The sequence below is a fragment of the Shewanella benthica KT99 genome (assembly GCF_000172075.1).
Classification (GTDB): domain Bacteria; phylum Pseudomonadota; class Gammaproteobacteria; order Enterobacterales; family Shewanellaceae; genus Shewanella; species Shewanella benthica_A.
Genome location: NZ_ABIC01000027.1, coordinates 1 through 57,671, shown reverse-complemented (window position 1 = coordinate 57,671; position 57,671 = coordinate 1). Strand labels below are relative to the sequence as shown.

At 46.2% G+C, this 57,671-nt stretch carries 44 protein-coding genes, 6 tRNA genes and 3 pseudogenes (1 of these 53 running past the window's edge); 29 read left to right on the top strand and 24 right to left on the bottom strand.

Features of this window, described 5'->3' with window-relative positions; translation table 11 throughout:
- From KT99_RS13060 to KT99_RS12985, 16 genes and pseudogenes are all read left to right on the top strand, one after another.
- Positions 1-118, top strand: partial view of a flagellar protein MotY gene (locus KT99_RS13060; protein ID WP_040571974.1) — the 3' end only. It extends 752 nt beyond the left edge of the window; 118 of the gene's 870 nt are visible here — the last part of the coding sequence; the start codon falls outside the window, past its left edge; the stop codon is at positions 116-118.
- Positions 119-736: 618 nt separating this feature from the next.
- Entirely contained in the window at positions 737-2,887 is a 2,151-nt protein-coding gene (locus KT99_RS13055; RefSeq protein WP_005500817.1) for a prolyl oligopeptidase family serine peptidase, read from the top strand.
- 168 nt (positions 2,888-3,055) lie between these two features.
- Positions 3,056-3,454, top strand: a complete 399-nt coding sequence (gene ybgC / locus KT99_RS13050; RefSeq protein ID WP_005500816.1) for a tol-pal system-associated acyl-CoA thioesterase — start codon at positions 3,056-3,058, stop codon at positions 3,452-3,454.
- Positions 3,444-4,133 (top strand): protein TolQ, encoded by a 690-nt coding sequence (tolQ, locus tag KT99_RS13045; RefSeq protein ID WP_005500815.1) that lies wholly within the window; start codon positions 3,444-3,446, stop codon positions 4,131-4,133. The genes ybgC and tolQ overlap by 11 nt, the downstream gene beginning before the upstream one ends.
- Positions 4,133-4,570, top strand: a complete 438-nt coding sequence (gene tolR, locus KT99_RS13040; RefSeq protein WP_005500814.1) for a protein TolR — start codon at positions 4,133-4,135, stop codon at positions 4,568-4,570. The genes tolQ and tolR overlap by 1 nt, the downstream gene beginning before the upstream one ends.
- Positions 4,571-4,573: 3 nt before the next feature.
- Positions 4,574-5,533, top strand: coding sequence for a cell envelope integrity protein TolA (tolA, locus tag KT99_RS13035; protein WP_040571973.1), 960 nt, complete (start codon positions 4,574-4,576; stop codon positions 5,531-5,533).
- Positions 5,534-5,543: 10 nt separating this feature from the next.
- Positions 5,544-6,872: a Tol-Pal system beta propeller repeat protein TolB gene (gene tolB, locus KT99_RS13030; RefSeq protein ID WP_005500804.1), complete on the top strand. Its 1,329-nt coding sequence runs from the start codon at positions 5,544-5,546 to the stop codon at positions 6,870-6,872.
- 35 nt (positions 6,873-6,907) lie between these two features.
- Positions 6,908-7,444, top strand: a complete 537-nt coding sequence (pal, locus tag KT99_RS13025; protein ID WP_005500802.1) for a peptidoglycan-associated lipoprotein Pal — start codon at positions 6,908-6,910, stop codon at positions 7,442-7,444.
- Positions 7,445-7,463: 19 nt separating this feature from the next.
- The gene (ybgF, locus tag KT99_RS13020) at positions 7,464-8,207 is read left to right on the top strand and encodes a tol-pal system protein YbgF (protein ID WP_040571972.1); all 744 of its coding nucleotides are present in this window, start codon (positions 7,464-7,466) and stop codon (positions 8,205-8,207) included.
- Between the two features lie 284 nt (positions 8,208-8,491).
- A tRNA-Lys gene (locus KT99_RS13015) sits at positions 8,492-8,567 on the top strand.
- A gap of 253 nt (positions 8,568-8,820) precedes the next feature.
- Positions 8,821-8,896: transfer RNA gene (locus tag KT99_RS13010), tRNA-Lys, on the top strand.
- 253 nt (positions 8,897-9,149) lie between these two features.
- A tRNA-Lys gene (locus KT99_RS13005) sits at positions 9,150-9,225 on the top strand.
- A 253-nt stretch (positions 9,226-9,478) separates the two neighbouring features.
- Positions 9,479-9,554, top strand: a tRNA-Lys gene (locus tag KT99_RS13000).
- Between the two features lie 120 nt (positions 9,555-9,674).
- Positions 9,675-9,750 (top strand) — tRNA-Lys (locus KT99_RS12995).
- 60 nt (positions 9,751-9,810) lie between these two features.
- Positions 9,811-9,886 (top strand) — tRNA-Lys (locus KT99_RS12990).
- 368 nt (positions 9,887-10,254) lie between these two features.
- Positions 10,255-11,404 (top strand): annotated as a pseudogene (locus KT99_RS12985) (DcaP family trimeric outer membrane transporter).
- 95 nt (positions 11,405-11,499) lie between these two features.
- Here the strand turns inward: KT99_RS12985 and KT99_RS12980 are convergent.
- The 3 genes from KT99_RS12980 to acs all read right to left on the bottom strand — a co-directional run bounded on the left by KT99_RS12980 (position 11,500) and on the right by acs (position 15,688).
- Positions 11,500-11,769, bottom strand: a complete 270-nt coding sequence (locus KT99_RS12980; protein WP_040571975.1) for a GrxA family glutaredoxin — start codon at positions 11,767-11,769, stop codon at positions 11,500-11,502.
- 62 nt (positions 11,770-11,831) lie between these two features.
- On the bottom strand, positions 11,832-13,574 hold the full coding sequence (locus tag KT99_RS12975; RefSeq protein WP_005500787.1) for a DEAD/DEAH box helicase: 1,743 nt from the start codon (positions 13,572-13,574) through the stop codon (positions 11,832-11,834).
- A 158-nt stretch (positions 13,575-13,732) separates the two neighbouring features.
- A complete protein-coding gene (acs, locus tag KT99_RS12970) occupies positions 13,733-15,688 on the bottom strand; it encodes an acetate--CoA ligase (RefSeq protein WP_005500786.1) in 1,956 nt (651 codons plus the stop codon).
- A 178-nt stretch (positions 15,689-15,866) separates the two neighbouring features.
- Between acs and KT99_RS12965 the strand changes: the two genes are divergently transcribed.
- The 3 genes and pseudogenes from KT99_RS12965 (at position 15,867) to KT99_RS12955 (ending at position 21,669) form a co-directional block, all read left to right on the top strand.
- Positions 15,867-19,289 carry a hybrid sensor histidine kinase/response regulator gene (locus KT99_RS12965; protein WP_005500784.1) on the top strand — a complete coding sequence of 1,141 codons (3,423 nt, stop codon included), beginning with the start codon at positions 15,867-15,869 and terminating at the stop codon, positions 19,287-19,289.
- Between the two features lie 98 nt (positions 19,290-19,387).
- Positions 19,388-20,032 carry a fumarylacetoacetate hydrolase family protein gene (locus tag KT99_RS12960; protein ID WP_040571971.1) on the top strand — a complete coding sequence of 215 codons (645 nt, stop codon included), beginning with the start codon at positions 19,388-19,390 and terminating at the stop codon, positions 20,030-20,032.
- Positions 20,033-20,379: 347 nt separating this feature from the next.
- Positions 20,380-21,669, top strand: a pseudogene (locus KT99_RS12955) (NAD(P)/FAD-dependent oxidoreductase).
- A 100-nt stretch (positions 21,670-21,769) separates the two neighbouring features.
- On the opposite strand, the gene KT99_RS12950 reads toward KT99_RS12955, so the two are convergent.
- The 4 genes from KT99_RS12950 to ppsR form a co-directional block, all read right to left on the bottom strand.
- On the bottom strand, positions 21,770-22,429 hold the full coding sequence (locus KT99_RS12950) for a response regulator transcription factor (RefSeq protein ID WP_005500777.1): 660 nt from the start codon (positions 22,427-22,429) through the stop codon (positions 21,770-21,772).
- Positions 22,430-22,650: 221 nt separating this feature from the next.
- On the bottom strand, positions 22,651-23,079 hold the full coding sequence (locus KT99_RS12945) for an acyl-CoA thioesterase (protein ID WP_050774362.1): 429 nt from the start codon (positions 23,077-23,079) through the stop codon (positions 22,651-22,653).
- A 326-nt stretch (positions 23,080-23,405) separates the two neighbouring features.
- On the bottom strand, positions 23,406-24,470 hold the full coding sequence (locus KT99_RS12940; protein ID WP_005500772.1) for a 3-deoxy-7-phosphoheptulonate synthase: 1,065 nt from the start codon (positions 24,468-24,470) through the stop codon (positions 23,406-23,408).
- Positions 24,471-24,635: 165 nt separating this feature from the next.
- Positions 24,636-25,448: a posphoenolpyruvate synthetase regulatory kinase/phosphorylase PpsR gene (gene ppsR, locus KT99_RS12935; RefSeq protein WP_005500770.1), complete on the bottom strand. Its 813-nt coding sequence runs from the start codon at positions 25,446-25,448 to the stop codon at positions 24,636-24,638.
- Positions 25,449-25,573: 125 nt separating this feature from the next.
- On the opposite strand from ppsR, the gene ppsA reads away from it, so the two are divergent.
- The 4 genes from ppsA to KT99_RS12915 all read left to right on the top strand — a co-directional run bounded on the left by ppsA (position 25,574) and on the right by KT99_RS12915 (position 32,222).
- The gene (gene ppsA, locus KT99_RS12930) at positions 25,574-27,943 is read left to right on the top strand and encodes a phosphoenolpyruvate synthase (protein ID WP_005500768.1); all 2,370 of its coding nucleotides are present in this window, start codon (positions 25,574-25,576) and stop codon (positions 27,941-27,943) included.
- Positions 27,944-28,059: 116 nt separating this feature from the next.
- Positions 28,060-31,116: a D-2-hydroxyglutarate dehydrogenase YdiJ gene (gene ydiJ, locus KT99_RS12925; RefSeq protein ID WP_005500766.1), complete on the top strand. Its 3,057-nt coding sequence runs from the start codon at positions 28,060-28,062 to the stop codon at positions 31,114-31,116.
- Between the two features lie 111 nt (positions 31,117-31,227).
- Complete coding sequence (locus KT99_RS12920; protein ID WP_005500763.1) at positions 31,228-31,692, top strand: DUF1285 domain-containing protein; 465 nt, start codon at positions 31,228-31,230, stop codon at positions 31,690-31,692.
- Positions 31,693-31,802: 110 nt separating this feature from the next.
- Positions 31,803-32,222, top strand: coding sequence for a MarR family winged helix-turn-helix transcriptional regulator (locus KT99_RS12915; RefSeq protein WP_005500761.1), 420 nt, complete (start codon positions 31,803-31,805; stop codon positions 32,220-32,222).
- 167 nt (positions 32,223-32,389) lie between these two features.
- On the opposite strand, the gene KT99_RS12910 is transcribed toward KT99_RS12915, so the two are convergent.
- Entirely contained in the window at positions 32,390-32,734 is a 345-nt protein-coding gene (locus KT99_RS12910) for a hypothetical protein (RefSeq protein ID WP_005500759.1), read from the bottom strand.
- Positions 32,735-32,931: 197 nt separating this feature from the next.
- Positions 32,932-33,969 (bottom strand): Leu/Phe/Val dehydrogenase, encoded by a 1,038-nt coding sequence (locus KT99_RS12905; protein ID WP_005500756.1) that lies wholly within the window; start codon positions 33,967-33,969, stop codon positions 32,932-32,934.
- 252 nt (positions 33,970-34,221) lie between these two features.
- Between KT99_RS12905 and KT99_RS12900 the strand changes: the two genes are divergently transcribed.
- Positions 34,222-34,665: a DUF4826 family protein gene (locus KT99_RS12900; RefSeq protein ID WP_005500753.1), complete on the top strand. Its 444-nt coding sequence runs from the start codon at positions 34,222-34,224 to the stop codon at positions 34,663-34,665.
- Between the two features lie 127 nt (positions 34,666-34,792).
- On the opposite strand, the gene KT99_RS12895 is transcribed toward KT99_RS12900, so the two are convergent.
- The 5 genes from KT99_RS12895 to KT99_RS12875 form a co-directional block, all read right to left on the bottom strand.
- On the bottom strand, positions 34,793-35,917 hold the full coding sequence (locus tag KT99_RS12895; protein WP_005500751.1) for a ribosomal protein uL16 3-hydroxylase: 1,125 nt from the start codon (positions 35,915-35,917) through the stop codon (positions 34,793-34,795).
- Positions 35,918-35,995: 78 nt separating this feature from the next.
- Positions 35,996-37,366 carry an adenylosuccinate lyase gene (purB, locus tag KT99_RS12890; RefSeq protein WP_005500749.1) on the bottom strand — a complete coding sequence of 457 codons (1,371 nt, stop codon included), beginning with the start codon at positions 37,364-37,366 and terminating at the stop codon, positions 35,996-35,998.
- A 28-nt stretch (positions 37,367-37,394) separates the two neighbouring features.
- Positions 37,395-38,009, bottom strand: a complete 615-nt coding sequence (gene hflD / locus KT99_RS12885) for a high frequency lysogenization protein HflD (protein ID WP_005500748.1) — start codon at positions 38,007-38,009, stop codon at positions 37,395-37,397.
- A 3-nt stretch (positions 38,010-38,012) separates the two neighbouring features.
- The gene (mnmA, locus tag KT99_RS12880; protein WP_005500746.1) at positions 38,013-39,143 is read right to left on the bottom strand and encodes a tRNA 2-thiouridine(34) synthase MnmA; all 1,131 of its coding nucleotides are present in this window, start codon (positions 39,141-39,143) and stop codon (positions 38,013-38,015) included.
- 262 nt (positions 39,144-39,405) lie between these two features.
- Positions 39,406-40,125, bottom strand: coding sequence for an rRNA large subunit pseudouridine synthase E (locus KT99_RS12875; RefSeq protein ID WP_005500744.1), 720 nt, complete (start codon positions 40,123-40,125; stop codon positions 39,406-39,408).
- 401 nt (positions 40,126-40,526) lie between these two features.
- On the opposite strand from KT99_RS12875, the gene KT99_RS12870 reads away from it, so the two are divergent.
- The gene (locus tag KT99_RS12870; protein WP_005500729.1) at positions 40,527-42,752 is read left to right on the top strand and encodes an NADP-dependent isocitrate dehydrogenase; all 2,226 of its coding nucleotides are present in this window, start codon (positions 40,527-40,529) and stop codon (positions 42,750-42,752) included.
- A gap of 145 nt (positions 42,753-42,897) precedes the next feature.
- Here the strand turns inward: KT99_RS12870 and cspD are convergent, their stop codons facing one another.
- Positions 42,898-43,104, bottom strand: a complete 207-nt coding sequence (cspD, locus tag KT99_RS12865) for a cold shock domain-containing protein CspD (protein ID WP_005500728.1) — start codon at positions 43,102-43,104, stop codon at positions 42,898-42,900.
- A 244-nt stretch (positions 43,105-43,348) separates the two neighbouring features.
- On the opposite strand from cspD, the gene clpS reads away from it, so the two are divergent.
- Together clpS and clpA are read left to right on the top strand one after the other, a co-directional pair.
- The gene (clpS, locus tag KT99_RS12860; RefSeq protein WP_005500727.1) at positions 43,349-43,657 is read left to right on the top strand and encodes an ATP-dependent Clp protease adapter ClpS; all 309 of its coding nucleotides are present in this window, start codon (positions 43,349-43,351) and stop codon (positions 43,655-43,657) included.
- Positions 43,658-43,694: 37 nt separating this feature from the next.
- Entirely contained in the window at positions 43,695-45,953 is a 2,259-nt protein-coding gene (clpA, locus tag KT99_RS12855; RefSeq protein WP_005500726.1) for an ATP-dependent Clp protease ATP-binding subunit ClpA, read from the top strand.
- Between the two features lie 105 nt (positions 45,954-46,058).
- Here the strand turns inward: clpA and infA are convergent, their stop codons facing one another.
- The 3 genes from infA to aat form a co-directional block, all read right to left on the bottom strand.
- Complete coding sequence (gene infA / locus KT99_RS12850; protein WP_005500725.1) at positions 46,059-46,277, bottom strand: translation initiation factor IF-1; 219 nt, start codon at positions 46,275-46,277, stop codon at positions 46,059-46,061.
- Between the two features lie 138 nt (positions 46,278-46,415).
- Complete coding sequence (locus tag KT99_RS12845) at positions 46,416-47,129, bottom strand: arginyltransferase (RefSeq protein ID WP_040571969.1); 714 nt, start codon at positions 47,127-47,129, stop codon at positions 46,416-46,418.
- Positions 47,119-47,829: a leucyl/phenylalanyl-tRNA--protein transferase gene (gene aat / locus KT99_RS12840; RefSeq protein WP_005500714.1), complete on the bottom strand. Its 711-nt coding sequence runs from the start codon at positions 47,827-47,829 to the stop codon at positions 47,119-47,121. Before aat ends, KT99_RS12845 begins: the two co-directional genes overlap by 11 nt.
- 55 nt (positions 47,830-47,884) lie before the next feature.
- Between aat and KT99_RS12835 the strand changes: the two are divergent.
- Positions 47,885-48,365 (top strand): annotated as a pseudogene (locus KT99_RS12835) (glycine zipper 2TM domain-containing protein).
- Positions 48,366-48,670: 305 nt separating this feature from the next.
- The gene (locus KT99_RS12830; protein ID WP_005500709.1) at positions 48,671-49,423 is read left to right on the top strand and encodes a Nif3-like dinuclear metal center hexameric protein; all 753 of its coding nucleotides are present in this window, start codon (positions 48,671-48,673) and stop codon (positions 49,421-49,423) included.
- Between the two features lie 86 nt (positions 49,424-49,509).
- Here the strand turns inward: KT99_RS12830 and KT99_RS12825 are convergent, their stop codons facing one another.
- From KT99_RS12825 to KT99_RS12800, 6 genes are all read right to left on the bottom strand, one after another.
- Complete coding sequence (locus KT99_RS12825; RefSeq protein WP_005500708.1) at positions 49,510-50,688, bottom strand: serine hydrolase domain-containing protein; 1,179 nt, start codon at positions 50,686-50,688, stop codon at positions 49,510-49,512.
- Positions 50,689-50,838: 150 nt separating this feature from the next.
- Positions 50,839-52,017, bottom strand: coding sequence for a cystathionine beta-lyase (locus KT99_RS12820; RefSeq protein WP_040571968.1), 1,179 nt, complete (start codon positions 52,015-52,017; stop codon positions 50,839-50,841).
- 557 nt (positions 52,018-52,574) lie between these two features.
- Entirely contained in the window at positions 52,575-53,600 is a 1,026-nt protein-coding gene (locus KT99_RS12815) for a GGDEF domain-containing protein (protein WP_040571967.1), read from the bottom strand.
- A 30-nt stretch (positions 53,601-53,630) separates the two neighbouring features.
- A complete protein-coding gene (locus KT99_RS12810) occupies positions 53,631-56,258 on the bottom strand; it encodes an MlaD family protein (protein ID WP_040571966.1) in 2,628 nt (875 codons plus the stop codon).
- Positions 56,227-56,886 carry a paraquat-inducible protein A gene (locus tag KT99_RS12805; RefSeq protein WP_005500704.1) on the bottom strand — a complete coding sequence of 220 codons (660 nt, stop codon included), beginning with the start codon at positions 56,884-56,886 and terminating at the stop codon, positions 56,227-56,229. Before KT99_RS12805 ends, KT99_RS12810 begins: the two co-directional genes overlap by 32 nt.
- Positions 56,879-57,517 (bottom strand): paraquat-inducible protein A, encoded by a 639-nt coding sequence (locus tag KT99_RS12800; protein ID WP_040571965.1) that lies wholly within the window; start codon positions 57,515-57,517, stop codon positions 56,879-56,881. Before KT99_RS12800 ends, KT99_RS12805 begins: the two co-directional genes overlap by 8 nt.
- Positions 57,518-57,671 lie beyond the last annotated feature (154 nt).

The window sequence follows — 57,671 nt, the reverse complement described above, 5'->3', positions numbered from 1 at the left end:
TCAAGATCGTATCCATACGGTTGGCCATGGGGAACGTCGTCACGTTGCCTCGAATGCAAGCATAGACGAACGAGGCAGAAACAGACGGGTTGTCATTAGGATTAGTAAACCTATGTGATGGATGGAAATAAAGGATATGATATACGGTTAATATGTTAGCGATTAGGCCCGGCTTTGAAGCTGGGCTTTTTATTGCTGATAATCTAGTCAGTGGCGAGCTAAGGATTTTAGGCAAAAAAAAGCCCGCTTAATAACTTAAGCGGGCCGCAAATAATATATTGCAATCAACAAATTGAAGGAAGGAAGTCAAGCATAAGAACCAGGGATAAAATTCCCGTGTCAGACACGGGAATTAAGAGTTCTTGTTTTCATATCTGTAAAACAGATACTTCCTGAAAACGAGATCAGTATAGGCTTAGGCACCGGAACTGACAAACTAGAAAAAATACCATTTAGCATTAGAATAACTAATACAGGTAAGTGTGATCTAGATCCTTAAATGCACTAAATCAGCTGGTTTCCGCTTGATTAAGCAAATTAACTGCATAATTCAACGTCTACTTAATTAACCCATGTTACAGGATTGTTGATATGACTATCGATGCAATCATTCGGCATCAAATATTCTTTGATGGCCTCGAAAATAATTACTTGTATAGTGGCTTGCAATGCTGGGCCTAGGCCTAGAGAAAAGATAATAAGAGATACCATCAATATCAGCAGCAGGACAGCAAACATGATATTTAAAAGAAAATTGACAAAGCAGCACCTATTAATAGCGAGTTTAGCCCTTGCGCTTATGGGGTGTCAGACAGCGCAGCAAGAATCAGAGCAAAAACCTGCATCGGTCACAATGGATACCGGGATGATTGAAACCATCCATGGAGTGCAAGTTGCAGACCCTTATCGTTTTCTTGAACAAGACACGGAGCAAACCCAAGCTTGGGTGAAGATGCAGCAAGCAGAGGGAAAGGCATACCTCTCTGGCATAAAAAACAAACAAGCCGTGGTCGATCGAATCACCGAGTTGTGGAATTACCAGAAGGTATCGGCACCGTTCGAACATGGTAAAAACACCTTCTGCTATAGAAATAACGGTCTGCAGGCTCAATCGGTACTTTATGTTACAGCTGCCAATGGGGATGAGAAAGTCGTATTGGATCCAAACATGCTATCGAGTGATGGTACCGTGGCTTTATCGGGTGTCTCGGTCAGTGGTGATGGCAAGACTCTAGCTTATGGTGTTTCTAAGTCGGGTTCAGATTGGCAACAGTGGCAATTTGTCGATGTCAAAACCGGAGTGAAGCTCGATGACGAGCTGAAATGGATTAAATTCTCAAAAGCGGTGTGGAACAAAGATAATACCGGTGTGTATTACGCTCGATATGATGCGCCAACTGGTGGCAATTTACTGGCCGATGTTAACTTCAATCAGAAAGTTTATTTTCATCAGATAGGGACAGAACAGGTGAGCGATAAGCTCGTCTATGAGCGTCCGCAAAATAAAGACTGGGGTTTCGGTATTGAAGTCTCCGAAGCGGGTGATTATTTGCTGCTTTCTATCTCCCAAGGAACTGACACACGTAATCGCTTCTTCTATCAGTCGCTGGAGAAGCCAGCTGAAGTGGTGGCGTTGATCACCGATCTGGAAGCCGAATACACTTTCTTAGGCAACGATAAGTCGGTGTTTTATTTTAAGACAGATCTCGATGCACCGAACGGTAAAGTGATAGCAATCGATATCAATCACAGTGATAAGGCAAATTGGCAAACCCTCATTGCCGAGTCGAGTGATCCAATCAGCAATATTGCAATTATTAACGATCACTTGGTGGTGAGTTATCTGCATGATGTGCTCGGAAAACTATCAATCTTTAGCATGAATGGGGTAAAGCGCCAAAACGTTACGCTTCCTGGTAAAGGCAAGGTCACCGGTCCTTATGGTAAGCGCAGTAAAGACTATTTTTATTATGTCTATAATAGCTACGTGCAACCTAAGACAACTTACAGGTTTGATTTCAAGACGGGTGAATCATCAATTTACGCCGAGCCCAAGGTGTCATTCAAGCCTGAGGATTACACTTCGGAACAAATTTTCTATACCAGTAAAGATGGTACTCGCGTACCTATGATGATCTCATACAAGGAAGGCATGCAGAAGAATGGCGCAAACCCGACTCTGTTATACGCCTACGGCGGCTTCGCTATCTCGCTGACGCCAAGATTCAGTCCGGCCAACATAGCCTGGATGGACATGGGTGGGATCTATGCGGTACCAAACTTAAGAGGCGGCGCCGAGTACGGCGAGAGCTGGCATCAGGCTGGCATGTTAGATAAGAAGCAGAGCGTATTCGATGACTATTATGCGGCGGCAGAATATTTAATCGAGGAGAACTACACCAATAAAACTAAGCTGGGGGCCTATGGCCGCAGTAACGGTGGTTTATTGATGGGCGCGACATTGACTCAGCGTCCAGAGTTGTTTGCCGCCGTGTTACCGGCCGTTGGTGTGCTCGATATGCTCAGGTTCCACAAGTTCACCATCGGTTGGGCCTGGACCAGTGAATATGGCAGCGCGGATATTGCCGAGCAGTTTCCGGCCTTGTTGGCTTATTCTCCATATCATAACGTGACCAAGCGTAGCTATCCGGCGACTATGGTGATGACAGCCGATCATGACGACAGAGTGGTGCCGCTGCATAGCTTTAAGTTTGCTGCCATGATGCAGGCGAAGCAACAGGGAGATGCGCCTATCATAATGCGTATCGAAACTAAGGCGGGTCATGGTGCGGGTAAGCCGACATCGATGAAAATCGATGAATTTGCCGATATCTACAGCTTTCTTTTTGAAAGTTTCGGGTTAAAAATACCGGCAAAAGTTAATTGATAAGCATGTAATCGTGAAATGATGCAGAAAAGAGGAGCCTGGTTCCTCTTTTTTATTAACAATTTTTTATGATTATCACCCACTTCTAAGCAGGGCAAGCATTCACAATTGCATTGGGTCTAGGTATAGTAGGCCTCTATTTCCTCTCATGATTGGCGCTTATAATTCATGTTTCGTTGGCCTATTTCTGTCTATTACGAAGATACCGATGCAAGTGGCGTTGTTTATCATTCAAATTATCTTAACTTTTTTGAGCGAGCTCGTACCGAGTGGCTGAAGGCCATGGGAGTGAAGCAGGCCGCTCTGTTGGCCGATGATATTGCCTTTGTGGTTAAAAGGGCCGAATTAAATTTTTGCCGTGCAGCGAGATTTGAGCAGAACTTTATCGTCGAAACCGTTGTCACAGATTTGAAGAAAGCATCTTTGATGTTTGAACAAAAGTTAATTGACGAGCAGGGCGTAATATATTGTGAGGCGAAAGTCTTAGTTGCCTGTATCTCTCTATCGCGTATGCGACCTCGTGCCATCCCTAAAAATATAGTTCAGGAGTTTAAAGGTGGAAGCTGATATTTCAATTATAGGGTTATTTTTACAAGCCAGTATATTGGTTAAATTTGTAATGCTTACCTTGCTGGGGCTGTCTGTGATGTCATGGGCCGTTATCATTCAACGTAGTCGTTTATTAAGCGCTGCAAAGAAAAATGTCCTCAAGTTTGAGGATAAGTTTTGGTCTGGAGTGGATCTCAACAAACTCTATAAAGAGCTATCGGTCAGACAAGATAGCAATACCGGATTGGAAACCCTGTTCCATACAGGTTTTAAAGAGTATGCAAGATTAAGTAAGCTCAATAGCAAGGTTCCAGATGCCGTAATGAACGGCAGTTATCGCGCCATGCGTGTCTCTCTGTCTCGCGAGATGGAAAAGCTTGAAACTCACTTACCTCTGTTAGCCACAATCGGATCTACCAGTCCTTATATTGGTTTATTTGGTACAGTTTGGGGGATCATGAACTCCTTTATTGCCATCGGTGCGGTGGAAAATGCCACCCTTGCCATGGTCGCTCCGGGTATAGCCGAAGCCTTGATCGCCACGGCCATGGGTCTGTTCGCGGCTATTCCGGCCGTTATCGGCTATAACCGCTTTACGACTCTGGTGGACAGTGTTGAGATGTCCTATGCGAACTTCATGGAGGAGTTTTCCAGTATCTTGCATCGTCAAGCATACAGTGACAAGGATGAAAGCTAATGCAGCAGGGTTATTATCAGCGAAAACGCCGGCGTCTCGTTGCCGAGATCAATGTGGTGCCATATATCGATGTGATGTTGGTGTTGTTGATCATCTTCATGGTGACGGCGCCGATGGTCACTCAAGGGGTGAAAGTGGATCTCCCTCAGGCGGCATCTGAGGCGCTTCCTGCCGATAGTAAGCCGCCGATCGTCGCTTCTATCGATGCTTACGGGGACTATTTTTTGGATGTGGGCAGCTCAAGTTCGAAGGAGCCCTTAGATCTTGAAGAGGTTGCCACTCGTGTGGGCGCCATTATTTTATTGGAGCCCGAGCGCCCTGTGGTGGTAAAAGCCGATAGAAGTATTACCTATGAAAAAGTGATTCAGTTGATGGTGAGCTTACAAAGTGTGGGCGTACCATCGGTAGGTTTGATGACAGATTCACCTGGAGATTAGTCGGTGGCAGTTAAATCAGATTTTACTTTACCTATGATCATTTCAGCGGGTATTCATATTGGCATGTTAATCATCATTGCCTTAGGTATGGACTTTTCTGATAAACCAAAACCTCAGCCTCAGGTGAGAGCACTCGCGATGAAGGCCGTGGTGGTCGATCAGAAATTAGTGGCTCAGCATGTTGAGAGATTAAAGGCCGAGAAAAGAGAGGTTGCTCGTAAAGAGAAGGCGCGCCAAGATGATTTGGAACGCCGAGCGACAGAAGCGCGTCAACAAAGAGAACGTGAGCAGGCTCAAATTAAAAAGCTGGAAATTGAGCGCAAGCAGAAAGAGATTGAAACTAAGAATGCATTGGCAGCGGCAAAAGCGGCTCAGTTGAAGCTGAAGCAGGAAAAAGAGAAGGCGCTGCAGGCTGAAGAGTTCCGTAAGCAGAAAGAGAAAGAGCGTCAGGCTTCTGAAGAGGCGGCTAAGAAAGCCGAGGCGAAACTTAAACAGGAAGAGGCCGCGGCTAAAAAAGCTGCCGATGAGCGTAAACGTAAAGCAGAAGCTGATCGAAAGCGTAAAGAGGACGCCGAGCGTAAACGTAAGGCCGAAGAGAGAGAACGTCAACTGCAAGAGCAGATGATGCAAGATGCCTTGGCGGAGGAGCAGGCGGCATTGTCGCAGACCCGTAACAGGCAGGTGATGAGTGAGGTGCAGCGTTATACCAGCATGATTAGGGCGACCATCCAACGTCACTTGTTGGTCGATGAGTCGATGCGTGGGAAGACTTGTAGGGTATTTATTCGCCTTGCAAATGATGGCTTTGTTACAGGAACCAAGATATTGTCTGGAGATTCTGCAGTATGCCATGCGACTCAGGCCGCCATAAACAAGGCTGGACGTCTGCCTGTATCGAGTGAACCAAATGTGTACAACGAACTCAAAGAAATTAATTTAACCGTTCAACCGGAATTCAATTAAGAGGAGTCCTATGAAGACTTTGGGGAAGTGGCTCTTTTTAAGCCTGATTATTGTAAGCTCACCAGTAAGAGCCGCGTTAGATATCATTATTACCGAAGGAGTGGATGCCGCGCGTCCTATTGCCGTGATCCCGTTTGTTTGGCAAGGGGCTGGGGCCGCACCTGAGCAGATCTCAGATGTTGTGATGTCGGATCTTATTCGTAGTGGTGCATTTAAGCCGCTCGATGAGTTAGGCTTACCTCAACGTAATATCAGTAGTGTGTCTCAGTTTGTCGCTAAAGATTGGTCAAGCATAGGCGCCGAAGCTGTTGTAATGGGCTCGATTAAGCCTTATGGCAATGACCAATACCTGGTGACTTTCGACTTGGTCGACCTGGTAAAGGCTCAAATGCAACAAGGAGCGGGACCGCAGTCTAATAGTGAATATCTTATCGATAGTCGCGAGACGGTTATCTCAGCCGCACAATTTAGGCAGTATGGTCACAGGATCAGTGATCTGGTCTACGAGGAACTGACAGGCATTCGCGGCGCATTCTTAACTCGTCTCGCCTATGTGGTAGTCAAGCATGGTGAGAAGTCTCCCTATCAGTTAATGATCTCTGATTATGATGGTTATAACGAGCAGATGTTATTGCGCTCCTCCGAGCCATTGATGTCACCGTCTTGGTCTCCGGATGGTCGTAAGTTGGCTTATGTTAGCTTCGAAAATAAAAAAGCCGAAATATTTATTCAGGACATCTATACTCAGTCTCGTAATAAGGTCTCCAGTTTCAATGGCATTAATGGTGCCCCGGTATTTTCCCCAGATGGAAAGAAGTTGGCATTAACTTTATCTAAAGATGGCCAGCCTGAAATTTATGTGATTGATATCGCGACCAAAGCACTCAAACGAGTCACAAACCATTATGCTATCGATACCGAAGCTTCATGGTTTCCCGATGGTAAGTCTTTAATATTTACTTCTGAACGCGGCGGTCGCCCGCAAATCTATAAGGTGACATTAGCCTCGGGTAAAGTGCAGCGCCTGACCTTTGAAGGGGAGTGGAACTTAGGTGGTTCTATTGCACCGGACGGTCGCAGTATGATATTCGTAAATCGCACTAACGGTAAGTTTAATATCGCAAGAATGGATCTTGAGACGCGATTTATGCAAATACTTACGTCAACGCGTCTCGATGAGTCACCGAGTGTAGCGCCGAATGGCACTATGGTGATATATGGAACAACCCATCAAGGTAAGCAGGTTTTAGGGGCTGTATCTACGGACGGACGATTCAAAGCAAGATTGCCTGCGGGTCAGGGGGAGGTTAAGTCTCCTTCATGGTCACCTTTTCTCTAACAATTTTAACTATAAAAAATATTAAGGATTTTAAAATGGATCTCAATAAGCTGTTTAAAGCTATGTTGGTTGTACTTCCGATTATGGCCCTCAGTGCTTGTAGCTCTACTTCTGAGTCTGAAACTGATGCGACTAGCTCAACATCAGGTTCAGGTAGTGAGTTAGCTACTGGTGGTGTAGAAACCGGAGGTGTAGCGCCAATTTTGACTCCTGAAGAGCAACAACGTCTGAAATATCAAGAGTTGCGTAAAGAGCACATCATCTATTTTGATTTTGATCGCAGTTTGGTATCGGCTCAGTTCGCCGAAGTTCTTCAAGCCCATGGTAACTATTTAGTCGAGCATCCAAATGTTCGCTTGATGATCGAAGGTCACGCCGATGAGCGTGGCACTCCTGAGTACAATATCGCCTTGGGTGAGAGGCGTGCGAAGGCCGTTGCTAAATACCTACAAGGAATGGGCGTACTGCCTAGTCAAATGAGTATTGTCAGCTATGGTGAAGAGAAGCCATTAGATATGTCTCGCACAGATGATAGTTTCGCGATTAATCGCCGAGCTGTTTTAGTTTACTAATCGTTTGGTAGGTTTATCTATGAAAAGAGCCGTATTAACGACGGCAATTCTTTTTCTTAGTATAGGTGTGGCGTCTGCTGTACCTGCACCGGTGGCTGATGCTACCGGTAGTTCTACTGAAGAAAGAGTTGCACGTTTAGAAAGGATTTTTCAAGCAAAGCAACAGTCAGAATTTCAGACTCAGCAACGCTTGGATACACTACAGCAGGAAGTGCTCGACTTACGTGGTTTAAATGAGCAGCAAGGTTATCAAATAGACCAGATGCTCCAGCGTCAGCGTCAACTCTACGAAGAGATCGCAAATCTATCGGTTAAGTCCGCCCAAGCGCCTATCGTGGCAACGTCACAAGCTAGCTTAACTTCCTCCTCCTCCTCCTCCTCTTCTACTTTAGGCGAAATAGCCAGTTATGAGCATGCCGTTAACTTAGTGCTCAAGCAGAGAAAGTATGAGGAGGCGATTCCTGCTTTCAGTGGGTTCATAAAACAGTACCCAGAATCTACTTACGCAGCTAACGCTAACTATTGGTTGGGACAGCTCTTATATAACAAGAGTGATTTTGAACCTGCTAAGCAAGCATTCGAAACTGTAGTTAATCGCTTTAAAGATTCAAATAAGCGTGCTGATAGTTTAGTTAAGCTTGGGATGATAGCTGAGAAGGTTGGAAAGGTGCCTTCTGCGAAAGTTTACTATCAACAAGTTATTAAAGAGTACGCAAATAGCGCAGCAGCTCGCTTGGCACAACAGCAATTGTTTGTTCTTTAATCCTTATTTATTCAAAAAACAGACTCTTAGTCTGTTTTTCATGCAAACAGCAAAAAATGTAGAAAATGCACTTGCAAGAGGATATGAAAAAGGTATTATAGGCGCCCTCAGAGCAGCAGTGTTGCTTTGGGGTCTTGAGTTAAGCCGTTTTCGAATAGTTTAACCAGAGATTTTGCTACTAAGAGGGCCGTTAGCTCAGTTTCTTGTAGAAACAGACTGTTGGCTTTAACCAGATGATAATCGGTTATTAACTCTTAACTCTTAACTATCAGCAATACCAGAAAGGGCCGTTAGCTCAGTTGGTAGAGCAGTTGGCTTTTAACCAATTGGTCGAAGGTTCGAATCCTTCACGGCCCACCACTTCCTTTAGGTGGATAAACTGAGGAAAGGTTGAAGAGAGATTAGCTCAGTTGATGCTTTGTTATAAGAGCGCAGTTGGCTTTACTCTTAACTAGCACATTGGTCGAAGGTTCGAATCCTTCACGGCCCACCACTTCTTGAAAGTGTACAAATCAAGTGAATGCTTGAATTGTAAAATTCAACACCACTCTAGCTGAAAGTGGACTCGTTCATTGCGATGAACAAGCAAATTCAGAAAAAGCAATACCAGAAAGGGCCGTTAGCTCAGTTGGTAGAGCAGTTGGCTTTTAACCAATTGGTCGAAGGTTCGAATCCTTCACGGCCCACCACTTCCTCTTGGTGGATAAACTGAGGAAAGGTTGAAGAGAGATTAGCTCAGTTGATGCTTTGTTATAAGAGCACAGTTGGCTTTACTCTTAACTAGCACATTGGTCGAAGGTTCGAATCCTTCACGGCCCACCACTTCTTGAAAGTGTACAAATCAAGTGAATGCTTGAATTGTAAAATTCAACACCACTCTAGCTGAAAGTGGACTCGTTCATTGCGATGAACAAGCAAATTCAGAAAAAGCAATACCAGAAAGGGCCGTTAGCTCAGTTGGTAGAGCAGTTGGCTTTTAACCAATTGGTCGAAGGTTCGAATCCTTCACGGCCCACCACTTCCTCTTGGTGGATAAACTGAGGAAAGGTTGAAGAGAGATTAGCTCAGTTGATGCTTTGTTATAAGAGCACAGTTGGCTTTACTCTTAACTAGCACATTGGTCGAAGGTTCGAATCCTTCACGGCCCACCACTTCTTGAAAGTGTACAAATCAAGTGAATGCTTGAATTGTAAAATTCAACACCACTCTAGCTGAAAGTGGACTCGTTCATTGCGATGAACAAGCAAATTCAGAAAAAGCAATACCAGAAAGGGCCGTTAGCTCAGTTGGTAGAGCAGTTGGCTTTTAACCAATTGGTCGAAGGTTCGAATCCTTCACGGCCCACCACTTCTTGAAAGTGTACAAATCAAGTGAATGCTTGAATTGTAAAATTCAACACCACTCTAGCTGAAAGTGGACTCGTTCATTGCGATGAACAAGCAAATTCAGAAAAAGCAATACCAGAAAGGGCCGTTAGCTCAGTTGGTAGAGCAGTTGGCTTTTAACCAATTGGTCGAAGGTTCGAATCCTTCACGGCCCACCACTTCTGAGGTGGATTTGCTTCAAGGCAAATGAATTCAGGAAAGCAATACCAGAACAGAAAGGGCCGTTAGCTCAGTTGGTAGAGCAGTTGGCTTTTAACCAATTGGTCGAAGGTTCGAATCCTTCACGGCCCACCACTTTTTGGTGGTCACCCCTAACTCTGGTTCAAATCGATTTTCCTTTCTAAAATTTAGTTCTTATATAATCCACCTAATTAGTGATTCAGAAAAGCAATGCCAGAAAGGGCCGTTAGCTCAGTTGGCTTGCTCTAACTATTATATTGGTCGAAAGTTTGGATGCTCACAGCTTAAGACTACAAAACCCTATCTTCACGCTACAGCATTTCAGAGATAGCACCTCAATAGATCGACCAATAAAAGCGCTAGCTTATTACTTCCGACCTAGATATTATACTTTTGTCTCATAGACTTATTGCCAATGTTGTTCGATTGTTGTCTAGTTCATATTCTTGTAAATAATATAATAGTGTTACGGGAGAGAGATAATGAGACAAGCAAAGATGAGCCTTGTGGTCATAGCGACTATGCTAGCAGTCAGCTCAGGGGCACAAGCAGGTGATACAGAGTTTAAATTCGGAGGTACGTCAAAGCCGATGTGATGTTCAGTGATTACAGCAATGGCGCTCCAGATTCCAGTAACCTGTCCAGACAGTTCTATGTGCCTGGCACCATCTACGGTGATACGAGTAACGGCAATCAAGTTGTCGATTTTCAGGCTCGTGAGACCCGTTTCAATTTTAAGACCAGCACAGATCTCGATGGCCATAAACTCACAGGGTTTATCGAACTTGATTTTTTTACCCATGGCGATGGTAATGAGCGAGTATCTAACAGTTATTCTCCGCGGATCAGACATGCCTTTATCAGTTATGATAACTGGACAGTGGGTCAAACCTGGACAACCTTCCAGAATCCTGGTGCACTTCCTGAGAATTTGGACTTTGTCGGTGCGGCCGAAGGCACACCTTTTGTTCGTCAAACTATCGTCCGTTATACCAATGGTGGCTTTCAGTTTGCGATAGAGAACCCTGAAACGACTGTTACACCAAATGGCGGTGGTGCTCGTATCACCAGCGGCAGTGGCATGGTACCAGATTTTGTTGCACGCTATAATTTTAAGACTGAAGGTGGCGCGAAATTCACCGTTGCGGGTTTGGCGAGACAGCTAAATGTCGAGATAGACAATCTTGATACCCAAGAGATTGGCTATGGTGTGAGCTTCACAGGGGTCATTCCTGTCGGTGACGATGACATTAAGCTCTCTGCTACCGCTGGCGATGGTTTAGGCCGTTACATGGCGCTGAACTATGCTAACGCCGGTGTATTAGATGCCAATGGTGAGATTGAAACCATCAGCTCTTATGGTGGCTTTGCTTCATATCGTCACTGGTGGACTGATCAGTGGCGCTCAAGCTTCACGCTTTCGGGCTTTAAGGCTTTAAGGCTGACAACAATGAAGCACTAACGGGGGGAGGGGTAAACAAAGAGTCTTATTCTGCTTATATTAACTTACTCTATTCACCGGTTAAGCCTATGACAGTGGGTGTCGAGTATATGTATGCAGAGAACACCAAACAAAATGGGGATAGTGGCGAGTTAAATCGTGTCATATTCTCGGTGAAATACGTGCTCTAATAGCAATCGATATATCCGTTTATAAAACAGTAAGATCAAAAAAGGAGGCTTAAGCCTCCTTTTTTAGTTGAGAATTGAGAATGAAATCTTATACGTTAAGCCGGAGTTGAAAGTAATTGATTGTCTCTGACATACTGTTCAAACTCGGTGCAACCACCGACATGTTCTTTGTCGATGAAGATCTGTGGGACAGTTTCAACAGGCTTACCGACTGTTTTTTCAAGATCCGCTTTACTAATCCCTTCTGCATGGATATCGATGTACTTAAACTTAAAGTCATCGCGAGCTTCAACGAGTTGCTCAGAAAGTTGTACCGCTCTAACACAGTAAGGACAGCCTGGACGGCCAAAGATTACGACAAACATATGAACTCCTGAAAATTTAGTCGCTACTTTTATACCATAATCACGCTTAAATTGCATATTCTCTATTGGAGAAAGTTATTCCCAGTTTGGTAACGCCCCCGATAATCGAAGAAGGTTTCCTGTAGATCCCAGCCCTTTTTATGCTTTTTAAGTAACAACATATCTGGTTTACGAAACAGGTCTCGGCTTGCAATAACTTCTTGTACCTTGCTGTATCTTGGGTGTTTTAGCCCTGGCGTTTTGGTGTGTGATAGCACGAATATGGCATAGAAGGCGCGGATCTGCGCCTTAGTCTGAAAATTGAAATACTGACAAAAATCGTTACCGTCGATGTCTATGTATCTGATTTTTAGTCTGTCCTTATCCTCTTCGAATAACATGGCATCGCATTTAAACAGATGATGATGTTTTTGCTGCAGTACCTCTTTGAGGCGTTTATCGGGATCGATCAGCATGGCATCACAGCTATGACAGATCTTGGCGGCAATATCATTTTCTTCACCGCAGTTTGGGCAGACTTTAGATCTAAACCTGAAATCACATTGCTGCTTCTGGCCACCTTGTTCGATTAACGCCTGACAGCGTCGGCCGAAGTGCTCGATGATGTCACCATCGTCATCGACCAGGCCCCAGAAGATATTGGCGAAATTGCACACAGGGCAATGCACCTGTACCGGAACAGATTTACGGTTCGGTTTATTTTGACCCACTTCCGGAAAGTAGAGATCGTAGCCGTTAGCGGCATAGTCTATGATCAGGCACTCAGATTTTCCCTCACATATTCTTAAGCCCCGACCGACCATCTGCTGAAACAGGCTCACCGAAGCGGTCGGACGTAAAATGGCGATCAGATCCACATGAGGCGCATCGAAGCCTGTGGTTAACACGGCAACGTTTATCAGGTACTTAATCTTCCTGGCCTTAAACTCTTTAATTAGGCTATCGCGCTGCTCGGTACTGGTCTTGCCTGTGATCAGCGCGGCTGGCTCTGCAGATAAGAGTTTGAGTATCTCTTCGGCGTGGCGCACTGTGGCGGCAAAGATAATCACGCCTTGTCTGCTGTTGCCTATCTGCACCAGTTGTTTAACGATGGCCGTGGTTGCCCGACCGCAATGGCTGAGTAAGTCATTGACTTCGGTTTCTTGATATTGGCCGCTAGTTGAGGCCTTAAGGGAGCTGAAATCATATTGGGCACTGAGACCATCGAATATTTTAGGTGTGCTCAGGTAGCCACGTTTTATCAAGGGGCGCATGGGGAGCTCGAAGATGCATTGCTCAAACACCGCCTTGTCAGGATTGCCTACCTTGCCATGATAGTGGTGACGATAGATCCAACCGAGATCCAGTCGGTAGGGGGTTGCTGTGAGTCCCAGCAGCCTGATTTTGGGATTGATGTTCCTGAGGTGTGTTAGCAGCTGTTGATATTGGCTGTCTTTATCCTGACTTATCCTGTGACACTCATCTATGATCACTAAAGAAAATGGGCTGCTAAACTTCTCCGGCGCTCTCACCGCAGATTGAATGCTGGCGACTATAGTTTTGTCTTCGGTGGCTTTTTGCTTCAAGCCGGCAGAGTAGATCCCGGCGGCCGTGGTTAATATGCCGACTTTCTCGGCATTTTGTGCAACCAGTTCTTTGACATGGGTCAAGACCAAGACTCTGCCATTGGCGATTCGGGCCAGCTCGGCAATCACTATGCTTTTACCCGCTCCCGTAGGTAGCACTAGCACGGCTGAGTCCGGGCTTGCCTTGAAGTGTTTTACCGCCGAGTCGACCGCTTGTTGTTGATAGTCTCTTAATTGCACGAAAATCTGCTGTTCAAAATACCGATGGCAAAGCATATCAGTGCGGTGCCTGACTCGCTATGTTTCCCTTTAAATTAATTTTCCGCTAATTAATTTCATCTGGACAATAAAAAGCCCCTCATGTGAGGGGCTAGCAAAGATGACTGTCTATCTTCGAATCATGACTCGCTGCGGTTCAGGCGAGACTCAATCAAGACATCGATAACAGCCGGATCGGCCAGTGTCGATGAGTCTCCTAAGTTGGTCACTTCGTTGGCGGCAATCTTTCTCAGGAAGCGGCGCATGATCTTACCCGAGCGTGTCTTAGGCAGACCGCTGGCCCATTGAATAAGATCCGGTGTTGCCAGGGCGCCAATCTCTTTTCTTACCCATTTTCTCAGGTCTTGGCGAAGCTCTTCAGATTCTACCGTGCCTCTGGTGAGTGTGACGTAAGCGTAGATACCTTGGCCCTTGATGTCATGGGGGTAACCCACCACCGCGGCTTCTGCCACACTTTTATGTGAAACTAAAGCGCTCTCTACCTCGGCGGTGCCAAGTCTGTGGCCAGATACGTTGATCACATCATCGACTCGACCCGTTATCCAGTAATAACCGTCTTCATCACGTTTCGCGCCGTCACCAGTGAAGTACATGCCGCGGAAGGTCTTGAAGTAAGTCAGTGCAAATCTGTCATGATCACCAAATATGGTACGCATCTGTCCTGGCCAAGAATCGAGTATAACCAGGTTACCTTCGGCTACGCCCTCTATGATGTTACCCATGCTATCGACAATGGCTGGTTGTACACCGAAGAATGGGCGGGTAGCCGAGCCAGGCTTGGTATCGATAGCGCCGGGCAATGGACTGATCAGAATACCGCCGGTTTCGGTCTGCCACCAGGTATCGACGATGGGGCACTGCTCGTGACCTATGACTTCGTTATACCAGCGCCAAGCTTCAGGGTTAATTGGCTCACCCACGGATCCCATGATGCGCAGAGAGCTGCCATCGAAGTTATCAAATTGTTCCTTGCCTTCTGCCATCAGGGCGCGAATTAGCGTAGGTGCGGTATAGAGTATGTTGACCTTATGGCGGTCGATAATTTCACCCAGACGAGAAGGTGTTGGGTAGTTAGGTACCCCTTCGTGAATCAGTATGGTTGCACCATTGGCAAGTGGGCCATAGACCATATAAGAGTGGCCGGTGATCCAGCCCACATCTGCGGTACACCAGTAGACTTCACCGTCTTTATAATCGAACACATATTCATGGGTCATAGACGCGTAGACCATGTAACCACCTGTGGTATGTAGCACACCTTTAGGGTTACCGGTCGAGCCTGAAGTATAGAGCAGGAATAGGGGGGCTTCGGCGCCCATCTCTTCGGGTACGCAATGCTCAGAGGCTGTTTCCATGACAGTATTCCACTTGATGTCACGACCTTCTTGCCAATTGACATCGCCACCGGTGCGCTCGAGAACGATGACACGTTCTACACAAGTCACATCCGGGTGAGACAGTGCCTGATCTATATTGGCCTTGAGCGGAATAATGCGACCTGCGCGCACGCCTTCATCGGCGGTGACGATAACCTTAGAGTTACCATCTATGATGCGTGTGGCAATTGAGTCCGGTGAGAAACCAGCAAATATCACAGAGTGAACCGCACCAATGCGCGCACAAGCCAACATGGCAACGGCGGCTTCCGGGACCATGGGCATGTAAATGGTGACCACATCGCCACGTCTCACACCTTGGCTTTTTAATGCATTGGCAAACTTACACACATCTCGGTGTAATTCAGCGTAAGTAATGGTGCGCTGATCTTTAGCATCATCGCCTTCCCAGATAATGGCGACCTTGTCGGCATTTTTTTCAAGGTGACGGTCTAAGCAGTTGGCCGAGGCGTTGAGAGTGCCGTCATAGAACCAATTGATTGACAGGTTATGATCGTCGAATGAGGTTTTCTTTACCTTAGTGAATGGCTTAATCCAATCGATACGTTGGCCGTGCTCTCTCCAGAAACCTTCAGGATTCACAATCGACTCTTGATACATTTTTTTGTATTTTTCTTCGTTTATATGTGCGTTTTCAGCGATTTTGCTGGGAACTTTGTAGAGAGACTGCGTGCTCATGGGGCTTCCCTTATATCTAATGAGATTGGGTTTAGTATGTAGGTTTCGGGGCTATTTGCTCTATTAGACCTTGGTCTAGTAAAAAAATATCCTTTGTTTTTAGTCTGTTGTAAATAAACTCATGTCTGGATTTAATCTTCTATTTAACGCACAATGAGCATAAAAATATGAGAGTCATATGAATTTGACCATAGTGGTTGGCGTTATTGCCGTTTTTTATGTTTTTCTGCTGTTCCTACTCGCGTGGGGAGCGGAGCGTTGGTTCAGTAAAATAACCAAGAAGATCCAAGTGTGGATCTATGGCTTGAGTCTAGCTGTTTATTGCTCATCCTGGAGTTTTCTCGGCACCGTTGGCCAGTCGGCTCAGGACCTTTGGTCTTTTTTACCTATATTTATCGGCCCAATCCTCATCTTTACCTTAGGCTTTGGTATGCTGCGAAAGATGGTGATTGTCTCTAAAACCCATAACATCACTTCGGTGGCGGACTTTATTGCCGCCCGGTATGGTAAGTCTCAATTACTCGCGGTCATCGTCACTTTAATTGCGCTATTTGGCATCATGCCCTATATCGCCTTGCAGCTTAAGGCCATGGTATTTAGCCTCAATCTGTTTCAGGCCGATGACTCTCCCTTCGATGGTGCCCAGATATCCTTGATCATCACGGCTGTACTCGCCGTATTTGCCATCTTATTTGGTACCAGAAAACTCGATGCGACCGAGCATAATCCCGGCATGATGTTGGCCATCGCCTTCGAATCTTTGGTCAAATTAGCGTCATTTTTACTGGTCGGTGTGGTGATAAGCTTTGGTTATTTCGATGGTTTTGGTGATATCTGGCGTCAGGCGGCGGAGCGAAACTTGATCAGCGAGCCTAGCCTCAGAGTGGAGTCCCTGATGCCTCAGCTCTTGGTGGGCATGGCGGCTTTCTTGTGCATGCCCAGACAGTTCCATGTGATGATGGTGGAGTGTATGGATGAGAAAAGTCTATTAAAAGCGCGCTGGATATTTCCCATCTATCTATTGCTGTTTGGCTTGTTTGTCGCGCCATTAGCCTTAGCAGGGAAGCTGATTTTAGGGGATTCGGTTGCCGCCGATACTTATGTGATTAACTTGCCTTTAGCCTTAGATCAACCCATGTTGGCCGTGGTGGCCCTGCTGGGTACACTTTCTGCCGCGACCGGCATGGTGGTGGTTGCTGTGGTGACCATCAGCGTGATGGTGAGTAACGAATGGTTGGTGCCCATCATGTTACGCACCGGGAAAATTAAGCAGAAAAATTTCAGTCAATTTTCTCAGTTTTTGCTCAATGCCCGCCGCTTGTCGATCATTGTCATCTTAGGCCTAGGTTATTTCAGCTATCTCACCTTTATGGACAGCGACTCCCTCTCGGCGCTGGGGATGTTATCCTTCGGCGCCTTCGCCCAACTGGGACCGGCGCTCATAGGTGGTATGTATTGGAAGCATGGCAATCGCTCCGGGGTGTTACTTGGACTGCTGGTTGGCTTCGGTCTCTGGTGTTACATATTAGTCAAGGGAGCGTACGCTGCCAGCGGTGTGTTTGGCAGTGATTTTGGTCTGCTGGAGACGATTAATCCCAATGTAAGAGATATTTTAACCGCCTTACTCGCCAACTTAGCCTGCTATATCTTAGGCTCTATCTGGTTTAGGGCCGGAGTATCGGAGCGTATTCAAGCCAGTCAGTTTGTCACTCCCGGGGAGCTTAAGAATAGCAGCAGCCGCAAGGGTGCCCCCATCTCTCAGCAAGATCTCTTGATCTTGGCGAGCCGGTTCGTCAGCCCGACTCGCGCCTATGAGAGTTTTTCTCGATTTTCCGAAGAAGCGGTAAAGAGTGACAGTTGGCATAAGGCGGCTCCTGCCGAGCTTATCGCCCACACTGAGCATATTCTGGCTGGGGTCTTAGGTGGCTCGAGTGCAGCCTTGGTGATGGATTCTGTGTTGCAGGGCAGGGATCTGGCACTCGATGAAGTGTTTAATTTGGTCGATGAAGCCTCTTCCAAGATAATTATTAGCCAAGACATGTTGCGTGGAGCCATAGAACACGCCTATGAAGGCATGAGTGTGGTGGATAAAGACTTAAAGCTGGTGGCCTGGAATCATAAATACTCCGAGCTATATCAATACCCGACAGGTTTTCTCAAAGAGGGAATGTCCATCAGTGAGGTGGTGCGTTTCAACGCCGAACGCGGTTTTTGTGGTGTGGGTGAAATAGAGGATCAGGTTAATAAGCGGGTGCAGCACATGATAAACGGCACCGCCCATGTGTCGGAGCGAGAGAGGCAAGACGGCAAGGTGATCAAAATACAGGGCAATCCTATGCCAGGTGGCGGTTTCGTAATGACCTTCACCGATATCACTCAATATCGTGAACATGCTAAGGCCCTGCAGGAGGTGAACGATTCTCTGGAGGCGAGGGTGAAGGAGAGGACCTATGAGCTGGCGATGTTAAACAGTCAGTTATTGGAGTCTAAGACTCAGGAAGAGATGGCTAATGCCTCTAAGAGTAAATTTTTAGCTGCCGTGGGGCATGACTTGATGCAGCCCTTGAATGCGGCGAGATTATTTACCGCCTCCTTGTCTCAATATCCAAACTTAGATCAGGAGAGCAAGACGACACTCTCCCATGTAAACAGCTCACTCAAGATTGCCGGTGAGCTGCTCACGGATCTGCTGGATATCTCTAAGCTCGACTCGGGCGTGGTGGATGTCAATCGTCGTGACTTTGCTATCTCAGAATTACTCGATGGATTGTCGGTAGAATTTGCTGCCATGGCCCAAGATTATCAGATCAAGTTCAGTATGGTGCCGAGTACAGCCTCCGTTAACTCAGATTTGAGTCTGCTCAGGCGGGTATTGCAAAACTTTTTGACCAATGCCTATCGCTACGCCAAGGGAAATCGTGTCTTGCTCGGCTGCCGTCATCGGGGAGAATATCTTGAAATCCAGGTACTGGATACTGGCTGTGGTATCGATGAGAGTGAAATTTCGGAGATTTTCAAAGAGTTTAAGCGTCTGGATAACCCCACCAGTAAGAGCGTCAGCGGCCTGGGTCTTGGCTTAGCGATTGCCGATCGGATCGGCCGGGTATTGGAGCATGAGATCAAGGTGGATTCAATTCTTGGTCAAGGTTCAGTTTTCTCAATCAGCGTCCCTATGGGCAAGATAATTACTGAGACGCAGGTGAAAAAAACGGCGGCCATTATCCAGCCTTTAGTCGGTGTTAAGGTACTGTGCATCGATAATGAAGAAACGATTTTGGCGGGACTGGATAGTTTACTCAGCCGTTGGCAGTGTGAAGTGATCTGTGCCACCGATCTTGCCGATGCCAGAATTAAACTGGGTCTCAAAGGGGTCGCTCCGGACATAGTATTAGCCGATTATCATCTGGATAATGACGAAAATGGTGTCGATGCTATGGATGGCATACGTGCCCTATATGGCAGCCATCTTCCTGGCGTACTTATTACTGCTAATACCAATAAAGAGCTGGTGGATGAAGTTGAGCGTAAGGGGTATCGTTATATGGCGAAGATGGTGAAGCCCGCCGCGTTGAGAGCCTTAATTTCGAGTCTGGTTAAATGATTCGTTTGAAATGTGATGGTCTGACCCTATAGATTTGTCTCTCTCTGGGAAGGTGTTTTCTAGACTTGTGTGAATAAGAATATTTGGAGTGGAGTTTGATGCAAACAGTAGTCATTGATAATAGAGTCGTAAGGCCTTCGAAAGTCGTGTGTGTGGGGCGCAACTATGTCGAGCACATCAAGGAGCTCAATAATGAGGTGCCCGATGAGATGAAGGAGCTCAATAATGAGGTGCCCGATGAGATGGTGCTGTTTGTTAAGCCAAATTCGGCGATCTCAACTGAGCTGGTGAGTTTTCATCAAGAGGCGATACATTATGAGGCCGAGTTATGTTTTGTGGTTGAGAATGGACAATTTAGTGCCGTAGGCCTTGGACTAGACCTTACTAAGCGAGGCCTGCAGAGTCGACTCAAAGCCAAGGGGCTTCCCTGGGAGAGAGCCAAGGCATTTGATGGCTCTGTGGTATTTTCTGAATTTGTTGCCATCGAGAGTGTCAGTGAGAACCTGACATTCGAGCTGATGATCAATGATGTAAGAATACAAGTTGGCAATATCGCGTTAATGCTGAATAAACCCGAGGAAATCTTGGCCGAGATACAGAGTTTTATGAGTTTAATCGACGGTGATATCGTGATGACGGGCACGCCGAAGGGGGTTGGAGTCGTTAACAGAGACGATAAGTTCAGCGCTAAGCTTTACGATAAAGAGCGGTTACTGACACAAGCTTGTTGGACCGCTCAATAATACCTATTCCTCAATTTTACCTCCTGTAAAATTGTTAAGCCTGTTTAAGGCAAGAAGTTGAGTCTTGCCTTGCTGTCGCTACTGTCTGTTACTACTTTCTGTTACTACTTTCTGTTGCTAAGAAGTGTCCACTTCCGTAAAAAATAAATGACTCTAATCAGAGGTTTTATGCGTAAACATCCTTGTGTAGGCTTAGATTGGTCTTGTTTCTAGCGCCTTGTAAAATATTTCAATCAAGTGTGTTGACGAGAAAATAGCCTGCTATATACTGAAATTATTTACATGTGTAAAAAATGTAAAACAACAAAGCCAGCAAGATTTGCCTTAGCAAACAGACGGAGAGCTCTATGTCAGAACAACGCTGTGATTCTTATTACAACGCCACCATCAATGATGAAACACATTATCCTAGATTAGAGGAAGACATTCGGGTCGATGTGGTCATCATAGGCGGCGGGTTTACCGGTGTTGCGACTGCGGTGGAGCTGGCGGAGAAAGGCATTAAAGTCGCCATCTTAGAGGCGAACAAGATAGCTTGGGGCGCTACCGGGCGTAATGGCGGCCAGGTAACCGGCAGTTTGTCCGGTGATGCCGCAATGACGAAACAGCGTCGAAATAGCATAGGCACCGAAGCGGCAGATTATGTCTGAGATCTCAGGTGGCGTGGACATGAGATCATCAAGAGCCGGGTAGCCAAATATAATATCGACTGCGATCTCAAGTTTGGTCATCTGCATACCGCTTACAAACCTGCTCATATGGCAGAGATGGAAAAGACCTATGAAGAAGCGCTCTTAAGAGGCATGGGTGATGAGCTTCGTCTGTTGTCGAAACAGGAGATCCCAGACTATCTGGAGACGCCTCTGTACCATGGCGGATTACTCAATAAACGCAATATGCACCTGCATTCGGTAAATCTGTGTATCGGGGAGGTGAGGGCGGCAGAGATGCAAGGTGCATTGATCTTCGTACATTCGGCAGTTGTTGAAATCTGTGATGGTGACTTACCGGTAGTCAGGACAGAACATGGCTCCATCACCGCCTACAGCGTCCTATTGGCGGGAAATGCCTACCATAAACTCGCACGCAATAAACTCAGTGGCATGTTGTTTCCCGCATCTCTGGGTAATTGCGCCACGGTAAAGCTCTCTGCCGATGTCGCTAAGGCGATAAATCCTCATGATGTTGCTGTGTACGACAGCCGGTTTGTGCTCGATTATTATCGAATGACGGCGGATAATCGGCTTATGTTCGGTGGTGGTACAAATTACTCGGGACGGGACTCGAAAGATCTGTCCGCTGAATTACGCCCGGCAATTGAGCGGACATTTCCTCGTCTGAAGGGAGTCGATATCGAGTTCGAATGGACTGGTATGGCTGGTATCGTGGTGAATCGTATTCCACAGCTGGGTAAAGTATCGCCTAATGTCTTTTATTGCCAAGGATACTCGGGCCATGGGCTGGCCACGTCCCATATCATGGGGGAGATCATGTCCAAGGCAATTATCGGTCAGTTAACTGAGTTTGACTTGTTTGCCGGGATGAAACATATCCGCATTCCCATGAATGAATGGCTGGGCAATCAGGCTATGGCTCTGGGGATGACCTACTACCGGATGATGGAACATTTTCGTTAATGCTCTCCATTCATTTTTTTATATTTCGTTGATTACTTCCCATAAACAAAAAGCCAATCTAAACAGATTGGCTTTTTCGCTCAATTGCAGCTGAGTCTGACTAGAGCTCTACTTTTTCCATCTCTAGCTGTTGCAATGAGATAACGGCTTGGGTGCGGTTTCTCACGCCTAACTTACGAAATATCGCCGTGGCATGCGCCTTGATGGTGGCTTCCGATACGCCTAAGTCATAGGCAATCTGCTTATTGAGTAAGCCTTCGGCAAACATCTGCAACACCTTGTACTGCTGTGGAGTGAGATCGGCAAGCTTTCTGGCCACAAGAGCGCTAGCGTCTTCCTTTATCTCCTGTATCTCGGCATGATCCGGTAGCCAAATATCTCCATCGAGTACCGAGGTTAGGGCAGCAGCCAGTGTTTCCATCGAAGATGACTTAGGAATAAATCCTGAACTACCATAATGGACGGCACGGCTGATGGTCATATTATCTTCATGGGCGGAGATAATGATGACTGGAAGATCGGAGAAGTGGGTTCGCAGATGGATAAGGGTTGAATACCCGTGGGAGCCTGGCATCTGCAGGTCTAACATGACTAAATCATAGGCCTGCTGTTTATTTTCAAGCAGGCTCTGAAGTGCATCGGCACTGTCAGCTTCAAACCAGTTGGTGTTTGGGAAGGGACCACTCAGGGCTTGTCGTAAGGCGTTACGAAACAGCGGGTGGTCATCGGCAATAATAATGTTCAAATTTTCTAGCTTCATGGCTTTATATTTTATTTCGTTGCGCGTGAAGATTACATCAATGTAACAGAAAAAGTATGAGGGGGACTATTGGTTTATGGGTATTTGGCGGTGATTTAGCCTTAAAGCCCGGTTTTATTCGACTTAGGTCTAACAGATGCATACGGAGTTTTTGGGGATGAAAACCATCGGGCAATAATCTGCTCATCAAGGCAGTGATTATTGTCACTGCCTTTTATGATTTATGACTCTTGCGTCCAGACCTGGGTGGGTTGTCTGTCATCATCTACGGCAACGAAGGTGAAGACGCCTCGAATGGCATGCTCTCTGTGATCTCTATACATGTCTTCGACAAAGATATTTACTTCGACTTTTAAAGAGGTATTACCCACATAGATAACCCTGGCGATAATTTCGGCCAGGCTGCCAGCAGGAATAGCCTTGTTAAAATCAATCCTGTCCGAGCTCACTGTAACCAGAGGCTTACGGCAGAAGCGAGTGGCGGCGATAAAGGCGGTTTCGTCCATCCAGGCCAATGCTTCACCACCGAAGAGGGTGTTGTGGTGGTTGGTGATGGACGGAAATATGGCCTTGATGACACGGGCTTCAGATTGTTCTATACGGGCATTCATCATTGGTGAGCGAGATTCGGGTGTTTGGGACAATGGCATACGGCAACCTAAGGTTATACTAGTTCAATATTGGCGGAATATAGGCAGAGAATTATAGTGAAATTTCCCGTTTAAAGGAAACATTATTGAAGGAGTGTTTTTAAGACATTTCCTTTCTCCCTGGAGGTCAGATGCAGAAGGTACGCGCCCATGGACGGGTGAAGCTAGAGTAACGCCGGAGCAGTTACCGAGGCCTACAGCATTTTTAATTCCCGCTGAATGCTCACTTACTTAATGGAACTGGTATTAGTAATGATGTTGATGAATTTTTAGATCAAAAAAGGCTTCCTAGCAATGCCGAGAAGCCTTTTTTACGGAATTAGCTTTTACGAGCTAAGCTTATTCATTCTGTCTCTCGATGCCTTAGCGAGGGAGCGAAGCAGTTTCTCCGAGTCTTCCCAATGCAAACAGGCATCTGTAATGCTCTTACCATAGACCAGCTTCTTACCTGGGATCACCTTCTGGTTACCCTCTTCGATAAAGCTTTCAGCCATGATACCAGCGATAGCCGTTGAGCCTTCATCCATCTGTTTGATGATGCTGTCGGCGACGATGAGTTGCTGGGCATGTTTCTTCTGGCTGTTGCCGTGGCTGAAGTCGACAACAATACGATGGGAAATGCCTAATTTTTGCAACTGTTCTGCGGCGGCATTGACGTCTTCGGCGTGATAGTTAGGTTGCTTACCACCCCGTAGAATGATGTGACCAAATGGGTTACCACTGGTGCGATAAACCGCCATGGCGCCATCTTTATCCGGAGAATAGAAGATGTGCGGCTCTTTTGCTGCACGTACGGCATCGATAGCAATATTGATGTTGCCGTCGGTGCCATTTTTAAAACCAACCGGACAGGATAGGGCCGATGCCATCTCACGGTGAATTTGACTCTCTGTGGTGCGCGCGCCGACAGCGCCCCAGGTAATAAGATCGGCGATATACTGACCGTTCACCATATCGAGGAATTCGGTTGCGATAGGCAACTTGAGCTCGGTAATTTTTTGCAATAATTCACGGGCGAGACGAAGTCCCTTGTTGGCGTTGAAACTGCCATCGAGATCGGGATCTGAGATGAGTCCTTTCCAGCCAACTGTGGTTCTGGGCTTCTCGAAGTAGACGCGCATCAAGATACACAGATCGTCTTTCAGTTCCATATGCAGTTTTGCCAAGCGCTCCGCATAATCTATGGCCGCCTTGGTGTCATGAATTGAGCAAGGACCTATGATAACCAAGAGCCTTGGGTCTTCACCAGTCAAGATAGCCTCGACTTCGCGTCTCTGTTGAACCAGGTAGTCGGCAGCCTCTGATGTGAGGGGATATTCAGAAGCTAATTTAGCGGGAGAAATTGCCTTACATAATAAAGTGGTGCGTAGTTCATCTGTTTTAATGGTCATTCATTGTACCGAGCGTTCGTAAGGGCATTTAGCCTGATTACTGCGGATTATAACGAATAGTTTAAAGATGCACAGCGCCTTAATCACGAAAAGTGAGGCTAATTTCGGCTCTCTGTGCATATAGGTCGATAAATAAGTGAATATTTAAGCAGTTTTAGGCGTTTACTAGAACATATGACGTTTCAGTCCTGTGATATCGAGGATCTTAGTCGCTATCTCTTCCACCGAATAATTGGTGGTGTCCACGTAGGGGATACGCTCGCGTTTGTACATCATCTCAACTTCTTTGACTTCGATACGACACTGACGCAATGAGGAGTAACGGCTGTTTTTCATGCGGCTCTGGCGTATCTCATGCAGGCGCACCGGATCTATGGTTAGACCGAATAGTTTCTTCTTATTATGTTTCAGTTCTGGGGGAAGTTTGAGGTTATCCATGTCATCTTCGACAAAGGGATAGTTGGCGGCTTTAATGCCGAACTGCATCGAAAGGTAGAGACTGCTTGGGGTCTTGCCACAACGAGACACACCTAATAGTACCAGATCGGCGCTATCTATGTTCTTTAATGTCTGACCGTCATCATTGTCCATGGTGTAATTGATGGCTTCTATTCGAGCATCATAGCCTTCATTTCCCTTGCCGTGAGTTCGATGAACCACGGGAGAGGCTTTCATTCCCAGTTGTTTCTCTAATGGGGCCACAAAAGTGTTCAAAAAGTCATAATCTATGCCTTCACTGCTAAAAATGATGTCTCTAATCTCAGCTTTGACGATAGAGTGGAACACTAAGGGACGTTCGCCTGTGGTAATAAAACAATCATCTATTTGCGCTTTAATTGTATGAGCTTTAGCTTCTGTTTCGACAAAGGGAATAGTAAGTGCGTCAAATTCAACGGGAAATTGCGATAGAACCGCATGGCCAAACACCTCTGCTGTGATGGCTGTACCGTCTGAGATATAGAATACTTTACGCAACATTTTGACCTCTTGTAGTAATAAAATTACAAATAAATTATAGATTTACGCTTGTTGCGATGGAGTGTAAAATGCATCAGCCCTCCTGTGAAGGGGCCACACTGAAATAAACTTGCGGAGATAGAACTGTGCAGCAATATGTACTCTGGTATCAAGAATTAGGCATGGGTGACGTCAACAAGGTCGGCGGTAAGAATGCCTCTCTTGGAGAGATGATTAGTAACTTAGCTAATGCGGGTGTTCAAGTGCCAGGTGGTTTTGCCACCACCTCTTACGCGTTTAATGAGTTTCTTGAACAAAGCGGACTTAACCAGAAGATATACGACATTCTAGATATTCTAGATGTCGATGACGTGAACGCACTCGCTACAGCCGGTGCACAGATCAGACAATGGGTGATAGATACCCCATTCCACCCCGAATTTGAGCAGGCTGTAAGAGACTCTTACGACAAGCTTTCCTCTGAAACTAAGGATGCATCTTTTGCGGTTCGCTCTTCGGCGACAGCAGAAGATATGCCCGATGCTTCATTTGCCGGTCAGCAAGAAACTTTCCTTAACGTTAAAGGCTATGACGCGGTTCTGGTCGCGATGAAGCATGTATTTGCCTCATTGTTCAACGATCGCGCTATCTCTTATCGTGTTCACCAAGGTTACGACCATAAAGGTGTCGCCCTGTCTGCTGGTGTGCAGCGCATGGTTCGCTCCGACACCGCAGCTTCTGGTGTCATGTTCACCATGGACACCGAGTCGGGCAATAATGATGTGGTATTTATTACCTCTTCATTTGGCCTGGGTGAGATGGTGGTACAAGGTGCGGTTAACCCGGATGAGTTTTATGTCCATAAGCCCATTCTAACGGCAGGTCATCAAGCCGTTGTTCGCCGTAATATCGGTAGCAAACTCATTCAGATGGTGTACTCCGACGATAAGGCCCATGGCAAGCAAGTTAAGATAGAAGACGTTACCGCCGATAAGCGTCGTCAGTTCTCTATCAATGACGAAGAAGTCATGGAATTGGCTAAGCAGGCCATGGTTATCGAAAAGCACTACGGACGTCCAATGGACATCGAGTGGGCTAAAGATGGCAATGATGGCAAACTTTATATCGTCCAGGCTCGCCCTGAGACTGTGCGTTCTCGTGAAGATGTGCAGTTGATTGAGCGCTATCATCTTAAGACTAAGGGTAAGGTACTCTGTGAAGGCCGCGCCATCGGTCACAAGATAGGCAGTGGTGTGGCTAAGGTGCTGACTTCGATCGCAGACATGGACCAGATTAAAGAAGGTGATGTGCTGGTTACCGATATGACAGATCCCGATTGGGAGCCTATCATGAAGCGCGCAAGTGCCATTATCACCAACCGTGGTGGTCGTACGTGCCACGCGGCGATCATCGCCCGTGAATTAGGCGTGCCTGCCGTCGTAGGTTGTGGTGACGTGACCGAGCGCATTAAGACTGGCCAAAAAATTACAGTTTCTTGTTCCGAAGGAGATACAGGTTTCATCTATGAGGGGATCCAGGACTTCGAAGTCACTTCGTCTCGTGTAGATTCTATGCCTGATCTGCCAATAAAGATCATGATGAACGTGGGTAATCCGGACAGAGCGTTTGATTTTGCGCGTCTTCCTAATGCCGGTGTTGGCCTTGCGCGTCTTGAGTTCATCATCAACCGCATGATAGGTATTCACCCTAAGGCGTTACTCGAGTTCAATCAGCAAGATGCTGCGATTCAGCAAGAGATCCACGAGATGATTGCGGGTTATTCATCGCCGGTTGAGTTCTATATTGCACGCCTGGTTGAAGGCATGGCGACTATCGCGTCAGCTTTCTATCCGAAGAAAGTGATTATTCGTATGTCTGATTTCAAGTCGAACGAATACGCTAACTTGGTGGGTGGTGACAGATACGAGCCGGAAGAAGAGAACCCTATGCTGGGTTTCCGTGGCGCCAGTCGCTACATCTCTGATTCTTTCCGTGACTGTTTCGCACTCGAGTGTGAGGCCATCAAGCGTGTGCGTAATGAGATGGGTCTGACTAACGTCGAGATCATGATCCCATTCGTTCGTACACTAGGTGAAGCGGCTCAGGTGATTGAACTGCTTAAAGAGGAAGGTCTGGAACGTGGTAAAGATGGTCTTCGCGTCATCATGATGTGTGAATTGCCTTCTAACGCACTGCTTGCCGAGCAGTTCCTTGAGTACTTCGATGGTTTCTCTATCGGCTCTAACGATTTGACTCAGTTGACTCTGGGTCTGGATCGCGACTCTGGTATCATTAGCCATCTGTTTGATGAGCGCAACGAAGCGGTTAAAATCCTGCTGGCTATGGCCATTAAAGCCGCTAAGGATAAGGGCGCTTATATTGGGATCTGTGGTCAAGGACCTTCGGATCATGCCGATTTCGCTGCCTGGTTAGTCGAGCAAGGCATCGACACGGTTTCACTGAATCCTGATACTGTGATCGATACTTGGTTGTATTTGGGTAAAGCACAGAGTTAATTATTCTTAACATAGAATAAGCTAATCTTAAAAGCCGCTATATAGCGGCTTTTTTTTTGGTCAGATTTTTATATAATGGCGACATAATTACATAAATATAATAGACAGAAACAGATATGTTACCTAATCCTAAGTTGCCCAAGTTATCACATGAACACACCCTAGAGCCTGAATACCTTGCCTTCTTAATCGCACTCGAACGCAGTGAGTTCAGCGGTGACATCGATAAGCGCTACAGTGCACGCTTAGCTCAGGCAACGGATAACTCTGTCTATCAATTTTTGCCACAGGCTGTTCTTTACCCAAGAAATCAACAAGATGTGGCTCTTGCCCTTACGCTTGCTTCACGAAAAGAGTTCGATAGCGTGGTATTTAGTGCTCGTGGTGGCGGCACCGGCACCAATGGTCAGTCACTGACCCATGGTTTGATTTTAGATCTGTCTCGTTACCTCAATAAAGTGCTGGAGATCAATGCCGAGGAGGGCTGGGTGAGAGTGGAGGCGGGGGTGGTCAAGGATGCCCTCAACGATGCGCTCAGGGAACATGGCTTCTTTTTCAGTCCGGATCTGTCAACTTCGAATCGTGCCACCATGGGGGGCATGATTAATACCGATGCTTCCGGGGCGGGCTCGCTGGTTTATGGCAAGACTTCCGATCATGTACTCGAGCTATCCAGCGTGTTATATGATGGCAGCGTATTGAATACTTATGCGATTAAGCGTGAAAAATTGAAAAATATCGCCGCGATCACTAATAATCCACTAGGCCAGCAATTAATCGCTAAGATTGCCGCTATGTGCCGTGACAATCGGGGCGAGATAGAGGCGCGTTTTCCTAAGCTGAATCGATTTCTCACCGGCTATGATCTGAAAAACGTCTGGAATGAGCAACTAACCGAATTTAACCTGTCGCGTATCTTAACCGGCTCCGAAGGCACTCTGGCGGTGATCACCGAGGCTAAATTAAATATCACGTCTCTGCCTGATGTCCGCATGATGGTCACCATCAAGTATGACTCATTTGAATCTGCGCTGCGTCATGCTCCCGAGTTGGTCAAAGCCAAAGCGACTGTGGTCGAAACTGTCGATTCTAAGGTGCTCAATTTAGCCCAGCAAGATATCATCTGGCATTCTGTCTCAGACTTGATTAAAGAGGTTCCTGGCAGTCGTATCGATGGGCTGAATATGGTGGAGTTTGCCGGTGAAATAGAGGACGTTGAAGCAAGAGTATCTAAGCTTATCTCCAGTCTGGATGCTCAGCTAGCAGCAGGTTCTTGTGGCTTAATCGGTTATCAGCAGACCCGTGATAAAACCAGTATTGACATGATCTACGCCATGCGTAAGAAGGCGGTTGGCTTGCTAGGGGCGATGAAGGGGCGGCGTAAGCCCATAGCCTTTGCCGAAGATACCGCCGTACCGCCGGAGAAGCTCGCCGACTTTATCATGGAATTTAGAGCCCTGCTCGACAGCCATCAGCTTCAATATGGCATGTTCGGTCATGTGGATGCCGGGGTATTACATGTGAGGCCGGCGCTGGACATGTGTGATATTAATGACGAAAAATTATTGAAGCGAGTTTCCGATCAAGTCGCTGCGTTAACCCTTAAGTATGGCGGCCTGATGTGGGGCGAGCACGGTAAAGGGGTGCGCGGCGAGTATGGTCCGGCGGTATTTGGTCCGCATCTGTATGGCCTGCTCGAAGAGGTGAAGGGATTGTTCGATCCCCATAATAAACTCAACCCTGGCAAGCTGGTGGCGCCTAAAGGCACTGGCGCCTTGATTTACAATGTTGACAGTGCCAAACGTGGTAGCTTAGATCGACAGATCCCGATACAGACTCGGGATGCATTTCCCGATGTGATGAACTGTAATGGCAATGGTCTGTGTTTCAATTACAGCAGCTATTCACCCATGTGTCCCTCATTTAAAGTAACGGGTGACAGAGTACAGTCGCCGAAGGGCCGTGCGGGTCTGATGCGAGAGTGGCTGCGTCTGCTGGAGAAAGAGGGGGTGGATGTAGTAGAGTTGGCTAAGCAAAAACCTCAGGGCTTACTACAGAGGGCACAAAATAGCTTAAAAGCTAAGAGTGAATACGACTACTCCCATGAAGTCATGGAGTCTTTGAAGGGCTGTTTAGCCTGTAAGGCCTGTGCATCTCAGTGTCCGGTGAAGGTCGATGTGCCTAAGTTCAGGGCGCAATTTTTCAATATCTACTACCAAAGGTATCTGCGTCCGGTAAAAGATTATCTGGTGGCCGGCATCGAGGACTCTTTACCCTTGATGGCGATTGCGCCCAGACTCACCAATGCTCTGGCGCAAAATAGCGTCAGTCAGTGGCTAATCAAGAAGTCCTTAGGGTATGTGGATGCGCCAGCTTTATCTGTGCCAACACTGAAACAACAATTAGATGGTCATGCTTGTAGGGGGTACGATCTTGAGGCGCTGGAGGCGATAACCGATGATGAACGTCATCAATATGTCTTGGTGGTTCAAGACCCATTTAATAGTTTTTATGAGGCCGACACGGTTTATCATTTCATCAAGCTCATTGAAAAAATGGGGCTTAAGCCTGTGTTGCTGCCCTATAAACCTAACGGTAAGCCTATTCATATCAAGGGGTTTCTGGATAAGTTTGCCAAGACTGCTCAATCATCGGCGGATTTTTTGACCAAGTTGCACGCATTGAACATGCCCATGGTAGGGGTCGATCCGGCCATGGTATTGTGTTATCGCGATGAATATCGAGAAGTCTTGGGTGATGCCAGAGGCAATTTCGAGGTTAAACTGTCCAGTGAGTGGCTGCTCGAGGCGATAAAATCCATGCCCGCAGTGACGGAACAGGTCAAGAACACCAGCTTTACTTGGTTCAGTCACTGTACTGAGTCGACTGCTAAGCCAAGTACCGGCGCCGAATGGAAGACGATTTTCTCTCATTTTGGTGCCAAACTTGAGACGGTGAGCTTAGGGTGTTGTGGCATGGCTGGCACTTATGGCCATGAGCTCGAGAACAAGGAGCGTTCTAAGTCTCTGTATGATATGTCATGGGAGCAGGCCATGAAGGCCGTGCCTCAGGAGCAAGTATTGGTATCGGGTTACTCTTGTCGTACTCAGGTGAAGCGCTTCGGTGGTTTTAAGCCAAGGCATCCGGTGCAGGCGTTATTGAGCTTAATTTAATCATTGTAGACTAGTATACCGGTTGGTATTAGATAAAAAGGCTAGGTTATGCTGGCCTTTTTATTCGCCTTTCTATTGGTAAAATGATTGAGGGCGACATAAGGAGATGAGATGAGTAAAACATCAGCAAAGAGCAAGGCCGACAGGGTCGATACTGCATTGCAGCAGTTGCGGCAAGATAATGCCCTTTGTACAGAAACCGTGTTATTCAATATCGATAATCAGGGACAATGGTTTTACCGCAATGAACCCTTGCCGACTAAGTTTGCTCGTCTTTTCAGCAGTATATTACACCGTATCGATGCAGAACACTTTCTGATCACACCGGTTGAAAAACTTAAGGTCTCGGTGGAGTCTGTGCCGCTCATTATTGTGGATTACAACGAACTTAAAAACGGTTGTGTTGAGCTGGTGACAGGTCTGGATACCCGCTTCGATATTGAGGGCGTGAGCGCTTTTACCATTGAAGAGGACAGCGTCTTCGTTGAGCTGTCTAATGGGCTAGCGGCCAAGCTAGGCAGGGCCTGTTATTATCGATTCGTAGAAGAGTATATTTTAAAAAATAAAAAAACCTAGGTTAACGCTTTGATGTTATATCGTTTTCATAATTAGTTTTGAGTATTGCTAGTTTCTTGTGAGCTTAGTGGTAAGATTAAATTAGGTCCTTATTGAATTGGAGGTGCTAGTTGAAACATTATGAAAGTCTTGGCTACTTGGTATCTCACTTGAATGTAGATCTGCAAAATTCACTGGATGAGAAACTCAAACGATACCAACTCGATATTAAGCTTTGGCCGGTTCTTTTTGCCCTGTGGCAAGAGGAGGGAATAACGCAAACTGAGTTATCTAAGCGTTGTGATGTCGCTAACTACACCATGACTCGGTTATTAGACCAACTGCAAACACAAGGTTTAATTCATCGCCATCAAGAAGCCGACAATCGTCGTGCTTTTCAGATTTTTTTAACCGACATCGGTAAAGCCCTGGAGCAAGATTTAATCTGTGAAGCCGCAAGGGTCAATGACAATTTTCTGGTCAACCTGTCTGAAGATGAGCAAGCATCTTTTATTATTATGCTCAATAAGATCAATCGATTTTCCATTTGATCGGTTAAGATACTTGGCCATTGGTCACAATAGGCATAGCCTCAAATGTTAACATCCACCTCAATACTCATCCAAGGTGAAAGGCTCAGTCTCTGCTAGTTCAGAGCGATAGGGGCGCGCTTATCAGCTTGCTGATTTAGTCTGGTCCCGCTTATTGTATCAAGTGATCAGTTTAATAGCAGCCAGAGTAAGCCTGGCAAGGTGGTGAATATGACGAGGTTTTGCAATGTTCTTCTACTCTTACTTAGGTTCTCCTTCCCTTGGTGAATGCTAGTGATCAGGCAGTTACTCTTATAAATCCGACAGATCATCTCTTCAGATGTTGGATCGATAAGCAATTGAAAACGACAGGGGTTGCCATCATTAAGCTGGATGTTATGTTCACTGTTCTGGCCGAAATTTAGTTTTCTAGAGACCCGTTTCCCATTGACAAACACTTGCTCTAAACCACACCAGTTGCTGGCCTGAAGTTCTATCACATCTTGATTGAGATCATACCTGAAAGTCACCATAGCATTTTCCTATGCGAGTAAACTAGCCTCTAAGTTAAGCTGACAAATATGACATTTTCCAGTACAGTTCGATTATTTTTTTGTTTTTACTTGTATCTAATTGATTATGTTTTAATTTTTATTAAATAAAAATGGGACAAAAAATAATTTTATCCCATCAATTATAGTGTAAATATCTGTAGTAATTTTACAAATCTTTAGCTATTTTTTGCCGCTTCGATGATCTTGCGTGCCATCTCATCTGCAATAGAATCTGTGGTGCGATCTTGCTCATCTGCTGCGGTAAAGATAGTCATCAAGGTGTGGTAGATCTCTTCGACTTTCTTCGTCGATGCATTGGCATCATAGTCTTTTTCGAAGGAGACATTGATGATGCCACCGGCATTGATCACATAATCCGGTGCATAAAGAATCTCTAGTTCTTTTAGCTTCTCCCCGTGGCGTGCTTCGGCTAACTGATTATTGGCACAACCTGCCACTATGCTGGCTTTAAGCAGTGGAATCGTTGTATCGTTGATCGTGGCGCCCAGAGCACAAGGGGCATAAATATCGACATCTTGATGGTAGATGTCTTGCGGGGCAACGACTATGGCACCGAATTCGCTTGCTGCTTTATCCAGAGATGCCTGATGTATGTCAGTCACAATTAGCTCGGCACCTGCCTCATGGAGGTGACGACACAGGTAATAGCCAACATGACCCACACCCTGAACAGATATCTTGAGGCCCTTGAGTGAATTGACACCTAGCTTATGCTTAGCCGCCGCTTTTATGCCTAAATAAGTACCCAGTGCAGTGAAAGGTGATGGATCGCCACTCTTTCCTTCGAGTCCTGCCATATAAGGCGTTTCTTCATGGGCGATCATGATATCTTTGGTCGATACCCCGACATCCTCTGCGGAATAATATCTACCACCCAGAGCATCGATACAACGACCAAAGGCGCGGAATAGGGCTTCACGGTCTTGAAGCCTAGGATTGGCGATGATGACAGACTTGCCGCCACCCATAGTCAGACCCGCGAGGGCGTTCTTATAGGTCATGCCGCGTGATAGGCGTAACACATCGTTTAATGCCTCGTCATCTGATTCATAATTCCACATCCTACAACCGCCAACAGCGGGTCCAAGATTGGTGTTATGAATGGCAATGATGGCTTTTAAGCCACTTTCCTTGTCTTGACAAAATACGACCTGTTCATGATCGTCGAAAGAGATATGATTAAATACAGCCACGTACTGTTCTCCACTTGGGAATGTAAACGTCAGAGTTTAAAGAGATGTTCTGACGGCTTGTTATATTTATTGCAGAACGATAGCATTTAGCGATACTCTCAACAAAGTAAAGATTCGGATTAATTGTGATCTGTGTGGCAATCTAGCTTTCCACTTTACGTCAACGTAAAGATGTAGTGGCTTTAATGCCTAAATTGCATTAGCCAGCGAAGCGAAATCAATTTGTTTACAATAATAAGATAGGAATTCAGTATGACGGAACAAGCAGTCGATCAAACTCGAGCGCTAACGGCAGAACAACAAGAAGAGCTGAGACAGGAGTGGATCAGAGAGCATTTTCAAAAGGCGAATAAATTCTTAGCTGAAAAAGGCATCATTCCTAGCAAGGTCATAGCCGATGAGAGCCGTTATCTGGCACCCTATGTCGCGGTTTGGAAGATGGAGTCTAAGCAGCCTAAGAAGCAGACTTTTTGGGTGATGTCCGGCGATCTACCCTCGGATTATGTCGATGTCAAAGTGGCGGCAACAGCCCGTGATGCCCTACGTCACTTCTCTATGATGTGGCAATTGAAAGCCGAAAACTTACAAAAAAGCGGCGCCACGAGAGAGCCTACCCAAGCTAAATTCGCTCAACTTTTGGTCTCTAGAGCCGAAAGTTTGTACCACATTCATAACGATGAAAAACTCTGGGGCTAACGGTAGAATATTCTCTGTTGCAGAGGATATCAATCCATTAAATGTTCGCTGTTTTAAACACAGAGTATAAAAATGGCACCTCAATGAGGTGCCATTTTTGATTCTATTAGCGCTAAAAATAGAGGAGTTAGGCTAAATAGTAATAGCCCAAGTTAAGCATAGTGAGCAGAAACCTTGTCACCTCAGGTGATTCGATTAGGCCGAGTATTTTAGCATTGTCTAGGCTCATCTGATTGGCGAGATAGGCCAGCTCATCTTGGTTTATGTTGAACTCGAACTCCTCACCGTTGATAAATAAGCGTGATAGCGTATCGCCCTCGAGACAGATAACTTTTAAGCCTCCAATTCGGACTAATTGCGCCCCTGCCGACAGGGCCGAGGTTAAATCTGTCGCCGAGTAATCTTGCTCGGGCTCGCACAAGTCCAACTCGAAACGATTCTGACTCAGCAGTTGGCCTAACATTCGCTGGTAATGCTGAGGCTGTGCTAACAAGTCTTTGAGCAGATCCAGTATTCCTGTTTGATGGTCTATGGACAGACTCGCCGGCATTTCAGGCTCATTTGCCGAGATAAAACGCTGTAAGCCTGTGTTGGTATCAAGCAGATGATCCGCCAGTCCACTCATCAGCTCTTGCTGACTCGGCGCTCTAAAGCCGATGGAATAGCTCAAGGCCGTGGTGATTGTTTCCCCTCTGTGTGGGTAGCCAGGGGGGATATACAGCATGTCGCCTTTTTCCAGCACCACATCGATAATAGGCTCGAAGTCGTCGATGAGTGCGGTATGAGTATCACCACCACGGGGAGCGTAATTTCCTCTCGCACCGACTTTCCAGCGGCGTGTCCCTTCTCCTTGAAGCAGGAAAACGTCATAGTTATCGATATGAGGTCCAACGCCGCCGCCAGGTGTGGCAAATGACACCATGAGATCGTCGAAACGCCAATCGGGGATGAATCTGAAGGCTTCGACTAACGAGACTGAATCCGGGTGCCAGTGATTGACGGCCTGCACTAATAATTGCCAATTATCAACGCCAAATTGATCATATTCTTCTATGGGGCCCTGAATGATATCCCAGCCGTCGTCTTTGGTAATGATCACCCGAGAGGATATCTCCTCCTCGCAGGCAAGACCCGCCAGCTCATCGGCGCTGATAGGATCGACAAAATCCGTGAAGGCATTTTTGATGACTAGGGGGGTCTGCTGCCAATGCTGCGCTAGGAAGTCTTGAGTATTGATATTCAGTTTATACATAGATGCTTATTGATAAGGTCATAAAAAAGGCGCTAAGGATAAGCTTACCGCCTTTGGTGTTGATAGACGATTGAAGTGTTACTTTAGTTCATCTACGAAGGTTTCGGCGCGGCCAATGTAGTTGGCTGGCGTCATCTTCTTAAGTTCAACTTTCACTGCAGCAGGAAGCTCCAGACTATCGATGAATACGGCTAACTGCTCACCATCGATACGCTTGCCACGAGTCAGCTCTTTAAGCTTCTCATAGGGCTTCTCGATGCCATAGCGGCGCATCACGGTTTGAACGGGTTCTGCTAATACTTCCCAATTTTTGTTCAGCTCTGCTCTAAGCTGAGCCTCGTTAATTTCTAGTTTGCTGATCCCTTTCAGAGTCGACTGATACGCGATCAAGGCATGAGCCATGCCTACGCCTAAGTTACGCAGCACGGTAGAATCGGTAAGGTCGCGTTGCCATCTCGATACCGGCAGCTTAGCGGCTAAGTGCTGCATCAAGGCGTTTGCTATGCCCAAGTTACCTTCCGAGTTTTCGAAATCGATTGGGTTAACCTTATGAGGCATGGTCGAAGAACCTATCTCACCGGCTATGGTTTTCTGTTTGAAATGACCCAGTGCAATATAGCCCCAGATATCACGATCGAAATCGATGAGGATGGTGTTGAAGCGGGCGATGGCATCAAACAGCTCGGCGATATAATCGTGAGGCTCAATCTGAGTGGTGTATGGATTCCAGTTGATTCCTAGGCTGGTGACGAAGCGCTCGGATAATGTGTGCCAATCGACTTCAGGGTAAGCTGATATGTGAGCGTTGTAGTTACCTACGGCGCCATTGAGCTTGCCCATGATTTCGACCGCTTGGATCTGCTTAAGCTGACGCTGGAGACGAACCACAACGTTGGCCATCTCTTTGCCTACAGTCGAGGGGGAAGCTGGCTGACCATGGGTACGGGACATCAAAGGCACAGTTTTGTGCTCGATTGCGAGTCCCTTGATAGCATCGATAACCTGCTGACAAGAAGGTGCCAGTACTTGCTCGCGTGCTTCGGTTAGCATCAGAGCATGAGACAGGTTGTTAATGTCTTCCGAGGTACAGGCGAAGTGAACAAACTCATCGATAGCAGCCAGTTCGGCATTATCGGCAATCTGCTCCTTGATGAAGTATTCGACCGCTTTAACATCATGATTAGTGGTCGCTTCGATAGCCTTAATTCTCAGAGCATCTTCTTCACTGAAGTTATCTTTAATGTGATCTAGAAGGGCTAATGCCGCTTCGCTGAACGGTGGAACTTCAACTATTTCTGGGCAGCTGGAGAGCAGCTTTAGCCAGTTTATTTCGACTTGAACACGGTACTTGGTCAGGCCGTACTCGCTGAAAATCCCTCTCAATGAGGCGGTTTTACTACCATAACGACCGTCTACGGGAGAGATAGCAGTTAGTGCGGAAAGTTCCATTAGAAGCTCCTTAATGAACTTGACTTACTTATAGGGTGAGGCTTTTTTTAGCTATTTCGACTATTGTTTTTCTGGCGAAGACAAGGTGTCTACGCTTGCCTCCTAATTGGCGCCACAGTACAGCGCTGCGTATAGCAGAGAGTAATAGGGCGCGGATTTTTTCCTGTACCTGAGACTGTTGCAGATATTCAGGATTACCCGATATCTGAATTTTAGGGCCTAAGGTACTGATAATATCGCTGTAGATGCCGGCAAAATTGGCGACGACCTGCTTATCTGTGATGGCAAAGTGGTTCAGTTGACGGTGCACCTGATTGATTCTTTCGGCCAATATCCCCATGGCATTACCTCTGGACAGTTTGCGTTCCAGAGCCAAGATACCGATAAGGTAACGTGTAGCCTCTACATCTTTATCTTTGCCGTCGCCTAACTGATTGACGATCAGTTGATAGCCTTTTCTTAAGGCGACTTTATCTGCATATACATCCGATGTGGTTTCAGGTTCAGTGACTAAAACCGTGTTCAGGCTGGCCGCGAAACTATCAGTATCAGCACTTCCGTGTCTGGCGACATGTTGTACCTGGGTGATAGCTTGCAAAATTCCTGCAAAGGCCATGGTGCGTTCATTGAGTTGCTCGTTCACGGCTTATCCTCTGATTAATGAGTCGATGATGCCGCCGCCTAAGCAGAGCTCATCAGAATAGAAGACAGCCGATTGGCCTGGGGTCACCGCCGCAACAGGTTCATCGAAGAGGACTCTTATTGTGTCTTCGCCTTTATCATTGTTTTCAAGAAACAGGGTACAGGCTACGTCTCGTTGACGATAGCGAGTTTTTACCGTGATTCTAGCTTCATTGATAGGGCCTTTTCTGTCGACCCAGTGGAGCTGGTCAGCATAAAAGCCCATGGACATTAATCTCGGATGAGTGCCACCTTGGCCGACGACTAAGACATTTCTGTCCATCTCTTTATCGACAACATACCAAGGGTCGTCATTGCTGTTCTTCATTCCGCCAATACCCAGGCCTTTGCGCTGGCCTAATGTGTGGTACATGAGTCCCTGGTGCTTGCCGATGACTTCGCCTTCTGCAGTTTCTATATTGCCGGGTTGGGCAGGTAAGAAGGTGCGTAAAAAGTCGGTGAACTTACGTTCGCCGATAAAACAAATACCGGTACTGTCTTTCTTGTCATGGGTGATGAGGCCCATCTCCTTGGCTATCTCCCTGACTTCACTTTTTTCGAGCTCGCCCACGGGGAAGAGAGAGCGGGCAATCTGCTCATGACTGAGTGTGTAGAGGAAATAGCTTTGATCTTTATTGCCATCGACGCCACGTAACATCCGGCTCTGACCCGTTTCATCGCAGCGGCGTACATAATGCCCCATGGCGATATAATCGGCATCGAGAATTTCATCGGCAAACTCGAGAAATGCTTTGAACTTTATCTCTTTGTTACAGATGATATCTGGATTTGGAGTTCGGCCTGCCTTGTATTCGGCGAGAAAGTATTCGAACACCTTGTCCCAATATTCGGCGGCGAAGTTGACGGTATGAAGCTTGATGCCAAGCTTGTCACATACCGCTTGGGCATCTTTTAGATCGTCTGCAGCAGCGCAATATTCATCGGTATCATCTTCTTCCCAATTTTTCATGAAAAGGCCTTCGACCCGATAACCTTGCTTGAGCAGCAAGTAAGCCGAGACGGATGAATCAACACCGCCGGACATGCCGACAATGACTTTTTTACTGCTATTTGCTGTGGGTTCGATAAATGACATAGATCCTAAAAACCATTGAATGTGTTTTTAATCGCTGATTTTCTTAGAGAAGATCCAATGAGTCAGGCACAATATCTGCTATTGACCGTTTTCATACAATGAGCAAAATAAGCGACGTTTCGGGGGCGCATTCTATCACGCATTATTGTTCGGGGCTAACTTGAGCCAGTCATCATTGAGCACTTTCAGCGGATAGTGAATTTTGTTCAGAAATCATCTCTGCAAGAGAGTACTCAAGGGAGTGAGTGTAACCTTGTCTGTGTTAGCCTTTGGCTTTCATATCCAGGATCCGGTATTGGCCGATATCGATATCGTCCAGACTCCATTGACCTATTTTATAGCGGATCAGTCTAAGAGTAGGGAAACCTATATGGGCGGTCATGCGTCTCACCTGACGATTACGGCCTTCGCAGATCTGGATCTCAAGCCAGGTGGTGGGAATATTTTTACGTTCACGGATTGGAGGCTCTCGGTCCCATACTTTGGGTTCTGAGATGCTGGTTATCTTAGCGGGTAGCGTCATACCATCTTTTAGTTTTACACCGTCCCGTAATGCCTGTAGGTCTGCTTGGTCGGGGGTGCCCTCCACTTGAACCCAATAGGTTTTAAAGGTCCTCTTGTTCGGCTCGGTGATCTTCGATTGCAATTTTCCGTCATTGGTCAGTAGCAGTAGGCCTTCACTGTCTCTGTCTAGACGACCAGCGGCATAGACATCTTTCACGGCAATGAAATCCTTGAGGGTCTTTCGGCCTTGTTCATCGGTAAATTGACAGAGTACATCGAAAGGCTTGTTGAACAGAAGGATCACAGGATCTTTAGCCGCAGGCTTGTGACCTGGGGGTTTCCTCGCTTTCGCCCCCATGGCACCGTGTTGCTTATGGGGGCTTACTTTCTTGTTATCACCCCAGCCTGAGGCTCTATTTACCAAGGGCTTTACACTGTTTTTTTTCAACTGTTTTTGATGAGAAATAGTATGGCTCACTCTGGCTATCTTCTGGCATAGTATGGCTTGATGCGGACATTGTACTTGGCATTCGCCATTAGTGGAATTTGAAAATTGTCAGGAATGTTTTATGATGTTGGTCATATAAAATATGATCTATTTCAAAACAGCATAACGTTTTGAGATGTTCAACGCAGGTGTTTAAGCGTTAATATAGGCTGCAAAGCCTGATGACAGCAAGGGAGTGCTCAATTTCGAGTCATAGGGTTTACTCCCTATCTAGCTTGCACAAATTCAGTTGCCCACGCTAAAGTGGCAGACTCGATGATGTATTTATAAAAAAGTGTATTTATAAAAAACTGTATTTAAACAAAAAAGCAGTATAAAAAATAATCAAAAGTATCTTAAATTCTTATTATTACAATAATGTAGGACGGAAAATGACCGATAACTCATCAACCATTATTTATACTGAAACAGACGAAGCCCCCGCGTTAGCGACCCTGTCTCTGTTACCTATTATTAAAACGTTTACTCAAGCGGCCGGTATCAATGTTGAAACCCGTGACATATCATTATCGGGTCGAATCATTTCAATCTTTCCTGAGAAATTGACCGAGTCGCAAAAAGTTGCCGATGCACTGGCTGAACTGGCTGAATTGGTGGGGAAACCCGAAGCCAATATCATCAAACTTCCCAATATCAGTGCGTCAGTGCCTCAGCTTAAAGCCTGTATTCTTGAGCTGCAACAGAAAGGATATGATATTCCATCATATCCCGATGAGCCGACCAATGCTGTAGAGGAAGATATTCAAGCCCGTTACGACAAGATTAAAGGCAGTGCCGTAAACCCGGTATTACGCGAAGGCAATTCAGATCGTCGTGCGCCAGGCTCAGTTAAAAAATATGCTCAGAAGCATCCGCACTCTATGGGAGCCTGGTCTAAAGACTCTAAGACTCACGTTGCGCATATGACTGAGGGTGATTTCTACGGCAGTGAAAAATCTGTCACTCTGACTGAGGCTACTCAAGTCAGTATCGTCCTTAAGATGAAAGAGGGCGGTGAACAGGTACTCAAAACTGCACTTGCTTTGAAAGCGGGCGAAGTGATCGATGCTTCGGTGATGAGTAAGCAGGCGTTACTCGCGTTTTTCGAGCGTGAGACTCAAGATGCTAAGGCGCAAGGCGTGCTGCTTTCTTTGCATTTGAAAGCCACCATGATGAAAGTATCGGATCCTATCCTTTTCGGTCATGCGGTCAAGGTCTACTACAAGGACTTGTTCGCTAAGCATGCAAGCCTGTTTGAAGAGCTAGGTGTCGATGTGAATAATGGTCTTGGCGATGTTTATGCCAAGATAAGCACACTACCCGCGGAGCAAAAAGCCGCGATAGAAGCCGACATCGCGGCTATTTATCAGACTCGCCCTGAACTGGCAATGGTCGATTCAGATAAGGGCATCACTAACTTGCATGTGCCTAGTGATGTGATCATCGATGCGTCTATGCCAGCCGCCATTCGTACCTCAGGTATGATGTGGGGACCGGATGGTCAGCCTCAAGACACTAAGGCCATGATCCCGGATCGTTGTTACGCCGGTGTATATCAGGAAACTATCCAATTCTGTAAAGAGAATGGTGCCTTCGATCCAACCACCATGGGCAGTGTGCCTAATGTGGGCTTGATGGCGCAGAAAGCCGAAGAGTATGGTAGCCACGATAAAACATTCGAAATATCTGTACCAGGCAGCGTGAATGTTATCGATGCTAACGGAAACACTCTGTTATCCCACGATGTTGAAGCGGGTGATATCTGGAGAATGTGTCAGGTTAAAGACGCGCCTATTCAGGACTGGGTTAAGCTTGCTGTCAAGCGTGCACGTCTATCGAATACACCGGCGGTATTCTGGTTAGATGAGAAGCGTGCACATGACGCTCAAATGATCAAAAAAGTGAATCAGTACCTTGGCGATCATGACACGGATGGCCTGGATATTCGTATCTTGTCACTCATAGACGCAACACGTTTCACCTTACAGCGCACTAAAGATGGCTTAAATACTATCTCAGTGACGGGGAATGTTCTGCGTGATTACCTAACGGATCTGTTCCCCATTCTTGAGCTAGGTACCAGTGCTAAGATGCTTTCTATCGTTCCCTTGATGAATGGTGGCGGTCTGTTTGAAACTGGTGCCGGCGGAAGTGCACCTAAACATGTACAACAGATTGAGAAGGAAGGGCACCTGCGTTGGGATTCATTAGGTGAATTCCTGGCCTTAGGCGCATCCTTAGAGCATCTGAGTCAGACGACTAACAATGCTAAGGCGCAAGTACTGGCTGATACACTCGATGTGGCTATCGGACAGTTTCTCGATCAAAACAAGTCACCCTCTCGTCGAGTGGGGCAGTTAGATAACCGTGGCAGTCATTTCTATCTTGCCATGTACTGGGCTCAGGCGGTCGCTGGCCAGTCACAAGATGCTGAGCTTAAGGCGCAGTTTACTGAACTAGCGGGAGCATTGGCGAGCAATGAAGACAAGATTGTTGCTGAGTTAAATTCGGCGCAAGGTAACCCTGTCGATTTTGGCGGATACTATCGTTTAGATCCTGTAAAGGCAGCTGCCGAGATGCGTCCGAGTGCGACACTTAACGCCTTGTTTACTGCTTAACTCATAAAACAGCCGAAGCAGGTTTAGTGCTTCGGCTCAGTTTTAGTTTAACCTGTGATGGCCCGACACCGTCAATAGGTTTCGGTTGTGAAAATCAGGCAATAAAAAAGGCAGGGAGTTCCCTGCCTTTTTTGATCTTGGCCACTTAATTAATTGTTGATATTACTGACGCGTGCATACCTTTTGGACCCGCTTCTACTTCGAATTGAACTGGTTGGCCTGCTTTTAGAGTTCGATAGCCTTCCATTTCAATGGTAGAATAGTGTGCAAAAACATCTTCACCGCCAGCATCAGGGCAAATAAACCCGAATCCTTTGGCGTTGTTGAACCATTTAACAGTTCCGTTTGCCATACTGCCACTTCCTTCTGTTGTTTACTTACCAGTAAGATAGTAAAACTAAATGAGCGGGCTGATCCACCGCTTGTTGAACAGAATGAAAGCAGTTCGTATGTAAGTCAAGCGAGTTTTAACAAAGCGTCAACATTTGAGTTGAAAATTTGTATCAATTAGTGTGTGAGATATGAGATGTTGAGTAAAGGGTTGAAATTTTTTATATCGATTGGTACAAGCCATGACTAGAGGCTAATATTGAAACATGGGTAAAGTAGGAAATATTGAACACGTAGAAGAGCGTGTTGAATCTGAGCTGATGCCACCTTCGATGTATAAGGTTGTATTGAACAATGATGATTATACTCCGATGGATTTTGTGATTGAAATATTACAACTTTTTTTCAAAAAAAATGAACAGGAAGCCACAGATATCATGTTGGCTATCCATCATCAGGGCAAAGGAATTTGCGGTGTTTTTCCATTTGGCATTGCAGAAACTAAGGTTGCTCAGGTAAATCAATTTGCAAGACAAAACGAACATCCGTTACTGTGTTCTTTAGAGAAAGCCTAAAGTTGGGTTTGTTACGTTGTATATTTAGGGGGTGCTTATGCTAAACAAAGATCTCGAAGTCACCTTAAACCTGGCGTTCCAGAAAGCCAGAGAGGCGCGTCATGAGTACATGACGGTAGAACATTTATTGCTGGTCTTGATCGACAACCCGGCTGCTCAAGAGGCACTCGTCGCTTGTGGTTCTAATTTGGACAAGTTGAGGGAGGAAGTGTCCAGTTTTATTCAACAAACCACGCCCATCATCGCCGATCCTGAGGATGATAGAGAGACTCAGCCTACATTAGGCTTCCAGAGAGTACTGCAGCGGGCGGTGTTCCATGTACAGTCTTCGGGCCGCAATGAAGTCACTGGTGCCAATGTGCTGGTTGCTATTTTTAGTGAACAAGAATCACAAGCGGTTTACTTATTACGCAATGCCGAAGTGACTCGACTCGATGTGGTCAATTTCATCTCTCACGGAGTGTCTAAGAACGAAGGTGACTCAGGTTCGAGCCAAGAGCGAATTGAAGATCATAGTGAGCCTGAAAAGGAGAAAAGCAAGCTGTCTCAGTTTACTGATAATCTCAATGAGCGCGTAGAGCAAGGACATATCGATCCCCTTATCGGACGCAGTGAAGAGATTGAACGTGCGATTCAGATCCTCTGTCGCCGCAGAAAGAACAATCCGCTGCTGGTGGGCGAAGCTGGGGTGGGTAAGACGGCAATTGCCGAGGGACTTGCCTATCGTATCGTTAAGAATGAAGTGCCGGAAGTGATGAATGGTGTCACTGTCTATTCCTTGGATCTCGGGGCTCTTTTAGCTGGAACTAAGTATCGCGGCGATTTTGAAAAGCGCTTCAAGAGCTTGCTTAAAGAGCTAGAAAACGATGAGAAGGCGATCCTGTTTATCGATGAAATCCATACCATCATAGGTGCTGGCGCTGCATCGGGTGGGGTGATGGATGCGTCTAACTTGCTAAAGCCTCTGCTGTCTAGCGGTCGGTTAAGATGTATGGGCTCGACCACGTATCAGGAATATCAGAGTATTTTCGAGAAAGATCGTGCCTTGGCCCGCCGTTTCCAAAAAATTGATGTCGATGAACCTTCCGTGGCAGAGACGACGCAAATATTGCGTGGACTCAAGTCTAAATATGAAGAGCATCATGGGGTGAGGTACACCATGGCGGCTTTGAGTGTGGCAGCCAAATTGTCTGATAAACACATTAACGATCGTCATCTGCCCGATAAAGCCATCGATGTTATCGATGAAGCAGGTGCCCGAATGGCGATGCAACCCCCGAGTAAGAGAAAGAAGACTATCGGTAAGGGTGAGATTGAATCAATTATTGCTAAGATTGCCAGAATACCTGAGAAGTCCGTATCATCCACTGACAAAGATATGCTGAAAAACCTAGACCGTAACCTTAAGATGGTGGTGTTTGGTCAAGATAATGCGATTGGAAGCCTTAGCGCTGCGATTAGACTGTCTCGTAGTGGGCTGAGTGGCGAAAATAAACCCGTGGGTAGTTTCTTGTTCGCGGGTCCTACCGGTGTCGGTAAGACTGAGGTGACCAGTCAATTGGCGAAATGTCTCGGGTTAAATCTGGTCAGATTCGATATGTCCGAGTATACGGAGAGTCATACAGTGTCTCGCCTGATCGGTGCGCCTCCTGGTTATGTTGGCTATGATCAGGGAGGATTACTTACCGATGCTGTGATTAAAAATCCGTATTGTGTGGTGTTACTCGATGAGATTGAGAAGGCGCATCCGGATGTTTATAACTTGCTGCTGCAGGTGATGGACCATGGCACCCTGACGGATAATAATGGCAGGAAAGCGGATTTCAGGCATGTCACCCTAGTAATGACCACTAATGCGGGTGTGCAGGAGACGGTACGTAACACCATTGGCTTTAAGCCGCAAGATCATAGTTTAAATGCATTGTCTGAGATCAATAAGGTTTTCTCTCCGGAATTCAGAAACAGACTAGATGAAATTATCTGGTTTAATCATCTGGATATGACCGTTATTGCTAAGGTTGTCGATAAGTTCTTAGTGGAATTGCAGGCTCAACTCGATGATAAAGCCGTGACTCTGCATGTCAGTGACGAAGCGAGAACCTTATTGGCTGAGAAGGGCTATGACAAGTCTATGGGAGCAAGGCCTATGGCAAGGGTTGTGACTGAGCTTATTAAGCGACCGCTGGCGGATCAGATATTGTTTGGTGATCTGGAGAAAGGGGGTGAAGCACACGTCGATGTTGTCAATAATGAGATTGTGATCACCACCGACAGAGTGGAGAAGGTGCTGAGCTAGTCGGTTAAAAAAAGAGTAAAAAAAGGCTGCAAATTGCAGCCTTTTTTAATACGATAAACTAAAAAAACCGGTTAGGTCGATTTTAAAAATCTTGTGATAGCTAACTTAGCGTGAACGGAAGACGATGCGACCTTTGCTCAAATCGTAAGGGGTCAGCTGAACTGTCACTTTGTCACCCGTTAAGATACGGATGTAGTTTTTACGCATTTTGCCTGAGATGTGTGCAGTCACAACGTGACCGTTCTCTAGCTCTACACGAAACATTGTGTTCGGCAAGGTTTCAAGGATCGTGCCTTGCATCTCAATGTTGTCTTCTTTCGCCATTAATCAGTTATCCTGTTAGCCTTCAAATGTTAAAAACGGGCATATCATGCCGCAATTTCGCCTTGCTGTAAAGAGCAGGTTAACTTATCTGCGTTAAATAGCGTGCTCTTTGACCACACATACTCAAAAACCAATAAATTATTTCTCATCAGGTGTTTGCAGCCAGCCCGAGCGGGTTAATATTTGATAAGGAGTATAGTCTGTCTTATAGTTCATCTTTCTCGATTCATCAATTTGGTAGCCTAAATAAACAAAATCTTTTCCCATCAATTTAGCCAGGCGACATTGGAGCAGAATAAGCAAAGATCCTAAAGAGCGTTTGTGTTCTTCGGGAGCAAAAAAGCTATAGATTGCCGATAAACTGTGAGGCAGTATGTCGGTGACAGCCACCCCTACCAGCTTGTCAGCGCTCCATAGTTCAATAAATACCGGGTCTAACCAACCAGAGCCAATGAAATGCTGATATTGCTTTTTAGAAGCCGGGTACATGGGCCCATCACTGTGCCTTTGATTGATATAAGTTTCGTACAAAGTATAGTGATATTCGGCTTGTTTGCCGATTATTTTCCATACCAGATCTCGGTTGTTTCTCAGGGTTCTTTTTTGTCGTCTCGAAGGGGTGAAAGTTGCGCTGGGTATACGAATGGGCAGGCAAGCGTTGCAATGGGGGCATTGGGGTTTGTAAATGGTGCCGCCACTGCGTCTAAAGCCCAGTGACAATAACTGTTCGAACAAGTTTATGTCGATACTCTCTTCCTGAAGCAGCAGGAGTTGCTCCATTTGGTTGTTCAGGTAACTGCAGGGAAAGGTTTTAGTCACCCCTACTGAAACTTGTTGTGATTTAGAGCTCAATATAAACCTCGTTGGGTAACCAAGTGTTGACCGAAACATCACCATCTCGGAAACGCTTGAGTAAATTGATAAAATCTTTTCTTTTTAATGCCGTAGCGCCTAGAGAGGCTAAGTGTGGGTTCATCACTTGGGCATCGATTAACTTGAAACCGTTTCTCAATAGGTGCTGATGTAACATCAGCATGGCCGCTTTAGAGACATTGGTTTGGGTGTGGAACATAGATTCGCCGCAAAAGACCTGTCCTATGGCTACGCCATATAACCCTCCGATGAGGGCGCCATTATCCCAAATTTCTACCGAGTGGACTTTACCCTGATGGTGCAGTGTCAGGTAAGCTTGTTGGATCTCTGTGGTGATCCAGGTGCCATCTTGTGCCACTCTCGGTTGAGCACAGCCCTTTATGACGGCTTCGAAAGCCTGGTTTATGCTATAGGTCCAGGTTTGTTTTTTAAGGTATTTTATTAAACTACGACTGGCTTTCATGCTTCCCGGGACAAAGACTGCCCTAGGATCAGGTGACCACCAAAGGATAGGGTCATCGAGATTGAACCAGGGAAAGATGCCTTCATAATAAGCATGGAGTAATCGAGCCGGTTGCAGATCCCCCCCTATGGCTAATAGCCCGTTAGGATCTGTCAGTGCCAGTTCAGGTTCTGGAAACTGTTCGAATTGATGATTTAAATAGGACAGTGAGTTCACAATTGAGTAAGATTATCCTTAGAAGGCCTTCTTATAATTTAGCGGAAAAATGACGATGTTGAAACCTAGTTTTAATCTATTACTCTCTTTAGTGGTGGCTTTGACGGTAACATTTTCACTGAATTGCGCGGCTGCCTATCAGAGGGATCAAGCCGTTCCCGTAGAGAAAGTCCTTTATGGTGAGCTGGTATCGGTGAGAAATATTACCGAGAAACAACTTATTGAAGATCAAAGTCGAGGATGGAAAACTTTCGGTGGAGCCTTGATTGGTGGTGTTATTGGTCATCAATTTGGCGGTGGTAGCGGCCAAGATGTCGCGACGGTCTTAGGTGCCCTGATAGGAGCCGGCGTGGGTCATATATGGCGATAGCGCCTATTACCAAGAGCTGAAACTTGTTGAACTGATGATCAAGCAAGAAGATGGCCAGCAGGTGATGATCATACAAGATCTCGATTCAGGCATGATATTTAACGCCGGGGATGAAGTAAGGGTCGTGTATCTTCAAGGAAGCGTTAGGGTCGATATCGCTATGTAATTTACTCGTGGGATGGTATCCGCCACTTAGCTCAGTAAGCATAGTCGATCGCTAAGCGTAATGACTTACCGCCATCGATTTTGTACCCGCTTCCTTTCTGTTCAATCGTTACAGTCTAACCTTGCTTGGCAGCAAGAGCAGACTCTAATGCGCTGATAACCTCTTCTTGGGTCAGTGTTGATATAGTAAAAATCTGTTTGTTTTTTAATGTCATCTGGCTGTTTTTTGAAGTGTGAGCGGGTTAAATCTGTGCCGGGATCGGTACATGGGTTACACTTAAACTGAATTTTTATAAGGGCGGTTCAATGACACGTAACGAGTTAGCAGAATATCTTGCAGAGTTTTTACAAGCGAGTAAATTTAAAGATTATGCGCCTAATGGTCTGCAAGTTGAGGGACGAGCAGAGATAAAAAAAATCGTTACCGGGGTCACCGCCTGCCAGGCGCTGATTGATAAAGCCATCGCACTCGATGCCGATGCGCTGTTGGTGCACCACGGATTCTTCTGGAAAGGGGAGAGAGAGGTGATAACAGGCATGAAGCAGAGGCGGATCAAGGCATTACTGACCCATGATATTAATCTTTTTGGCTACCATCTTCCCTTGGATGCACACCCCATGCTGGGCAACAATGCCGAGCTGGGTCGAAAGTTAGATATTGCGGACGCCGAGCCAGTCGCAGGGCTTGCTCAGGGACTCATTTGGCAAGGACGTTTAGATACGCCTGTCTCTGCCGGCGTTTTTAGTAAACATATCAGTGAAATACTTAACCGAGAGGCTCTGCATATTGGCGATCCCGCTGCCGAAATACAGAATATTGCCTGGTGTACCGGTGGGGCTCAGGATTATATCGATGATGCGGCGAGCTTAGGTGTCGATGCGTTTATCAGTGGGGAAGTGTCGGAGCGTACTTATCACAGTGCCCTTGAGCTGGGTATACATTACTTTGCGGCGGGTCATCATGCGACAGAAAGGTATGGCATCCAGGCCCTTGGTGAGCACCTTGCGCGTGAGTTTGATATCGAACATGAGTATGTCGACATCGACAATCCTGTTTAGGTTTGGGGCTAGTGGCTTAAGGCTAATTCATCTCGGACTCCATAAACTAAGCCGTCGCAAGTAGACCGCTTAGTTTATACTGAGTACTAATCGGCGTGAATACTGGTTTTTTTCTTCATGGCGATTTGAGCCTGCTGTTGAATGACGCTGTGCCAAAAACTTGCGCCTAACTTAGCCATCACTCTCGACTCGCCATTGAGTAACATGGCCATGCCGACTTTAAGCCGAGGAGAATAGGCGACTTCGGCGACATAACCTGCAACCCAACCCGCATGATAGATTAGTTTTTCCCCTTCAAAATCATACACTCGCCATCCTTTTCCGTAATGAGCATCATTCAGGTAAGCTTTCCATTCCCGGCGACGTAACTCTTTACTGGTGCGCACTCCCGGGGTTTGAATATCCGCTAATAAACTTGGGGATAATACCTCCGGGTTATTTCCTAGGTTAGCCATTAACCATTTAGAGAGATCGGTAATACTGGCATTAACCCCAGCGGCGGGCTCGACTTGATAGTAGTTAGGCTTTACCTTGACCCTTTTAAAACCCGAACGTGTCTTGATGTGCGGACTGGCTCTATTAGCTGTTGCCATAAAGCTATTCATACCTATCGAGGCGGTATCCATATGTAGGGGCTCAAAGATGCGCTTCTCCACTAAATTAGCGTAGCTGTCGCCAGTTTGTTGTTCGATCACGGGTTGGATAAAAGAAAATGCGATATTTTGGTAGCTGTAACACGTACCCGGTACACACATAGGGGTTAATTTTTTAAACTGAGGAATGATCTTCTCAAGTTTACCGTTGGCATTGAGAATATTGTCATAACTGTTGGGCATCAGGCCTGTGCTTTGTCCTATGAGATGGCCAAGTTTAACTTGCTCGCTCATTTTAGCATCGGCGAGGTGAAACTCGGGCATATATTTGCGTAGTGGCTCATTCCACTCAAATTTATGTTCATGAACCAGCATGGTCGCTAAGGTGCCCGCGAAGGTTTTTGATACCGAGGCGAGTCTGAAAACTGTGTCTGTGTTGATATTGAGACTCGCGCCTTGTTGGCGCTTGCCATAGGCGCTCATCTTGATAACTTTATTATTATCGACAATAACGAAGGCGCCACCAGGTACCTTGTTTTTCTTTAATTGAGCATGAAATTGCGACTTAAAACTGTCACCGATAGCCTGATAGTCAGATTGAGCGAAACTGGTGGCTGAGAAGATTAAGCTGGCAAGGGGAAGAGTGAGTAAAGATAAAGACCAGTTGGACATGACGAAAAACCCCAAAAATAAAATCTACAGAAACAAAAGGTAGGATAATCGATCATGTTAGTAATGAATGAGATCAAGCTGGCATAAAAAAACCGCCAATATGGCGGTTTCAGTGTGTAACATATATTAGCTGGTTAGCTGGTTAGCTGGTTAACGGTTTAGCTCGGCGTTGAACCGTTCGAAACCCGCTTCTAGATCGGCGATCAAATCATCCGCATTTTCCAGACCTATGTGCAGTCGGATAAGAGGCTTACTGCTATCCCAGCTTGTGGCCGTTCTGATCTTGTCGATACCGAAGACACCTAAGATCAGGCTCTCGAACCCACCCCATGAGAAACCCATCTTGAAGTGTTCCATGTTTTCCACCAAGGCGGTAATAGACTTGAGGTCGCCCTGTTTTAATACGAAAGAGAACAGGCCGTTGGAGCCACTGAAATCTCGTTTGAAAAACTCATGACCCGGACAAGTCTCGAATGCCGGGTGTCTTAAGTGATCCACTTCCGGGCGAGTCGCTAACCAGTTGGCCACTTTTAACGCGTTCTTTTCATGTTGTTGCATTCGTACGCCCAGAGTTCTCAGCCCTCGACTGGCGAGATAGACATCATCGGGGGAGGTGCACTGCCCCATGAGATAGCTATTCTCTCTCAGTTGCTCCCAGTGCGTGTCGTTCGACGTTGCCGTGCCTAACATCACATCAGAGTGGCCCACAATATATTTAGTGGCCGCTTGAATGGATATATCCACGCCCATCTCGAAAGGGCGCGAATTTATCGGTGAGGCCCAGGTGTTGTCCAGCATGACAATGAGGCCATGTTGATGTGCTATTGTGCTCAGAGTTGGTACATCCTGAATTTCCATGGTGACTGAGCCTGGTGACTCTAGGAACAAGACTTTGGTGTTAGGCCTGATAAGTTTTTCGATGCCCTCACCTATCATGGGATCATAATAGGTGGTTTGTATGCCAAAACCTGCGAGCAGCTTGTTGCACAGATCTCGGGTTGGCTCATAGGCACTGTCGACCATTAACAGATGATCGCCGGCTTTTAAAAATGATAACAGGGCACCGCTGATGGCCGCAGAGCCAGATGGGTAGAGTGCTGTGCCGCTGCCGCCTTCCAGTTCGGCGATAGCCGCCTGAAAAGCAAAGTGGGTGGGGCCACCACGTCTGCCATAAAACATCTCGCCGTTAGCACGGTTTTTGGTGGCAAAACGCATCTCTTCCATAGTGTCGAAGATCATGGTCGATGCTCTAAATACAGGCGGATTGATCACACCCTTAGTCCACTTCTTGTCACGTCCAACGCTGATGATCTTGGTTTCTTTTTTCATAGGGCATACTTCCAGAAACGAGTAGAAGAAATAATCTGTTTTAGCCATCTTAACATCTAAATGGCTAAAGAGAAGCGTGTGTGCCATTTACTCTTCTGGGCTTGCTAATACCATTCCATATAAGTATCTGGCCAGTTCAGAGACTCTCAGTTTTTTCAATTCAAGGCGCATTGATGAGGAAATGGTTATTCCCTTTTAAGTCAATGTAACACCGAAGTGGAAACACTGAGAGCCTCATGCAGCGCGGCTGATGGGCAAAGCCCTTTATGCTAGGTTGAATGTTCTCGATATACGACTGCATGGTCTATTTTGTATGGAACGCTTAAGACCCTGGAGGTCAGATGCAGGAGGTACGAGCCCATGGACGGGTGAAGGTAGAATAATGCAGGAGTAATATATAGACCTTGCCTACAGTGTTTTGCACTCCCGCTGAATGATCAGATACTTACTCGGAATGGGATTAAAGCAGGGCGAGTGCTAAAATTTCAAGATGCAGATAAGCACATGAGTCTGTACCGACTCATAGTGGGGGCGCTGCCTGTGTAGCGACTATCCTTCTAGCTGGGGATGGGCATGACTCTGTTTCGCCCCAGACGTTTGGCCTCATAGAGCAGTTTGTCTGCTTTCTCTATAAGCTCAGCGCCTTCGAGGTTTTTATGCCATTGTGCGACGCCGAATGATGCGGTGATCTTATTGATACGGACGTTTTTTCTTCTGTCCTTCAGGGAGATTTTTTCCAGTCCACGGCGCATGGATTCGGCCAGATGACGAGAGGAGCTAAGTTGGCTTTTAGGTATGATGACGGCAAATTCCTCGCCACCATATCGATAGATTTTCGCGCCATTTCTACAGGCTTCCAACAACCGCTTAGCGACGGCTTTAAGTACTTGGTCGCCTAATTGATGACCATAATTGTCATTAAATGTCTTGAAATGGTCAATATCCACCAGGATGAGGCATAAGCCGTCAGGTGATTGACTCAGGGAGCCTCTTAAATCATTATCGAATGCGCGGCGATTGAAGATACCCGTTAGTGCATCGTACAGTATGATTTGTTCAGATTTTACGAGTTGCTGCTTTAATGCATCTATCTCTTGTTGGGCTTTATTCAGTTGGCCGGTGAAATATTGTGTGCTCGAACGTATATCGTCGGACTCTTTGACTAAGCTTCTGACGATACCGAGTACCTTCTCTAAGCTGATACCTTCCTCTTCTATCCGATTTAACCTGTCGAAATTACTGTCGATACGGCACTGAAATTGAGTGGCGTCTAAGTTAGTATCCTTGAGAGAATGAGAGAGCTCAGCGACCATAGCTTCGAGATTTTGTCGCATGTCGAGGACATCGACTTCGATGGGATCTGACACGTACTCGCGATATAGCATCTCAGCATTCACGGGCGGGCAGGTATGATGCTGCTCAATAACCGTGTCGAGTCGTTTATTTAATTCCGGGCTTTGCTCTGAGACATAGGTATACCAGAGCGCGTAATTGGTTGGCGTGGTAGGAATTTGGTGCTTTAACATTAAAGGAACGGCTTTTTTTAAATTTCTGGCCGCCATTTTTATGATTTCTCTAGACATAAATCCCCTGGCAATGCTTAATCTGTGACGTTATTTTTGGCTGAGTTGGACTGGCGCCCATGTTAACCATTTAGCTTCGAGTTTTTTATGTAAGGTGAAACTCGCATCTGATGTCAGCATGTTACTTGTCATGGTTTGCCGCTCAGTGACTACACCTACTCCACCCGCCAGTATGGACTCTAATGATCCGGTCTCAATCTTAGCCCCTGAAAAGAAGCCGACATCGATTTTTATACCGGAAAGATCCCAGAATTGACTCGTTTGGTTGACCAGATGGCGATACTCCCCCTTAATATGGGCGAACATCTGTACCGAATTTCCCGTATCGGCTAACTGATAAGCATCGATAGCACCAATTATTATGCCTCGAAAAACAATCGGGGTACCGACTTTAATGGAGCCTAAGTTAGTGTCTTCGAGAGTGAATTGTAACCAGTCTTTTTTTGCCTGGATAACTGGGGTCACTTTACCGATAAACTGAGTACGCATTTGCGTGCTTACCCCAGGTTTGACGCCGATATAGGGGCCGGTTATTAAGGTTTCAGGAGCCCGAATACCCGCGAGGGATATTTGAGCATCGACGAGGAAATACTCGGCGTCCTCTTGAGTGAAATGTTGGGCATAACTCCCATATAGATAAGCATCGATGCTGACGCTTATCAGGTCTTTATTCAAGGTGACACGTTCGACAGCACCTACCTTGTGGCCTAAGTAACGTATAGGCGCCTTGGCTGCTAATTTGACATCGGCAGGGAAAGTGAGTTTGATGGGTTTTGCCTGAGCCAGTGCCAGAGATTTAGATTCATATAAGTGAGTTTGAGAGCCTATATCCTCATCGTCGAGCAAACCGAGTGTGATACTGCCTTTTAATGCTCCCTGTATAGGAGCAACATCGATTTCTATGCCTGAGAGACTGGCATTGACTGTGATGGCACTGTTGCGCCAAAAAACGCTATTGGTTTTGACTAAGGGTTTGAATTGGTCTCGAATGCTGATGTTAATATCGAAGTTTTCATTAGTCGAGTTCCAGTTAACCTTGTCGACCTGGCCTATCTGCATTTTTTGATAGTAGACAGGCGATCCCGATGACAGACCTGCACCATCGGTACTCATCAAGGATAATGTAAACTGATTGAGCCGGTCAAAATAATCATCAGCCGCATCTGTCGAGAGAAACAAAGCCAGTTGTGCATGATTTTTTGCCACGGTTCTACTGGAGCCCTGGATTAGGCTGATAGCGCCTTTAGTCAAGGTCGATAGATCACGGGTTTTCACCGATATACCCTCGAGGGATACCTGGATTGACAGGGCCGATTCGGGGATGAAATAGCTATTGGTATTCACTAAGTTAGTAAACTCAGGCCAGATTTCGATCTGGTATTCTACACCAGTTAATGCCTGATTAAGGTGGACGGAATTGACCTTACCTATTGCTAATTGCTTATAACGTACTTCGGCTCCTATTCCGATTCCCGGGTTATTCTCGGCGGTTAAACTTAACAGTAATTTAGACTGTGCATCTTGATCAGGTGCTATCTCCAATAAAGGGTATTGCTGTTTAGGCTCACCGCTTCCTGGTGAAAAGTTGATGATACTACCTGTGATCAACCGCTCCGCATGCTTGATACCAGACAAGGATATGTCGGCGCCCTCGAGCCAGAAGTGAGACGTACTTGAGAGCAATTGGGCATATTCTTTATCAATTTTGGCGGTGAACTCCACACCGGTATCGGTGAGATGTGTATCTGTGATGCGACCAATATTTATGCCTCTGAAAACGATAGCGGTGCCGGTGGATGCGGCATTAGATTGCGTGGCGGTCAGAGTAAACTCGATGCCACCTTGGGCTAATGCTTGACTGTCATAGATACGGTAACTGTGTCCATTTTCGGCTCTTTTAGAGCCATCCGCAGAGCTAAAACTAAGGCCACCGGCAAGAATGGACGACAGGCTTTCGGCTTTTATCTCTATACCAGAGAGCGAGGCGTTGATATGCAGGCCGGATACGTTCCAGAATTGAGAGTCCGTCTTTACCAGATGAGTGTATTGCGTCTTGATAAATGCACTCAGTAAAATTTGCCTCGAGCCTTCGAGATGATAACTGATGATTTTTCCGACGGGGATCTGTCGATAGAATATCTGTGAACCGACATTCAAAGACCCTAAGGTATCGGCTGTTAATTCAATAACTAAACCATCGCTTCCCGGCAGCATGGCCGGGGCATCAGTTTCGGCTTCGAAAAAGAATTGAGACTGACCGCCCCCGGGTTGAATGGCAATATAGTTCCCTGAAAAAAGTGCATCTAACCCTTCTACACCTGTGATTGAAGCTTTAGGTGTGACTAGCCAGAATTTGGTTTGCTCATTTAGAAAAGGATCTGCGCGGTAATCCATCTTAAGATCGACATTAACGCCTTGTAGTTCGTCATCGATGCCAATATCGACGACTTTACCTACCGTCAGCCCTCGATAGCGTACTAAGGTCTTACCGACATCAATCCCAGTCGCGCTGGGGAAGTGGATACGCACTTCGATACCGGCTTCTCTTATGCTTTTTATTCCTAACCAGAATCCTAGGATAATAGCCACGAGAGGGAGAAGCCAGATAGGCGAAAAAAGCTTCTTTTTAACTACTTTTGGTGTTTCCATTTGTGTCATCTTTCGATTCCAATCGATCCCAGAGTAAACGAGTATCAAGTACTTTAGCGGCGACCTGAGTCAATAAAATCACTAAAGCAAATGCGGTAGCTGCAGGTCCGGGCTTTGCATCGAGCAACTGACCCATATTGACCACCGCAGCGGTAATAGATATGACAAACAGGTCGAGCATTGACCATCGGCCTATCCATTCAATAACATGAAAGCCGACCATCAAGCTCTTCTTGGAGATGGGCAGACGAAAACTGATGGCTAACAGATAAATAGTCAGCCCACCGATTTTTAGAATGGGAACTAAGATACTAGCGGTAAATAATATTACTGCAATAGGCAGGATATCAAGATCGATAAGATGAGTAATACCAGTAAAAATAGTATCGTGACGTGTTTGTCCCTGACTGGTAAAGATGGTGATCGGATAAATATTTGCCGGGATCAATAAAATTGCGGCGGTGATCAGTAAGGCCCAACTTTTTTGCAGGCTGGAATAATCACGAAATGCGAGTGTTGAGCCACACCGAGAACAATGAGTTTTCTTGTGGGCCATCAACTGCTGGCATGAGGGGCAGAGTGTCAGACCCAAATCTTTACCTTGGTTTTTCCGTGGCGGCTCAGCAGGACTAGTCATCTAATACACTCCACATATGTTCAAGATGATATTCACGTTGTAAAAATAGGGTCACCAGAAATAACATGGCAAAGCAAAAAGTGCCCATTCCCAGATAAATATCGGTATAGTCCGTGAGTTGGAAGACGGAGACGAAAATACTGATCATATAAATCTCTAACATGGAGACTTGTGACAGTAGACCATGATATTTAAGCAGGCGCTTCAATATATCCCGAAAAAAAGGCACCTGCAGTTGGTACTTGATGATCAAAATTTGCGCTAGCATAGATAAAAGCAGTAAACCTGGTGCGATGACTGCCGAGGTGAGCACGGCAATGGCGACGACCCAATATCCTTGATTCGCCACAGCCATGGCACCTTCGAAGATGGTTGTGGTCCTGATGCTGCCAAGAAAGTGTAACTCGAGAACGGGAAGTAAGTTTGCCGGGATGAAAAAAATGATCGCGGTGAGGCACAGGGCTAACATGCCGTTTAAGGAACAATAAGGTGTATCATAGATGGCTGTCTGACATCGAGGGCATAAGGCTCGCACCGACGAAGGCAAGGCTCGCTTTCTTATCACCAGATCACAAGAACGACACAGGGTCACACTTGTATCTGCACACTCATGTTTCGTAAGTAATTTCACCCTTTGTTACACACCCTTTTATGGTTAATACTTGGTTTGACGAAATTTGTTAATTCGTCTGAACTGCTCGTAATTGAGTCATGCTTACTTGGTAAAACCTGATAGATATCACTCTATAATCAGACAGATAATATCAGATTTCCCGGAATACTTG

Coding starts and splice junctions, on each gene's coding strand:
- KT99_RS13055 (WP_005500817.1), top strand. CDS start 737: ATGATATTTAAAAGAAAATTGACAAAGCAGCACCTATTAATAGCGAGT.
- ybgC (WP_005500816.1), top strand. CDS start 3,056: ATGTTTCGTTGGCCTATTTCTGTCTATTACGAAGATACCGATGCAAGT.
- tolR (WP_005500814.1), top strand. CDS start 4,133: ATGCAGCAGGGTTATTATCAGCGAAAACGCCGGCGTCTCGTTGCCGAG.
- tolB (WP_005500804.1), top strand. CDS start 5,544: ATGAAGACTTTGGGGAAGTGGCTCTTTTTAAGCCTGATTATTGTAAGC.
- pal (WP_005500802.1), top strand. CDS start 6,908: ATGGATCTCAATAAGCTGTTTAAAGCTATGTTGGTTGTACTTCCGATT.
- ybgF (WP_040571972.1), top strand. CDS start 7,464: ATGAAAAGAGCCGTATTAACGACGGCAATTCTTTTTCTTAGTATAGGT.
- KT99_RS12980 (WP_040571975.1), bottom strand. CDS start 11,769: ATGTTTGTCGTAATCTTTGGCCGTCCAGGCTGTCCTTACTGTGTTAGA.
- acs (WP_005500786.1), bottom strand. CDS start 15,688: ATGAGCACGCAGTCTCTCTACAAAGTTCCCAGCAAAATCGCTGAAAAC.
- KT99_RS12965 (WP_005500784.1), top strand. CDS start 15,867: ATGAATTTGACCATAGTGGTTGGCGTTATTGCCGTTTTTTATGTTTTT.
- KT99_RS12960 (WP_040571971.1), top strand. CDS start 19,388: ATGCAAACAGTAGTCATTGATAATAGAGTCGTAAGGCCTTCGAAAGTC.
- KT99_RS12950 (WP_005500777.1), bottom strand. CDS start 22,429: ATGAAGCTAGAAAATTTGAACATTATTATTGCCGATGACCACCCGCTG.
- KT99_RS12945 (WP_050774362.1), bottom strand. CDS start 23,079: ATGCCATTGTCCCAAACACCCGAATCTCGCTCACCAATGATGAATGCC.
- KT99_RS12940 (WP_005500772.1), bottom strand. CDS start 24,470: ATGACCATTAAAACAGATGAACTACGCACCACTTTATTATGTAAGGCA.
- ppsR (WP_005500770.1), bottom strand. CDS start 25,448: ATGTTGCGTAAAGTATTCTATATCTCAGACGGTACAGCCATCACAGCA.
- ydiJ (WP_005500766.1), top strand. CDS start 28,060: ATGTTACCTAATCCTAAGTTGCCCAAGTTATCACATGAACACACCCTA.
- KT99_RS12920 (WP_005500763.1), top strand. CDS start 31,228: ATGAGTAAAACATCAGCAAAGAGCAAGGCCGACAGGGTCGATACTGCA.
- KT99_RS12910 (WP_005500759.1), bottom strand. CDS start 32,734: ATGGTGACTTTCAGGTATGATCTCAATCAAGATGTGATAGAACTTCAG.
- KT99_RS12900 (WP_005500753.1), top strand. CDS start 34,222: ATGACGGAACAAGCAGTCGATCAAACTCGAGCGCTAACGGCAGAACAA.
- KT99_RS12895 (WP_005500751.1), bottom strand. CDS start 35,917: ATGTATAAACTGAATATCAATACTCAAGACTTCCTAGCGCAGCATTGG.
- purB (WP_005500749.1), bottom strand. CDS start 37,366: ATGGAACTTTCCGCACTAACTGCTATCTCTCCCGTAGACGGTCGTTAT.
- mnmA (WP_005500746.1), bottom strand. CDS start 39,143: ATGTCATTTATCGAACCCACAGCAAATAGCAGTAAAAAAGTCATTGTC.
- KT99_RS12870 (WP_005500729.1), top strand. CDS start 40,527: ATGACCGATAACTCATCAACCATTATTTATACTGAAACAGACGAAGCC.
- cspD (WP_005500728.1), bottom strand. CDS start 43,104: ATGGCAAACGGAACTGTTAAATGGTTCAACAACGCCAAAGGATTCGGG.
- clpS (WP_005500727.1), top strand. CDS start 43,349: ATGGGTAAAGTAGGAAATATTGAACACGTAGAAGAGCGTGTTGAATCT.
- clpA (WP_005500726.1), top strand. CDS start 43,695: ATGCTAAACAAAGATCTCGAAGTCACCTTAAACCTGGCGTTCCAGAAA.
- infA (WP_005500725.1), bottom strand. CDS start 46,277: ATGGCGAAAGAAGACAACATTGAGATGCAAGGCACGATCCTTGAAACC.
- KT99_RS12830 (WP_005500709.1), top strand. CDS start 48,671: ATGACACGTAACGAGTTAGCAGAATATCTTGCAGAGTTTTTACAAGCG.
- KT99_RS12825 (WP_005500708.1), bottom strand. CDS start 50,688: ATGTCCAACTGGTCTTTATCTTTACTCACTCTTCCCCTTGCCAGCTTA.
- KT99_RS12820 (WP_040571968.1), bottom strand. CDS start 52,017: ATGAAAAAAGAAACCAAGATCATCAGCGTTGGACGTGACAAGAAGTGG.
- KT99_RS12815 (WP_040571967.1), bottom strand. CDS start 53,600: ATGTCTAGAGAAATCATAAAAATGGCGGCCAGAAATTTAAAAAAAGCC.
- KT99_RS12810 (WP_040571966.1), bottom strand. CDS start 56,258: ATGACACAAATGGAAACACCAAAAGTAGTTAAAAAGAAGCTTTTTTCG.
- KT99_RS12805 (WP_005500704.1), bottom strand. CDS start 56,886: ATGACTAGTCCTGCTGAGCCGCCACGGAAAAACCAAGGTAAAGATTTG.